Below are 57519 nucleotides of genomic sequence, written 5' to 3' on the forward strand. Positions count from 1 at the left end.
AGTCGCAAGACAAGGGCTGCGAGGTTATTCACATAGGCTGGGCTTCACCCGGGTCACTCGGGTGAGGTCAAGATCAAGTGACTGGCTGGCCTGACAGCGTGCTGCTGCGCGTTCAGGACGGCGAGACTCAAATCAGACAGCTAAACATGTAGATCTTCTCGTTGATGGCTTGCGGACGGGGGTTCAATTCCCCCCGGCTCCACCATACACAGACCCGACGCCCCCAGTCGGGTCGCCCCAAAAAGCCTCAGGCGCTTCGGCTCCTGGGGCTTTTTTCCGTCCAGACCCGCATGCCGACATGCCTTTGACGGGCTGTCTAGAATCAGGCGCTGACCAGCGAAGGGCACCCATGTCATTGAAACAAGATCCGATCGTCGAGCGGATCGCCTCGCGACCCTCCACCCTGGGAGAGGGGCTGACCATCCATCGGGCCCTGCCCACACGCCAGCGACGCACGGTGGGGGCGTGGTGTTTTCTGGACCATCTTGGGCCCATCGAATTTCCAGCAGGGGAGGGCCTGCATGTGGGCGCCCATCCGCACACCTGCCTTCAGACCTTCACCTGGATGATCGAAGGCGAGATGCATCACCGGGACAGTCTGGGCAGCGAGCAGATCGTCCGCCCGGGGCAGGTCAATCTGATGACGGCAGGGCGCGGTGTGGCCCATACCGAGGATTCGGTGTCACCGGGGCAGCGCCTGCATGCCGCGCAGTTGTGGATTGCCTTGCCCCGCGACATGGCCGACTGTGAACCCGCCTTTGACCATTACCCGTCGCTGACTCAATGGCAGCAAGCGGGCCACACCTTCACCTTGCTGGTGGGGCGTTACGAGAGGCACATGGCGCCCACTCGGGTGTACACGCCCCTGCTGGGCATGGACATCGTGGCCGATGCGGCCGGTACGTGCACGCTGGCCTTGAACCCGGGGTTCGAGCATGCGCTGCTGGCCCTGGAGGGAGAGATGCAACTGGGACAGGAGCACTTCGTCCAGGATGAACTGGCCTATCTGGCGCCAGGGCCGGATCAGGTGTCGCTGACGCTGGGTGCGGGCAGCCGTGTGCTGTTGCTGGGGGGCGAGCCTTTGGCCGAGCCCATCCTGATGTGGTGGAACTTCGTGGGCTACAGCCAGGAGGAGATCCGAAACGCTCAGGTCGCCTGGACATCTGGCGACCCGCGGTTTGGCTCGGTGCCGGGCGACGGTGGGCGCAGGCTGGCCGCCCCTGCACTCTGAATGGTGATGCCCTGTCGGGCCTGAACATCTCTGGAGACTCTGTGGAAACCAATCGACTGGAAGCGTTCAGTGATGGCGTGATTGCGATCATCATCACCATCATGGTGCTGGAGTTGAAGGCGCCTGATGGTGAGCGTCTCGATGCCTTGGTGGCGATGGTGCCGAGTTTCCTCAACTATGTGCTGAGCTTCATCTATGTGGGCATCTACTGGAACAACCATCACCATCTGCTGCAGGTCACGCAAAGGGTGAGCGGCCCCGTGCTGTGGGCCAATCTGCACCTGCTGTTCTGGTTGTCCTTGCTGCCTTTTGCCACGGAGTGGATGGGGCACAAGCACTTTGCCGCCAGTCCGACCGCTGCCTACGGGCTGGTGCTGTTCATGGCAGCGGTGGCGTATTTTGTGCTCGAGCAAGTGATCAAGACCTCCGAGGGGCCTGGTTCAGTGATCGAGCAAGCCCTGGGCCGTGACTGGAAAGGCAAGGCCTCCATGGCCCTGTATGGCGTGGCCATGGCGCTGGCCTTTGTCGTGCCATGGCTGGCACAGGCCATCTATGTGCTGGTGGCACTGATGTGGCTGGTGCCTGATCGCCGGATCGAGCGTGCCCTGGCGGCCAGAGGATACTGAACTCCTCGGTCTGGCTCAGCGGGGGGCAGCGTGGCTTGCTGGCGATGGCAGCGACACGTTCATGCCGCCCAGGGTCACCTGCAGCATGTCGATGAAGGCCCGCGTCTTGGCGGGCATGAGCTTGCGGCCCGGGAACACGGCCGACACCGTGTGCGCAGGCAGGCACCAGTCCGGCAGCACACGGCGCAACTGGCCTTGCCGCACGGCCGGCAGGGCAAAGTAGTCCGGGACGGCGGCAATGCCGGCTCCCGCCACCGCCATGCGGATCAGCAGTTCAGGCGAGTTGGCGGTCACGCGTCCGGGCGGGACGCCTTCCCAGCGGTCATCGCCTTTGCGCAGGGCCCAGGGCGCGGGCTCGCCGTTGCCCCTCAGCAGCCTGACGGCACGGTGGTGGATCAGGTCGTCGGGGGTGTCCAGGCTGCCGGACTCCGCCAGGTAGTGGGGCGAGGCATACAGGCCCGCAGAGAATTCGCTCAGACGTCGCGCGGCCAGCAGGCCATCATCGGCCAGGTCCCCCATGCGAACGGCCACATCGAAGCCCTCGCCCAGCAGGTCCACCCGACGGGGCGAGAGGTCGAGCTCCAGCGAGATGCCGGGGTGCATGGCCGTGAAGGCTGCCAACATGTCCGCCAGCAACAGATTGGCGAAATCGCTGGGCACGGACACGCGCAGGCGCCCGGTGGGGGCCGACTGGCGACGTTCACGCAATTCCGCCACAGCATCGATTTCGGCCACCACCTGGCGGGCATGTTCCAGCAACTGCATGCCGAATTCGGTCATGGTCTGGCGTCGGGTGGTGCGCAAGAGCAAGCGCTCGCCCAGGTCCTGCTCCAGCGCAGCCAGTCGCCGTGAGACGGTGGACTTGGGCAAACCCAGTTTGTCCGCCGCTTTGCTGAAGCTGCCCAGGTCAGCGACGTGAGCAAAGATGAGCAGGTCGTTCGGATCGATGGGGCCGTGAGATTGTTCCGTCATGGGAACAATCATAGCCAGGGGGATGGGCTCGCAGAGGGTTTTGGACTACGATCCCCACACGGCTCCTGTCCACCTGCCAGGGAGGTGCGGTCCAGATGCCCCATGACGTGAGTCTGATCTCCACCATTGCGGCCGGTCTGGGTCTGGCACTCATCCTGGGCTATGGCGCCGCGCGCTTGAAGATGCCGCCCCTGGTGGGCTATCTGCTGGCGGGAGTGATGCTGGGCTCGCACTCACCCGGCTTCGTGGCCGATGCGCACATCGCTCGCCAGTTGGCCGAGATCGGCGTGATGCTGCTGATGTTCGGTGTGGGGCTGCATTTTTCCCTGGACGAGTTGCTGACTGTCAGGCGCATGGCGGTGCCCGGGGCCCTGGTGCAGATCGTGGTGGCCACGGCCCTGGGCATGGGCACGGCCTGGTGCTGGGGCTGGGATGTGGGGGCCGCCCTGGTGTTCGGTCTGTCGCTGTCGGTGGCCAGCACGGTGGTGCTCCTGCGGGCGCTGGACACGCGCGAGTCGCTCTCCACCATCAACGGTCGCATCGCGGTGGGCTGGCTGGTGGTGGAAGACCTGGTGATGGTGCTGGTGCTGGTCTTGATGCCTCCCCTGGCCGGATGGCTGAAGGCCCCCGAGGGGGCTGAGGCACAGGGATCCTCTCACGGGTGGGCGCTCTGGTGGGCGCTGGCCTGGATGCTGGCCAAGGTGAGTGCCTTCGTCGCCTTGATGCTGGTGGTCGGGCGCCGGGTGTTCCCGCGGGTGCTGCTCATGGTGGCTCGCACCGGGTCGAGAGAGCTGTTCACGCTGTGCGTGAGCGCCGCGGCCCTGGGCATTGCCTACGGCGCGGCCATGCTCTTTGATGTGTCCTTTGCCCTGGGCGCCTTCTTTGCCGGCATGATGATGCGCGAGTCCGAGTTCAGCCACCGGGCGGCCGACGAGTCCATGCCCTTGCGAGATGCGTTTGCCGTGCTGTTTTTCGTGTCGGTGGGCATGCTCTTTGATCCACACACGGTGCTGGGCAACCCCCTGCGGGTGCTGGCGGTGGTCGCCATCATCATGGTGGGCAAGACGCTGGCGGCCATCGCCCTGGTGCTGATCTGCCGGTATCCCCTGAGCACGGCGCTGACCGTGGGAGCGGGGCTGGCGCAGATCGGTGAGTTCTCTTTCATGCTGGCGGGCCTGGGCATGAGCCTGGGCCTGCTGCCATTGGAAGGGCAGAACCTGATCCTGGCCGGCGCGATGATCTCGATCGCCTGCAATCCCTTGCTGTTTGCGGCGGTGGAGCCTGTCCAGGCCTGGATCCAGGCGCGCTCGGCCTATGCGCGGCAACTGGCCTCGCGTGACGACCCCCTGGCCGAGTTGCCCTTGTCGGTCGATCCGGCTCATCTGATGGGGCAGGTGGTGCTGGTCGGCTATGGCCGGCTGGGGCGGCACATCGCCACTGGCCTGCGCGCGCAGGGCATCCCCTTGGTGGTGGCCGATCAGAACCGCGAGCGAGTCGATCAATTGCGCCAGGAGGGCATCAATGCCGTGTCCGGAGATGCCTCGGAGGCATCGGTGCTGATCCAGGCCCATGTGGCACGCGCCAGCGTGCTCGTGATCGCGCTGGCCGACAGCTTTCACGTGGCGCAGATGGTCGAGATCGCGCGCACCTTGAATCCCCATATCCAGGTGGTGCTGCGGGCCCACTCGGACGAAGAGGCAGAGTTGTTCACGGGGGAGCAGCTCGGTGAGGTCTTTGTGGGCGACCGGGCCCTGGCCGACAGCATGGTCGGGCGCATCCGGATCCTGGTCGGCCCCTCTTGAGTTGCCCGCTCAGGTGCTGCTGGGGGTGGTTTTGGCGCGGTAGGCGCAGTAGCCGGGTCGAGCGCCCACCTGCTCGGGATGCTTGCGACAGGTGTTGGGGCGATTGTCGTAGACGGTGCAGCGGCGGGTGATGGCGTCCAGGAAGTGGCAGTCGCCACTGGCGCGGCGGGCCAGGGTGAACAGGCCGTACTTGAAGTTGAAGTGGTCGATCAGACCAGCCTTGCTCAGGCGCTTGGCGATCTGCTTGGGCACTTCGTGCTCGGCCTCGAAGGGGTCGACCATGCCCAGCCGCACCAGGTCAGCCAATTTGACTTCCAGGGGCATGGTGCAGCAACTGGCCATGCAGGTGTTGCACATGCCTTTGCGGTAGCGGGCCCAGGTGTCTGGGCGATCGATGTCGACAAGGTAGATCGAGGGCTTCACGGCGGGGCAGGGCAAGGGCAGAGCCGTGATTTTAGTGCGCCGCTATCGACGCTTGAACAGGAGCTTGAGGCCGCGCCAGGACAGGATGCTCTCCGGGAGGCGGCGTTCGGCCAGGATGTCGGCCAGGGCCCGGGTGACCCATGGCAGGCGGCCGGCCTTCCAGATCACCAGGCTGATCAGCCAGGGGTGCTTGTTCACATGCGCGGCTTGTTGGTACATCTCGAACCGTGGCCGCAAGGCATTCAGCCGAGTCACATAGGCCTCGCTCACCGCTGCATCGGTGTCTGCTGAGATCCCGGCATCCAGCACTGCCGGGGCTGCGACCACCGATGTCAGACTGTCCGCGGCGGCCATGCCTGTTTCCATGGCTTTGCCGATGCCTTCACCCGTCAGGCGGTAGGTGCTGCCAATGGCTTCTCCTGTGACGAGCAGGCCGGGCTTGACCCAGTCAGCGCCCGTGAGATCGAACCGCAGTGGCGCCCCCTTGGCAGGCCCCAGGGGGGCGCCCTCGGCCACGAGGCGTGCGGCGATCGGGTCCACCTGGACGAAGCGTTCGAACAGGTCGTGCAGGCGCACTCCTTCTCGCGGGCTGCCGCGGCGCTGCGGGTGGCTGCTGATGCCCACACCAATGTTGCAGACCCCATCGGGGCCCGGGAAGATCCAGCCATAACCTCCCCGCAGGGCGCGGTGCCAGACAAAACGCAAGGCCTGCATCTCGCTGGCAAGGGTGTCGTGCCGGATGTATTGCCTCAGGGCAAAGCCGCTGGGGGTCTTGCGAGCCGAGAGACCTGCCGCCTGCAGGGGTGGCGTGGCCGCGCCCGTGGCCAGAACCACCCAGCGTGCGGCGATGTGCCTGACCAGCCCTTGGTTTTCGAGCACGGCTCCGATCACGCGTCCTTGTGCGTCGACCAGGGGTTTCACAAAGCCCGCAGGTGCCGTCAGCACCGCTCCAGCTTCCACCGCGCCTCGGGCCAGGATCTCGTCGAGATCCTGTCTGGGCAGAACGATCATGTCGCCGGGCACGGCGATCTCCTGCTGGAAAGGCGCCACGCAGCGGGCCTGGCCCATCTGCCGGCCTGCGGCGCAGACGCGTTCGTGAAGACCGAGGTGCTTGAGGGCGGCGATCGCATCCGGGACCAGGGCGTCTCCGCAGACCTTGTCACGCGGCAGGGCCTTCTTGTCGGCCAGCACCACCTGCCAGCCCGCACGCGCGAGTTGCCGAGCACAGGCACTGCCGGCCGGGCCTGCACCGATGACCAGGACATCACAGGAAGACGGCGCATCACGCAGTGTGACGTTCCAGGCTGGGGAGTCGTGAAAGGGCGCTCTTGTCATGGGGGAAATGTACTGTGCCGTGTCACGGTCTGACCCGTGCCCAGGCTATGGACTCGATTGGCAAAATTGCATTGATCGCGTCATGTCATCGCCCTAGACTGAACTTCGCTGTTCATGTCCAACGATCAAAGGAGAGACGCATGTCGACTGAATCAAAATGCCCGTTTTCGGGCGCGGCGGGCAGGCAGGCCTTGGCCGGTGCCCCGAGCAACGCGGACTGGTGGCCTCAACAGTTGAACCTGAAGATTCTGCACCAGCACTCCCCTCAGGCCGACCCCATGGGTGCGGCCTTCAACTATGCAGAAGCCTTCAAGAGCCTGGACCTGGATGCCGTGGTCAAGGACCTCCATGCGCTGATGACGGATTCCCAGGACTGGTGGCCTGCGGACTGGGGTCATTATGGTGGCCTGATGATTCGCATGGCCTGGCACTCGGCGGGCACCTACCGCATCAGCGATGGGCGAGGTGGTGCCGGCGCCGGCAATCAGCGTTTTGCCCCTCTCAACAGCTGGCCGGACAATGGCAACCTGGACAAGGCACGTCGCCTGCTGTGGCCGATCAAGCAGAAATATGGCCGTCAGATTTCCTGGGCTGACCTGATGATTCTGGCGGGCAATGTGGCCCTGGAGTCCATGGGCTTCAAGACCTTTGGTTTTGCCGGTGGCCGCGAGGACATCTGGGCGCCCGAAGAGGACGTCTACTGGGGTGCCGAGCGCGAATGGCTGGCCACCAGCGACAAGGCCAACAGCCGTTACTCCGGCAACCGCCAGCTGGACAACCCTCTGGCTGCCGTGCAGATGGGTCTGATCTATGTGAACCCGGAAGGTCCGGATGGCAAGCCTGATCCGGTGGCCTCGGGCCGTGATGTGCGCGAAACCTTTGCCCGCATGGCCATGGACGACGAAGAGACCGTGGCCTTGGTCGCTGGTGGTCACACCTTCGGCAAGGCCCACGGTGCGGGTGACCCCAAGCTGGTGGGCCCCGAGCCGGAAGCGGCGCCGATCGAGGCACAAGGCCTGGGCTGGATCAACCAGTTGGGCAGCGGCAAGGGCGTGCACACCACCACCAGCGGCATTGAAGGCGCCTGGAAGCCCAACCCCACCCAGTGGGACAACGGTTATTTCGACATGCTGCTGGGCTACGAGTGGGAGCTGACCAAGAGCCCGGCGGGGGCCCACCAGTGGACGCCCAAGAACTGCAAGCCCGAACATCTGATCCCCGACGCGCACGATCCCTCCAGGAAGCACCCGCCGATGATGACCACGGCCGACCTGTCGCTGCGCTTTGACCCGGCCTACGAGAAAATTTCGCGCCGCTTCCACCAGGACCCGCAGGCTTTTGCTGACGCCTTCGCCCGCGCCTGGTTCAAGCTGACGCACCGCGATTTGGGGCCGCGTTCACGCTATCTGGGCGCCCTGGTGCCTCAAGAAGTGCTGATCTGGCAGGACCCCATCCCGGCCGTGGATCACCCCTTGGTGAACGATCAGGACGTGGCCGCACTGAAGGCCAGGGTGCTGTCGTTGGGCTTGTCCATCTCGCAACTGGTCCGCACGGCCTGGGCGTCTGCCTCGACCTTCCGTGGCAGTGACAAGCGGGGTGGTGCCAATGGCGCACGCATCCGTCTGGCGCCGCAGAAGGACTGGGCGGTCAATCAGCCGGCGGAGCTGGCCCAGGTGTTGTCCCGACTCGAAGCCCTTCGCGATGAGTTCAATGGTGCCCAGTCGGGTGGCAAGAAGGTGTCTCTGGCCGATCTGATCGTGCTGGGCGGTTGTGCGGCGGTCGAGGCGGCCGCGAAGGCGGCGGGCCATGACATCCAGGTGCCGTTCACGCCTGGGCGCATGGATGCCTTGCCGGAGCAGACCGATGTCGAATCGTTCGCGGTGCTGGAGCCGCTCGCCGATGGCTTCCGCAACCACGTTCGCCAGGGGATGGAGGAGGCGGCGGCAGAGTTGTTGATCGACAAGGCGCAACTGTTGACGCTGAGCGCGCCGGAGATGACCGTGCTGATCGGCGGCCTGCGTGTCCTGAACGCGAACGCCGGCCAGACACCGCACGGTGTGTTCACCCATCGTCCGGAGGTGCTGACACAGGATTTCTTTGTCCACCTGCTCGACATGCGCACGACATGGCGCAAGAGCGCGACGGCGGGCGTGCTGGAAGGGCGGGATCGGGTGAGCGGTGACCTGAAGTGGACGGGCACCGTCGTGGATCTGGTCTTTGGCTCCAACTCGCAATTGCGCGCGCTGGCAGAGGTCTACGCCAGCAGCGATGCGCAGCAGAAGTTCGTGAGCGATTTTGTGGCGGCCTGGGCCAAGGTGATGAACCTGGATCGCTTCGACATCGCCTGACAAGCTCGAGAAAGACAAAGGCCCTGACAGTTCACTGTCAGGGCCTTTGAAAATATGGAGCGGGATAAGAGGCTCGAACTCTCGACCTATACCTTGGCAAGGTATCGCTCTACCAACTGAGCTAATCCCGCATGTTGATCAAGGAAAGAAGCCTACCGCGTGGATAGGCTTCTTCAAGATCTTGGTGGCCTGGGGCGGAATCGAACCACCGACACGCGGATTTTCAATCCGCTGCTCTACCAACTGAGCTACCAGGCCATCACTGTGAACCGTTGCAATTTCTTGCGCTGATCAACAGAGAACGAGACTATAGCATCAATTTACGGCCGTTTTGCGGTTGCGTGTCAGATCGACACCCAATTGTTTGAGTTTTCGATACAGATGGGTGCGCTCCAGGCCGGTCTTCTCGGCCACGCGCGTCATGCTGCCGCCTTCACGGGCGAGGTGGAACTCGAAGTAGGCGCGCTCGAAGTCGTCGCGTGCCTCGCGCAGGGGGCGGTCGAGTTCGAAGAGCTGCTCATGGGCCAGGCCGCCGCCCAGCGCAGGGGCGCCCACGTGGCCGCCATGGTGCATGCCGCCCACGCCGCTGCTCATGCTGCTGGAGGTGGTCAGGCCTGCGATGCCCAGATCGTTGCTGCGCACGGCCATCAGTTGCGGCGCGCTGGGTTGCTGGACGTAGGACGGTGCGGCTGTGATCGGGGTGACGCTGGCCAGGTGCGGTGTGCCACTCAAGCCCAGGGGCTTGCCGGTCGTGGGGGCGGCGGCGCTGGGCTTGGCCAGACCTTGCTCGACCGCACGCAGCAGCTTTTGCATGGTGATGGGCTTTTCAAGGAAGGCCTGAGCGCCGACCTTGGTGGCCTCCACGGCCGTGTCGATGGTGCCGTGGCCGGACATCATGATCACAGGCATGGTGAGCTGGCCGTTGGCGCCCCATTCCTTGAGGAGGGTCACGCCGTCCACATCGGGCATCCAGATGTCCAGCAGCACCAGATCGGGCTTGCATTGCTCGCGCATGGTGCGCGCCTGCGCCGCGTTCTCTGCGACTTCAACCGTGTGACCTTCGTCGGTCAGGATGTCGGACAACAGGGCACGGATGCCGAGTTCGTCGTCAACTACAAGGATAGTGGCCATGAATTTTGTGTCCTCAGGATGCCTTCGTGCTGTCGAACGGGGCCGCCTGAGGTGAGTTGGATGACAGCTTTGAAAATGATAACGAAACTTGAGCCCCTGTCATACCTCCAATCCCTGAGGGATTGCCTGGGTCTGCAAGGTTTCTGAGCCGAACGACGGCATGGTGTTCGTCTGCGATCTTCTTGACAACTGCAAGTCCCAGGCCTGTGCCGTGCGACTTGGTGGTGACATAGGGTTCGAAAGCGCGCTTGAGTACCTTCTCGGGAAAGCCTGGGCCATTGTCTCTGATGACCAGTCGCACGGTGTGGATCTGTCCTTGATCGTCGCGACGTGCCTCGGTGATCAGATCGACTCGGGGGCTCTCGGTGGTGGGCGTCTGCTGTACGGCATCCATCGCATTTTGAACCAGATTGTGCACCACCTGGCGCAGCAGCGTGGCATCGCCCTCGATGGTGGGCAGATCCGGCGCCATATTGACCTTGAGCAGGCCGCTGTCGATGGCCTGTCCGTACAGCGCCAGGACCTCGCTGACCAGGGTGTTGAGCTCCAGCGGCGCCAGCCGGGACGTGGGCAGCCGGGCGAAGTCGCGGAACTCGTTGATCAGGGTCTTGAGTGACTGGACCTGGGCGACGATGGTGTTGACAGAACGGGTCAGCAACTGCTGGCCGGGCTCGTCCAGCTTGTCGTGCAGCTTCATCTGCAAGCGCTCGGCCGACAGCTGGATGGGCGTGAGCGGGTTCTTGATCTCGTGGGCGACCCGGCGGGCCACTTCGCCCCAGGCCTTGGAGCGCTGGGCGGAGACCAGTTCGGTGATGTCGTCGAACACGATCAGGCGTGCACCGGCGGGCAGATCGGCGCCGCGCACCAGCAGGGTCTGCGCTTCCTGGGGGGAACTGGGGTCGGTCAGCGGCCCCTCGAAGGATTCCTGCCATTGCTGCCGCTCACCGGGCTCGGGGTCGCTGTCGTAGGCCGCGAAACGGTCGTTGACGGCCTGCGCCAGGGCTTGCAGATTGGGCACCTCATGGAGCGCGCGGCCCGCATAGGCAGACAAGGGGGCTCGCAGGATGCGCGTGGCCCCGGGGTTGACCGTGTCGATCAGCCCTTGGGCATTGAACACGATCACGCCCGAGGTGAGGTTGTCCAGAATGGTCTGCACGCGTGAGCGGGCGTTGTCCAACTGCTGGGTGCTGCGCTCCGCCTGGGTGCGGGCGTCGGCCAGTTGCTGGGTCATGGCGGCGAAGTCCCGGGTCAGGCCACCGAGTTCATCCTTGGTGGTGAAGATGGCCTTGGGGCTCAGATCGCCCCGCGCCACCTCGCTGACGCCCTCGGCCAGCAGCACCAGGGGGCGGGCCAGTTGCTGGCCCAGGGTGGCGGCCAGCAGCAGGGCACCAAAGACCGCCAGCACCAGCGAGAGGGTGAGGGTGCCGATGTACATGCGCCGCAGGCCCTCGCGCCCCAGAGAGCGTTGCTGGTACTCGCGGTAGGCGTTCTCGACGTCCAGGGCGTTGCGCAGCAGCTTGGCTGGAATGGGTTGCTGCACCAGCAGGAAGCGCCCGCGGCTTTGCAGGCTGAAGCTGCGGTCGGGCATCCAGGCCAGCGCCATCACGCGCGGTTCCTTGCCATCGTCCAGCCCCTCGATCAGGGACACCACGCCGCGGTTGCGGGCATCTTCGCGCCAGGAGGTGGGCACACGCCCGGCCGACAGGCCCAGATCGCTCTGCCCACCCACCTGGGTGGTGAGTGCACCGGCCTCGCTGATGAGGGCGACACGGTCGGCGCCCAGTTGTTCGCGCAGGCGTTCGAGTTCCAGCAAAGGGGGCTGGCTGTCGGTGTCGGCCTGGCTGGGCAGGCCGGACATGCGCTCGGCGGCCAGGCGGGTCTTGTCGGCCAAGTCCTGGCTGAGGGTGTCCATGGTGGTGCGGCCCAGGCTGAGGCCCGCTTCGAGGGCGCCTTCCACGCGCACGTCGAACCAGGTCTCGATGCTGCGTGAGACGAACTGGTAGGACACCCCATAGATCAGCAGGCCAGGCACCAGGGACACCACGGCAAAGATGCCTGCCAGCTTGAGCAGCAACTGGCTGCCGAACTTGCGCCGCCGCACCCGCAGGGCCAGGCGCCCCAGGGCCAGCACGATGACCACCGCCAGCAGGGAGGCGATGGCCACATTGGTCCAGAACAGCCAGATGAAGTGGGGTTCGAAGCGTTCGCGGTTCTGCGTGGCGAACACCAGCATGAAGGCCAGCACCAGGCCGGCCCCGAACATGGCCAGGCCCAGAACGATCCATGCCCAGCGGTTGGCCTTGAATGCGCTCATCGGGCCAGGGAGATGGGGACGCGCCGCGCCACGGCGATGGTCCACTCGCTCTGATCGCTCAGGCCGATCTGCAGAGGGCGGGGCAACTCGTCGCGGTCCAGCTGGAAGCTGAATTCGACGTAATGATCCCGTTCGTCGTTGGCGGGAGCCTGGTCCATGATGCGCCAGCGGCTGCCGCGCTGCATCACGGCCAGCGCCTCGCTCAGGCTGCCATAGTGCTGGCTGAGACCTTCCACCGAGACACGCCAGCGCCGGGTCAGGGGCTGGTAGGTCAGTCGCCAGTGGCGTTCGGCCACGGCGCGGGAGCGGTCATACCAGTACCAGCGTTCCCGAAACACTTCGGCCCGCGCCGAAAAGACCACGGCGACTCCTTTGAGCAGGGCGTCTTCGACGTCATGAGGCAGCTCGAAGCGCACGGCGTAGTTGAGCAGCAGCCCTTCATCGGAGCGCTGGACCTGGAGCTGGGAGAGTTCGACCTGGGTGCGACCTGTGCCAGCCAATTGCGCCCACGCGGACATGCCCACGCTGCCTGCGGCCAGGACCGAGGCAGCGCGCAGCAGGACGGTGCGGCGGCTGGGCACGTTCATTGTTCGGCAAGGGCGGGCTTGCGCAGCAGGGCGTAGAAAAAACCGTCACCCGAGACGGGAGTGGCCTCAGGCAGGGATGCGTCGGGATATTCGACCACAGGCAGCAGGTGACCTGGGGCGGGCAGGGCCTGGGCCTGGGGCTGTCGTTGCAAAAATGCGTCGATGCGCGCTTGTCCTTCCTGCTTGAAGAGCGAGCAGGTGCAGTACAGCAGCAGACCGCCGGGGGCCAGCAGGGGCCACAGGGCGTCGAGCAGGCGGTCCTGCGTGGCCGCCAGGGCATCGATGTCGCTGGCGCGGCGCAGCCAGCGCACGTCCGGGTGGCGCCGCACGATGCCCGAGGCGCTGCAGGGGGCGTCCAGCACGATGGCATCGAACCGTTGGCCATCCCACCACAGTGCGGTCTGCGAGGCGTCGGCAGCCTGGGTGCGGGCGCTCAGATGCAAGCGAGCCAGGGTCTGGTCGACACGCTGCAGGCGCTGGGCGTCGGTGTCGAGTGCCAGCATCTGCACGTCCAGGGCTTCGAGCAGGTGTGCGGTCTTGCCGCCGGGGGCGCTGCAGGCGTCCAGCACCCGGGCGCCGGCGGACAGGCCGGCTTGCAGCAGCAGGGGCGCGGCACGTTGGGCCGAGGCATCCTGCACGGACACATCACCCGCCTCGAAGCCGGGCAACTGGTGCACGGGCAAGGCCTGGTCCAGCACCAGACCGGCATCGCCAAAGGCGCGGCTGGGATGTCCCAGGTCCTGCAGTTGCTGCTGGTAGTCGGTCACCGATCGCTGGCGACGGTTGACGCGCAGCATCATGGGGGCGGCGTGCTGATTGGCGTCCAGCAAGGCCATCCAGTGCTCGGGCCAGTCCTGCTGCAGGCGCTCGATCCACCACAAGGGGTGGTTCCAGCGGGCTTGCGGGTCTTGCTGGGCCTGGGCGATCAAGGCATCGCGCTCCCGCAGGAAGCGCCTCAGCACGGCATTGACCATGCCGCTGGCTGGGCGCGCCTTGCGCTTGGCGGCGTCCACGGCCTGGTCGACCAGGGTGTGTGCAGGGTACTCGGTGCCGCAGGCCAGGGCCAGGGCTGAGGTCAGTAGGCCATCGACCCAGGGGGCCGGCTTGCGGGCGACCAGCAAGCCTCGCAGCGCGCGGGCCAGGCCCAGGCGGCGCATGACGGCGAAGGACAGGGCCTGGGTGCCGGGACGGGCGGCGGCGGGGCAGGCATCCAGCGCGTCGGTCAGGGAGCGGCCGGACTGGACCGCACTGACGGCATCGGCACAGTGCGCCAGCAGTTGCCACAGCGGCAAGGAGGCCGGTGTGCCCTGATGGGGGGCGGCAGAGGGAGAGCGACGGGGAGAGGCGGGCATGGCGCGCAGTCTAGTCCCTGCGCGCCGCTCTCCGGGCCCGCAGGGGCCCATTCTTCGCTTTCTTTGTCACGCGCCAAGAAAGTGACGGCGGTAGCGTGAGGGCAGATCGGCCAGGCGCATCATCATGGGCAGGTCGGCCGTGTTGAAGTCGGGGTCCCAGGCCGGGGCGCCCAGGATGCGGGCGCCGCAACGCAGATAGCCCTTGATCAGCGCCGGAGGCTCGACGGCCAGGCTGCGGTCCAGGTCATCGACCGGCAGGGGCAGGCGGGGGCGCACCTGCACGTCGATGGGCGCCAGGTGCGTGTGACGCAACTGCTCCCACAGGCTGGCCGCCACGTGGCCGCCATCGCGCATGCTGATGCTGGCGCAGCCGATCATGGTGTCCAGGTCATTGCGCACCATGAACTCGGCCAGGGCGCCCCACAGGGCCATGATGACCCCACCCTGGCGGTGGTCGGGGTGGACGCAGGAGCGACCCAGTTCGACCATCTTGCCGCGCAGCGGACGCAGGCGCGTCAGGTCGAACTCGGTTTCGCTGTAGAGGCCCCCAATGCGCCGTGAGGCCTCGGGGGTCAGGACCCGGTAGGTGCCGATGACCTCGCCCGGCTCGCCGTCCTCCTCGACCAGGCGCACCAGCAGGTGCTCGCAATAGGGGTCGAAAAGGTCGATGTCATGACCCTCGGGGCTGCCGGCTGGCACAGTCAGTCGTGCGCCCATTTCGTCGACAAAGACCAGGTGTCTCAGGCGTTGAGCCGCGAGAACATCCTGCGCAGTGCGTGCCCAAACGACCTCCAGTTTCTGGGGGGCTTGTTCAAGGCCAGACCCGAGGGAGCGACCGTGAAGTGACCTCCGGGACAGCGCGGGGCTGCGTGACAGGCTGGGCGTCAGGTCGGACAGAGGCAAGGTGGGCAAGGGCAGGTCCCGCATCATCGGCTCCTGGGTTGGTCGATGTCAGCCAGTGTCAAGAGGAGCGATGACGCCGGCATGACCCTTGTGTGACAAAACCGTGACCTGACGCAAGTCGTCGCTGTGGCATGCCCTGGTTAAATCCTGACACCCAGCTCGAGTTTGTACTGCTAGCATCTACCCATGAGCATCCAGATATTTGGTCTGCCTGTTTCTCGCGGCGTGGCCATTGGCCGTGCTGTGCTGGTGGCATCCAGTCGGGTGGACGTTCCCCACCATTTCGTCGACCCGGCCCGGGTGGACGAAGAGATCGCGCGCCTGATCGCGGCGCGGGACACGGTGGCCGCCGAATTCGACATGCTCAAGCACGATCTGCCCAGCGATGTGCCCACCGAGCTGGCCGCCCTGCTGGACGTGCACCAGATGCTGCTGCAGGACGAGGCCCTGATCGGCGCTGCGGTGGTCTGGATCGTCGAGCGTCACTACAACGCCGAATGGGCCCTGTCGGCCCAACTGGAAGTGCTGGCGCGCCAGTTCGACGAGATGGAAGACGCCTATCTGCGCGAGCGCAAGGCCGATCTGGAGCAGGTGGTCGAGCGCTTGTTGCGCAATCTGGGGCGCGGTGGCGGCTTGCCGGCCATGCAGCCCCACCCGAGAGATTTCGGCGGCGACGATCCGTTGGTGCTGGTGGCCTCGGACATCTCGCCGGCCGACATGCTCAACTTCAAGCGCAGCGTGTTCACGGGCTTCGTGACCGATGTGGGGGGCAAGACCTCGCACACGGCCATCGTGGCGCGCAGCATGGACATCCCTGCCGTGGTGGGGGCGCGCCAGGCCAGCAACCTGATCCGCCAGGATGACTGCATCATCATCGATGGCGATGCCGGTCTGGTGATCGTCGATCCCTCGCCCATCGTGCTGGAGGAGTACCGCTTCCGCCAGCGCCAGAGCGAGCTGGAGCGTGGTCGTCTGGCACGCTTGCGTCATACCCCGGCGGTCACGCTCGATGGCGAGCGCATCGAGTTGCTGGGCAACATCGAGATGCCCGAGGATGCCCCGGGTGCTCTGGAGTCCGGCGCGGCGGGTGTGGGCCTGTTCCGCAGCGAGTTCCTGTTCATGGGGCGCGACCACGATGATCTGCCCGACGAGGAAGAGCAATACGACGCCTATCGCCGCGCGGTCGAGGGCATGAATGGCCTGCCGGTGACGATCCGCACGGTCGACATCGGTGCCGACAAGCCGCTGGAGGGCATGACGCCCAGCGAGTTGCGTCACGAATCTGTGCTCAACCCGGCGCTCGGCCTGCGCGCCATCCGCTGGAGTCTGGCGGAGCCCAGCATGTTCCGCCGCCAGTTGCGGGCCTTGTTCCGGGCGGCTCATCACGGGCCGGTCAAGATCATGATCCCCATGCTGGGCAGCCTTCACGAGATCCGCCAGACGCTGGAGCAGATCCACCATGTGCAGCGTCAGTTGGCGGAGTCGGGCAAGCCTTTCGGGCGGGCCGAGCTGGGCGCCATGATCGAGGTGCCGGCGGCGGCCCTGACCCTGCCCTTGTTCCTGCGGCATTTCGACTTCCTGTCGATCGGTACGAACGATCTGATCCAGTACACCCTGGCCATTGATCGCGCCGACGAGGCCGTGGCGCATCTGTACGATCCCTGGCACCCTGCCGTGCTGCATCTGGTGCACAACACCATCGTGCAGGCGCGTGCGGCAGGCAAGGGGGTGAGTGTGTGCGGTGAGATGGCGGGGGACCCGGCCTTCACCGAATTGCTGCTGGCCATGGGCCTGCGCAGCTTTTCCATGCATCCAACCCAGGTGGCGGCGGTCAAGCAGCGTGTGCTGCGGGCCGACACGCGTCGTCTGGCGTCCTTGCTGGCACCGGTGCTCGAGAGCGATGATCCCGAGCGGACGTGCCTGGAGCTGTTTGCCAGTGCGGGCTCACCTGCAGCGGCGCAGCGCCTCGCCTCGGCGGCCTGAGCCTGCTTCAGCTGGCCTGCTTGTGCGGGCGGCGGTGATCGGACGGCGTGATGCCTGTCCAGCGCTTGAAGGCCCGCGTGAAATTGCCCGTGTCCGAGAAGCCCAGCAGGAAGGCGACCTCCTTGAGGCTGCATTGCCGGTCATTGAGGTAGGACAGTGCCAGTTCGTGCCGGGTGCTGTCCAGCACATCGGTGTAGGTGGTGTCCAGATCGGCCAGGCGCCGCTGCAAGGTGCGAGCGCTCATGCCCAGGTGCTGTGCGATCTGGTCCTGGGAGGGCTCGCCCTGCGGCAGCATATTGGCCAGCATGCGCTTGACCTGGGTGCTCAGATTGTCGCGGTCGAGCTGCTCGACGAGCTTGGCCAGGATGTGCTCCTGCTGCTCCAGCAGTTGCGGGTTGGCGGCCTCCAGCGGACGCTCCATCAATTCTCGTGACCAGACGATGCAGGTGTGCGGTGCACCAAATCGCAAAGGGCAGCGGAAGGCGCGCACAAAGGTGTCGGTGTTCTGCGGAGCGGGGCGCTGGAAGTCGACCCGCACGGGGCTCATCTGCCGATCACCCACCATGGTGCGCACCAGTCGCACCAGCACCATGGCCGAGGCGTCGATGGCTTCCGGTTCGCTCTGGGGGCCGCACACCGGCGGGGCCAGGGTGACCCGGCATTCGTCGCCATCCACGGTGTAGTGCACGATCACCGCGTCGGTGATCACGCGAAAGTAGCGCTCGACCCGCTGAAACGCATCGTGCAGGGAGGGGCTGGCGATCAGGGCGTAGCCCAGGGCATGGAAGGTCGTGATCCAGGAGTGGCGGGCGGCCTTGACACCGAAGGCGTCGTCGCCTGTCGCATCCACACTCAGGCGCCACAGGGTGCCCACGCTGCGCACGGGAACCCGCACGGACAGGTCGTCGAAGTTCACCTCGGCCAGACCGGCGCGGGCCAGCAACGGCGCACTGGGCACATGCTCAGCCTCCAGGGCCCGGCAGATGACTCTGACCCAGGTGGCGAGGGTGGTGGCGTGCTGATCCATGACGGCGGAACCAAACGGTCTATCTGAATGATGAGATTGTACGATTGCCGCAGTCAACGGGGCCCCAGTGATTCCCAGCGCTCGAGCAGGAGCAGCAATTCTTCGTCGATGGCATCGTAGCGTGCCTGCAGCGTCGGGATCTTCTGGGGGTCTTTCTTGTAGAGGTCGGGGTCGGCCAGTTGTTCCCCCAACTGCTTTTGCTCGGCTTCCAGTGCGGCGAGCTTGCCGGGCAACTCGTCGAGTTCGCGTTGCTCCTTGTAGCTGAGCTTGCGTGCCTTGGCGGCGGTGGGTGTCGCCGCCGTCGGCTCGGCGGGCGCTGTGGCAGGGGGCGCCACGGGAGCGGGTGCGGCAGCCTGCGACGGTGCCGGTGCGCCCTTGTTGAGCGCGCGGGCGCGGCGCGACTGGGTCAGCCAGTCTTCCACGCCGCCTTCGTATTCGCGCCACTGGCCGTCGCCCTCAGACACCAGGGTGCTGGTGACCACGTTGTCGAGGAAGCGCCGGTCATGGCTGACCAGGAACACGGTGCCGGGGAAGTTCTGCAGCAGGTCCTCCAGCATCTCCAGGGTGTCGATGTCCAGATCGTTGGTGGGTTCGTCCAGCACCAGCACATTGGTGGGGCGGGCAAACAGGCGCGCCAGCAGCAGGCGGTTGCGCTCGCCACCGCTGAGGGTGCGCACGGGCGAGTTGGCCCGTGCCGGCGAGAACAGGAAGTCCGTCAGGTAACCCATGACGTGCTTGCGCGCGCCGTTGATCTCGATCCACTCGCTGCCCGGGCTGATGAAGTCGGCCAGGGTGGCGTCCAGATCCAGGTGGTCACGCATCTGGTCGAAGTAGGCCACGTCCAGCTTGGTACCCAGCTTGACGGTGCCGCTGTCGGGCGCCAGCTCGCCCAGGATCATCTTGAGCAAGGTGGTCTTGCCGGCGCCATTGGGGCCGATCAGGCCGACCTTGTCGCCGCGCAGGATGGTGCCCGTGAAGTTGCGCACGATGGTGCGATCGCCATAGGCCTTGCTGACGTTCTCCAGCTCGGCCACGATCTTGCCGCTGCGGTCGCCCTGGGCCACCTCCAGCTTGGCCTTGCCAACCACGTCACGGCGGGCGGCGCGGGCCGAGCGCAGGGCTTCCAGGCGCTGAATGCGCGCCACGCTGCGCGTGCGACGGGCTTCCACGCCCTTGCGGATCCAGACTTCTTCCTGCGCCAGCAGTTTGTCGAACTTGGCGTTGCTGACGGCCTCGTCGGCCAGTTGCTGGGCCTTGAGGGTCTCGTAGGCTGTGAAGTTGCCGGGGTAGGTGCGCAGCGTGCCGCGGTCCAGCTCGACGATGCGGGTGCAAGTGTTGTCCAGGAAGGCGCGGTCGTGGCTGATCATGATGACACTGCCCTTGAAGGCCACCAGCAGCTCTTCCAGCCAGGTGATGGCGTCCAGGTCCAGGTGGTTGGTGGGCTCGTCGAGCAGCAGCACATCCGGGCTGGCCACCAGGGCCTGGGCCAGGGCCACGCGCTTGCGCAATCCGCCCGAGAGGCTGCCGATGGTGCGCTCGGGCGACAGCTGCAGCTTTTGCAGGGTCTGGTCGACGCGTTGCTCCCAGTTCCAGCCATCGCGTGCCTCGATCTGGGTCATCAGGGCATCGAGATCTTCGTCGGGGTTGTGGGATTCGAATCGTTCGCGCAGGCTGCGCACGTCGCCCAGGCCTTCGCTGACCGCATCAAAAATGGTGGTCTCGTCGGCAAAGAGGGGTTCCTGGGGCACATAGGCCAGGCGGATGCCGGACTGGAGCTGCAGTTGCCCGTCGTCGGGCTTTTCCAGCCCGGCCAGGATTTTCAGGAGCGAGGACTTGCCCGTGCCATTGCGGCCGATCAGGCCCACACGCTCGGCCGTCTCCAGGGCAAAGGAGGCGTTGTCGAGCAGGGGGACGTGGCCAAAGGCGAGTTGCGCCTGGCTCAAGGTCAAAACAGCCATGGTATCGGGGCGTAGGAATCAGTGGAGCAGCGAGCTGCGAAACCGCCCATTGTCGCCGCGAACGGGTTTCGCATGCGGTGACAATGTGGGCATGAGGTGCTGGAAGTCATTTGTACAAGCTGGGTGCAGCGGGCGTCTGCTTGTCTGCTTGGCGCTGCTGTGCCTGTGGGCCGGGTGGATGGGGCGGGCACAGGCCAGTGCCCGCGTGCCACATCCCGAGCCCGTGGTCCAGCCTCTGAACATGGATCGCGGCAATGTGCTGGACCATGCCTGGATCGTCACGGACGATGGCGACCTGACACCTCCGGGTGATGCCGCGGCCTGGCAGGCCACGGGCCTGCCGCACATCTGGTCGCGCACCCACCCGGGCTTTGAAGGCACGATGTGGTACCGCATGCAGGTCTCCTTGCCTCGCAAGCCCTCGGTGATGTGGGCGGTCTACCTGCCTCGCGTGGTGATGAACGCGCAGGTGTGGGTCAATGGCGTGCCGCTGGCCTACACAGGTGTGATGACGCAGCCCGTGACCCGCAACTGGTATGTGCCCCTGCTGACCAATGTGCCCCCTCATCTGTGGCAGGAGGGGGTCAACGTCATTCACATCCGCGTGGCCAGTGGATTCGTGTCGCGCAATGGCCTGGCGCCTGTCCAGGTGGGGCCGCTGGACCATGTGGCCGAAAACTACAAGCACCGGGCCTGGGCCCAGGTGGATGGCGTGCATGGCGCCAATGTGGCCCTGCTGACGGTGGGGGCCTTCATGCTGCTCGTGTGGGTGCGTGATCGTGAGCAGTCGGCCATCGGCTTCATGGGGCTGGCGTCGGTGTTCTGGGCACTGGGCACGCTGGTGCAGGTGGCGCCCAACCCCTTGTTGACAGAACTGGTGTGGGAAAACATGGCCTACATCTTTTCCGTGCATTCTCAACTGCTGCTGTGTCTGTTCTTCTTTCGCTTTGCCGGGCAGCGTCGGGTGTGGGTCGAGCGCTTCGTGTTCAGTCTGATGGTCCTGATCCCCCTGTATGGCCTGTTGATGCCGCAGTTCGATCTGAACACGCTGTTCTTTGCCCTGATCTATGCCCTGGGTCTGTGGAGCATGGCCGAGTCGATCTGGCACGTGCTGCGGCATGGGCGGCGCGACGGTGGATGGCTGGTGGCAGGCTGCCTGATCCTGGTGCCTGCCGGTGCCCACGACGTCATGGTCCTGGCGGGGGCCTTGCCGTTCGACAGCTTGTACTGGCTCCATTACGCGGGGCCGATCATGATCGCCTGCAATACCGTCATCGTGGCCGGAGACCAGGCGCGCTCGCGTCGGGCGCTCAGTGAGCTCAACCGCACCCTGGCCGACCGCGTGGCCGAACGCGAGCGTGCCTTGAAGGGCAGTTTCGAGCGCCTGGCCGCACTGGAGCGTTCGCAGGCGGTGTCGGCGGAGCGCAGCCGCATCCTCAAGGACATGCACGACGGTGTGGGGGCGCATCTGACCTCGGCCCTGCGTCAACTGCAGGGGAGCGATCACGCGCCCGTGGATGTGCCCCTGGTCACCCAGACCTTGCGTGACTCGCTGGACCAGCTCAAGCTGTCCGTGGATGCGCTGTCGCTGATGCCCGGGGATGTCGAGGGCCTGCTGGCCAGTTGGCGCTTTCGTCTGGCGCCGCGCCTGAAGGCCGCCGGCATCGAGCTGGTCTGGGATGTCGATCGGCTGCCGCCATGGCCTGCAGGTCAGTCGCCGGCTTTGCGTCAATTGCAGTACATCCTGTTCGAGGGGCTCTCCAATGTGATGCAGCACTCCGGGGCCACGCGGCTGATCCTGTCGGCACGGGATCTGGAGCATCACATCCGCGTCAGTCTGATCGACAATGGAAAGGGTTGGCTGCGTTCGAGCCCGTACGAGGGGCAGGGCCTGCAGACCATGCGCACGCGTGCCCAGGCCATCGGCGCGCGGATGGAATTCCTGCCAGTGCCCGACGGGGGGCTGGAGCTTCGCCTGAGCTTGCCGATGCACGGCGAGCCAGGCTCTGTTGATATCGCTGTGACACCATGAGTGCAGTACCTGATGTGTGGCGCGTGGTCGTGGTCGAAGACAACCACCAGACGCGTGAATTTCTCGAGTCGTGCATCCGTGCTCATCCGCAACTGACCCTGACGGCGTCGTTTGCGGCGTTGGCCCCGGCGCAGGACTGGTTTGCCGTGCACACCGCCGACGTGCTGTTGATCGATCTGGGCTTGCCCGATGGCAGCGGGCTGACCCTGATGCGTCAGGTGCACCACCGCTGGCCCGCCTGCGACATGCTGGTGGTGTCGATGTTCGGTGATGAAGACAACGTGGTGGCCAGCATCGAAGCCGGGGCGGTGGGCTATGTGCACAAGGACGATGAGGCCGCTGACATCGCCCAGACCCTGCTGGCCGTCAAGCAGGGGGCGTCACCGATCTCGCCCATGATCGCGCGCCACCTGCTCAGACGCATGCAGCCGGTGGCGCCTCACATGCCCGTGGACGAGCCAGTGGATGCCCCCCTTGACACACCTCCTGGCGTGAGCACCGAGGGCGTTGTGTCGCTCACTCGCCGTGAGCAGGAGGTGCTGGAGTACATCGCCCGCGGCTTCTCGTATGCCGAGATCGCCCGCCTGCAGGGCATCACGGTGCACACCGTGCAGACCTACATCAAGAAGCTCTACGGCAAGCTGGCCGTGCACTCGCGCAGCGAGGCGGTGTTCGAGGCCAACCGCCTGGGCCTGCTCAACACCTTCAACAGCGCGATCACTTCAGGCGACGCTCCAGGGCGTCGATGAACAGGGCCGCCACGTCGCAGCCGGTCTGCTGGGTGATCTCCTGAAAGCAGGTCGGGCTGGTCACATTGATTTCGGTGAGGCACTCGCCAATGATGTCCAGCCCCACCAGCAGCAGCCCGCGTGAGGCCAGCACGGGCCCCAGGGCCTCGGCGATGGCGCGGTCGTGGTCGCTCAGGGGCTGGGCCACGCCCAGGCCACCGGCCGCCAGATTGCCCCGCACCTCGCCGCCTTGCGGAATGCGGGCCAGGGCGTAGGGCACCGGCACCCCATCGATCAGCAGCACGCGTTTGTCCCCCTGTGTGATGGCACTCAGGTAGCGCTGCGCCATGATGGTCTGACGGCCGTTGTCGGTCAGGGTCTCCAGGATGCTGCCCAGGTTCAGGCCATCGTCACGCACGCGGAAGATTCCCATGCCACCCATGCCGTCCAGGGGCTTGAGGATCACGTCATGATGCTGGGCATGGAAGGCCTTGAGCGCGGCCATGTCCGAGCTGACCATGGTGGGCGTGATGAACTGCGGAAACTCCAGGATGGCCAGCTTTTCCGGGTGATCGCGCAGGGCCTGCGGGCGGTTGAAAACCCTCGCGCCTTCGCGCTCGGCCTGGCCCAGCAGATGGGTGGCGTAGAGGTATTCGGTGTCGAAGGGCGGATCCTTGCGCATCAGCACGGCATCGAAGCCGCACAGCAGTTGCTGCCCTTCAGCCACCTGGCGCCACCAGTCCTGCGCATCGCCGGTCAGCTCGATTCGTTGCACATGGGCTGACACGGAGTGGCCTTGCTGCCAGCACAGGCTGGCGGTCTCACAGACCCACAGCTCATGCCCCCGCCGTGCCGCCTCGCGCATCATCGCGAAGGTGCTGTCCTTGTAGGTCTTGAAGGTGTGGAGCGGGTCGGCAACGAAGAGCAGCTTCATGGTGTGTCGTCAGAGTCAGGGGCGCGTGTACGGTAGTGTTCCACGAACAGCGTGAGCGCGCCGGCCACCAGCCCCCAGAAGGCCGAGCCCACACCCAGCAAGGTCACGCCCGAGAGGGTGACCAGGAAAGTGATCAGGGCCGCTTCGCGGTGGTTGGCCTCGTGCAAGGCCGTGGCCAGGCCACCGCCAATGGTGCCCAGCAGGGCCAGGCCCGCCACCCCCATCACCAGCGCCCCGGGGAAGGCGGCCTGCACACCGGCCCCGGCACCGCCCAGCAGCCCCATGATCAGATAAAACACCCCAGCCATGATGGCGGCGGTATAGCGTTGCTTCGGGTGGGCGTGCGCGTGCGGGCTCAGCACGATGGCGGCCGTGATGGCGGCCAGGTTGAAGGTGTAGCCGCCAAAGGGCGCCAGCAGCAAGGTGGTCACGCCAGACCAGCTCATCAGGGCCGAGACGGGCGCGGGGTAGCCCGACACGCGAATGGCCGACACACCCGGCACCGCCTGAGAGGCCATGGTGACGATGAACAGCGGCAGGCCCATGCCCAGCACCGCCTGCCAGGACCACTGAGGTGCCACGAAGACAGGGTGAGCGAAACGCCCGTTCAGAGCATCGGTATTGAGTTGTCCCTGTGCCGCAGCCAGTGCCGTGCCGGCGATCAGGACGCCCAGCACCGCGTAGCGTGGCCACCATCGCTTGCCCACCAGGTAGACCAGCAGCATGCTGATCACCAGACTGGGGTGGGTGCTGGCGCCCGCGAAGGCCATCAGGGCGAACTTGGCCAGGATGCCTGCCAGCAGGGCAGACGCCAGCGCCACGGGGATGCGGTTCATCAGGCGCTCGAACACGCCACTCACCCCGGACAGCAGCATCAGGGCGCCACACACCAGGAACGCCCCCACGGCCTCGGGCAGCGAGACACCCGTGGCGGCGGCCGCGATCACGGCGGCCCCAGGCGTGGACCAGGTGATCAGGATGGGCGCGCGCGTCCACAGGGACAGGCCGATGGTGCTCAGACCCATGCCCAGCCCCAGGGCCCAGACCCAGGAGCTGATCTGATCCGGGCTGGCGCCCAGGGAGCGCGCGGCATGAAAGATCAGGGCGATGGTGCTGGTGAAGCCCACCAGCGTGGCCACGAAGCCTGCCGAGACAGCCGCCAGGGAGCTGTCCTTGAAGACGCCATGCAGGGAGCGGATGAGGGTGTTCAGATCAGATCTCGACCTTGGAGCCCATTTCGATCACGCGGTTGGCAGGCAGGCTCAGGAAATCTGCGGCCCCGGATGCATTGCGATGCATGCTGGCAAAGAGCTTCTCACGCCAGGGCGCCATGCCGCTGCCCAGGGTCGGAATGACAATGTCGCGCGACAGGAAATAGCTGGTCTCCATGTCTTCGAGCGTGACGCCGTGCTGCTTGAGCAGCTTGAGTGCCTGCGGGACATCGGGTTCATTCTTGAAGCCGTAGTGCAGCATGACCTGCCAGCAATCGTTGCCCAGGGACTGGACCTCGACGCGGTCCTTGAAGCCGATCCAGGGCACCTCGTGCGACTTGACGGTCACGAACAGGTTCTGCTCGTGCAGGACCTTGTTGTGCTTGAGGTTGTGCAGCAGGGCATTGGGCGTGGTGCCCGCATCGGCATTGAGGAAGACCGCCGTGCCACTCACCCGCGTGGGCGGGCTGGAGAAGACGGCCTCCAGGAAGGGCTGGAGGTCGATCGAGTCGTCACGCAGGCGCTCGCTGAGCAGGGCGCGGCCGTTCTTCCAGGTCATCATCAGCATGAACATCACGCCACCGATCAGCAGCGGGAACCAGCCGCCATCGAAGATCTTGATGACGTTGGCACTGAAGAACATGATGTCGATGAACAGGAAGAAACCCGTCGCCATGATGCACAGCGGCAGGGTCAGCTTCCAGGCAAAGCGAATCACGAAGAAGGTCAGCACCGTCGTGATCAGCATGTCGATGGTCACCGTGATGCCATAGGCGGCAGCCAGTCGGCTGCTGGAGCCGAACAGGGCCACGGCCAGCACGATACAGGCATACAGGGACCAGTTGACGAAGGGGATGTAGATCTGGCCCGTCTCGTTGATCGAGGTGTGCAGGATGCGCAGGCGTGGCAGGTAGCCCAGTTGGATCACCTGCTTGGTCACCGAGAAGGCGGCGGTGATCAGGGCCTGCGAGGCGATCACGGTGGCAAACGTGGCCAGGATGATCAAGGGGTAGAGCGCCCAGTGAGGGGCCATCTCGTAAAAGGGATTGTTGACGTTTTCCGGGTGGGCCAGCAGCATGGCGCCCTGCCCGAAGTAGTTGAGCACCAGGGACGGCATGACCAGGCCGAACCAGGCCAGGCGGATGGGTTTCTTGCCAAAGTGGCCCATGTCCGCATACAGCGCCTCGGCACCGGTGGCGCACAGGATCACGGCCCCCAGGGCCACGAAGGCCATCTTGGGGTGGTGGTACATGAAGCCCAGAGCGTGGTGCGGGCTGATGGCCTCCAGCACGGCCGGGTTCCTGAGCACGTGGACTCCCCCGAGCAAGGCCAGCACGATGAACCACACCAGGGTGATGGGACCGAAGAATTTGCCGATGCCGGCGGTGCCATGTTTCTGCACCGCAAAGAGCAGGGTCAGCACGATCAGCGTGACCGGAATCACGTAGCTCTGCAACTGGGGCGCGGCCACGACCATGCCCTCGACCGCCGACAGCACCGAGATGGCCGGCGTGATGACGCCGTCGCCAAAGAAGATGGCGGTGCCGAAGATGCCGACCGCCAGCAGCCTGGCGCGCACAGCAGGCCGATCGGCCACCGCCGTGGAGGCCAGGGCCAGCATGGCGATCAGGCCGCCTTCACCGTTGTTGTCCGCTCGAAGGATCAGGGTCACGTACTTGAGCGACACGACCACCGTGAACGTCCAGAAGATCATCGACAAGATGCCGTAGATGTTCTCCGGGGTCACGCTCATGTGGCCGTGGATGAAGGCCTCCTTGAGGGCGTACAGCGGGCTGGTGCCGATGTCGCCATAGACGATGCCGATGGCCCCGAGGGTGAGGGCAGCCAGTTGAGCGGTCGTTAGCGCTTCTTTAGGGGCGTGTTGCACGGGAAACGGTCGCAATGTCCTGTAGAGGGCTCATTGTGCGCCCGTTCGGCCTGGTTTTTGTTGCACCGCCGCATGGAGAATCCCCGCAAATGGGTCACTTTCGGGCCTTGACAAACCGGGCCGGACAGTGGTGCGGGGTGTCGTGTGGGTCAGTCGTAGACCTCGGCGTTCGGGTCGGTGGCCTCCAGCTCGTAACTGGCCGCCAGCATGGCCAGTCGGCCCACCACACCGTACATGTAGAAGCGGTTGGGTGCGCTGACGCCCGGTTTGGCGCCCAGGCGGGGCAGATGGGCCGGCTCGGCAAAGGCCAGCGGCACGAAGCTCGCGCCTGGGGCATTGAGGTTCTCGTCGATGCCGCGCTCGGCATGCACGCGATAGAAGCCCCCCACCACGTAGCGATCGATCATGTAGACCACGGGTTCGGCCACGGCCTCGTTGATCTGCTCGTAGGTGGGCACGCCCTCCTGGATGATCACGCGGCTGACGGACTGCCCGTCCTTGACGACCGACATCTTGTTGCGGGCTCGGCGGTTCAGGTCGGCCACCTCCTTGGCATCTCGCACGGTCATGATGCCCATGCCGTACGTGCCGTTGTCGGCCTTGACGATGACAAACGGCTTTTCGTTGATGCCGTATTCCTTGTACTTGCGGCGGATCTTGCCCAGCAGGGTATCGACCTGGGACTGCAGGCACTCGATGCCGGTGCCCTCCTGGAAGTCGACCTCGTCGCACGAGGCGTACATGGGGTTGATCAGCCAGGGGTCCATGCCCAGCAGCTTGGCGAACTTCTTGGCGACGTCCTCGTAAGCCTGAAAGTGCTGGCTCTTGCGGCGCACCGCCCAGCCCGCATGCAGCGGAGGCAGCAGGTATTGCTCGTGCAGGCCTTGCAGGATCTCGGGGATGCCGGCCGACAGGTCGTTGTTGAGCAGGATGGTGCAGGGGTCGAAATGCTTGAGGCCCAGGCGCCGCTTGGTGCGCACCAGGGGTTCGAGCGTGAGGGTGTCGCCATCGGGCAGGTTGAGCGTGGTGGGCTCGGTGATGGTTTCGTCCAGGGTGCCCAGGCGCACGTTCAGTCCTGCCACACTGAAGATCTGCACCAGTCGCGCCACGTTCTGCAGATAGAAGGTGTTGCGGGTGTGCTTTTCAGGGATCAGCAGCAGGTTCTTGGCCTCGGGGCAGATCTTTTCGATGGCGGCCATGGCGGCTTGCACGGCCAGGGGCAGCATTTCGGGCGTCAGGTTGTTGAAGCCACCGGGGAAGAGGTTGGTGTCCACCGGTGCCAGCTTGAAGCCCGCGTTGCGCACGTCCACCGAGGTGTAGAAGGGCGGTGTGTGCTCCATCCACTCCAGGCGGAACCAGCGCTCGATGGCCGGCATGGACTCCAGCATGCGCTGCTCCAGCTCGTTGATGGGGCCAGTGAGGGCGGTGATCAGGTGAGGGACCATGGTGGGCTGCGGTGTTGTCGTTCGTCGATCCGGGCATTGTAGGAAGTTCGCGCTCAGGCTGCTTTGACTTTCGAGAAGACATGAAAAAGGCTGCCGGGGACGGTGCCACCCGATACACGCTTTGTCGATGCAGCGCGGGGCGCGGGCTGAGCCGGCTTCCGGGCGGGCTTCAATGTGGGTGGTCCCGTCTGCGACGGGACGCCCCTCCGGTGCTCGCCATGGGCTTGTGCCGTGGAACTCGCTGCGCGGCCGACGCCGCTGCGCTCAAACAACCACGGCAGGTCAGATGACGAAGCGTGCTGCGCACGCCAAGCTCATGGCTGCGCTCCTCGGCACCCACAAGGCGCCCGCCCGAAAACCGGCTCAGCCCTTCTTCGCCCCGCTGATGGCATGCCGAGACCGTCAAGGGCACGGCTAGCGCGCATTGAACGTGAAAGTCAGGGTGGCGGATGAATGAACTGGGAGCGGTCAACTCAAAGGTCTGTGTGCGTTCGACCATGGGTGCGAAAGCGCGTCGACCATGGAACGCCAGGACTTCTACGCAGGCCACCAGTGGGGCGATCAAAGGGGTGAAGGGGCACGCGGCCGGGCGCCTTGTGGGTGCCGAGGAGCGCAGCCATGGGCTTGGCGCGCGTTAGCGCGCTTCGTGAACATGCTTGCCGTGGTTGTGTGAGTGCAGCGGCTGAAAGCCGCGGAGCGAGTTCCACGGCACAAGCCCATGGGGAGCACCACAGGGCAGTCCTGCCGCAGGCAGGACCACCCACATTGAAGCCCGGCCGCGTGCCCCTTCACCCCGCGCCCCGCGCTGCACCGACAAAGCGCTCCACAGTCAGCCGAGCAAAAAAAAGAGGCTGCCCGAAGGCAGCCCCTGCAAGGGTCGGTTGAGTCAACCCGGATCAAATCACTTGTGGTAGGCCGTCTCGCCGTGCGAGGTGATGTCCAGACCTTCGCGCTCTTCGTCCTCGGGGACACGCAGGCCGATGACCAGGTCCACGATCTTGAAGGCGATCACGGAGACCACACCCGACCACACGATGGTGATCAGCACGCCCTTGAGTTGGATCCATACCTGGCTGGCGATGGAGTAGTCAGCGCCGCTGACCATGGCCACGGTGGTCCAGTCGGACACCAGGCTGGGGCCACCCAGGTTGGGCGAGTTGAACACACCGGTCAACAGGGCACCCAGGATGCCACCCACACCGTGCACGCCGAACACGTCCAGGGAGTCGTCTGCGCCCAGCAGCTTCTTCAGACCCGTCACACCCCACAGGCAGACCAGGCCAGCGACCAGACCGATGATCAGGGCACCGCCGACGCCGACGTTGCCGGCAGCGGGGGTGATGGCGACCAAGCCGGCCACGGCACCCGAGGCCGCACCCAGCATCGAGGCCTTGCCCTTGAGCAGCGCTTCACCCAGGATCCAGCCCAGCACAGCCGCAGCGGTGGCCGCGAAGGTGTTGATGAAGGCCAGGGCAGCAAAGCCGTTGGCTTCCAGGGCGGAGCCGGCGTTGAAGCCGAACCAGCCCACCCACAGCAGCGAGGCACCCACCATGGTCAGCGTCAGCGAGTGAGGCGTGAACGCTTCCTTGCCGTAGCCGATGCGCTTGCCCACCATGTAGGCGCCCACCAGACCGGCGACAGCGGCGTTGATGTGCACCACGGTGCCGCCCGCGAAGTCCAGAGCGCCGTGTTGCCAGATCAGGCCGGCCTTGGCCGTCATGTCGGCAGCCACTTCAGCCGAGGAGTAGGCGTCGGGGCCCATCCAGAACCAGACCATGTGGGCCATCGGGGTGTAGCTGAAGGTGAACCAGATCACCATGAACAGCAGCACGGCCGAGAACTTGATGCGCTCAGCAAAGGCGCCCACGATCAGGCAGCAGGTGATGCCGGCGAAGGTGGCCTGGAAGGCTGCAAACACGATCTCGGGGATGTAGACACCCTTGCTGAAGGTGGCGGCAGGACCGAAGGTGCCCGCAGCGTTGTCCCAGACACCCTTCATCATCAGGCGATCGAGGCCACCGATGAAGGCATTGCCCTCGGTGAAGGCCAGCGAGTAGCCGTAGATGAACCACAGCACGACGATCAGCGAGAAGGTCACCATGACCTGCATCAGCACGGACAGCATGTTCTTGCTGCGCACCAGACCGCCGTAGAACAGGGCCAGACCCGGCACGGTCATGAGGATCACCAGCAGCGTGGAGACCATCATCCAGGCGGTGTCACCCTTGTTGAAGGTGGGGGCCGCCGCAGGGGCGGGCTCGGCGGCCGAAGCGGCCTCCGCAGGGGCGGGCGCCGCTGCCGACGCAGCATCGGCGGGAGCCGCCGTGGATGCCGTGTCAGCGACAGCCGAAGCAGCGACCGGGACCGCAGTGGCGGTGTCCTGGGCGTGCGAGACGCCCAGCAGACCGAAGGCTGCGAGACCCAGTGCGATCGACGCAATGAGCTTTCTCATGAGTGACCTCTTGGAAATGTATTGGGTGAACAGACAAGGGGACTCCCCGCGCATCTCAAGCGCAGATCAGGAGTGCCCCAAAAAGGGGTGAAGCGCTCAGAGCGCGTCCTGGCCGGTCTCGCCGGTACGGATGCGGACCACCTGCTCCAGCGGGCTCACGAAGATCTTGCCGTCACCGATCTTGCCGGTGCGGGCTGCGGCTTCGATGGCTTCGATCACGCGGTCGATGAGGGCGTCATCCACAGCGGCTTCGATCTTCACCTTGGGCAGGAAATCGACCACATATTCCGCGCCGCGATACAGCTCGGTGTGGCCCTTCTGGCGACCGAAGCCTTTGACTTCGGTCACGGTGATGCCTTGCACGCCGATGGCGGACAGGGCCTCACGCACTTCATCAAGCTTGAAGGGCTTGATGATGGCGGTCACCATTTTCATGAGAGGACTCCTTAAGAGGGGAATGAAACGTTGTCGCCTGGAGGTCTGCACGATCCGTGCCAGGGTGGTCTGTCCGGCCATGGGTGCACGACACCACGCACACCCCATGCCAGCGCTCATCTTTGTGCACCAATATGGTGCTGCACGAGAACCATGCACGCCTCATGCAAGGCGGCGCGCACCTCTGCACGATCTTGGTGCCTCACGCCCTCTTCGGAGGGGCCTCGCTCCACAGAGGGGGGTGAATGTTGCGCGGGTGTCTGCACAATCACGCCCCAAACAAGCACATCCAACGAACTCAGGAGCCCTTTGCCATGTCCCTGGCACTTGTGCACAGTCGCGCGCTCGATGGGCTGGCATCGCCGCCGGTCACGGTCGAGGTCCATCTGGCCAATGGCCTGCCCTGCTTCACGCTGGTCGGGCTGGCCGACACCGAAGTCAAGGAAGCACGCGAGCGCGTGCGTGCCGCCTTGAGCAACAGCGGGCTGGATTTTCCGCACAACAAGCGCATCACCGTCAATCTCGCGCCTGCGGATCTGCCCAAGGAGTCGGGCCGCTTTGATCTGCCCATCGCCGTGGGGATCCTGGCGGCCATGGGTCACATCGACGCTCGCCGGCTCGATGCGCTGGAGTTTGCGGGCGAATTGTCCCTGGGGGGTGATCTCAGGCCGGTCCGAGGTGCGCTGGCCATGGCGCTGGCCGTGAGGCGGGGTGGTGAGGCCGCCCGGGCTCTGGTGCTGCCCCATGACAGTGCATGCGAAGCGGCCCTGGTCGATGGTGTGCGTTTGCTGGCGGCCCGCCAGCTCAGCGAGGTGGTTCAGGCGCTGCGCCCCGAAGATCCCGTGCCGCTGCCGATGGCCCGGGCCAGCGAGGTGGCGGCGGTGCATGCGCCCCATGGAGATCTGCGCGATGTGAAGGGCCAGGGCGCCGCCAAGCGGGCGCTGGAAGTGGCTGCAGCGGGTGGGCACAGCCTGCTGATGGTGGGGCCACCGGGCACGGGCAAGTCCATGCTGGCGCAGCGTCTGGCCTCGGTGCTGCCGCCTTTGACTCAGGACGAAGCGCTGGAGTCGGCCGCCGTGATGAGTCTGGCCGGGCACTTCGACCCGAAGCGCTGGCGTCAGCGCATGGTGCGTGCACCACACCACAGCGCTTCATCGGTTGCGCTGGTGGGTGGCGGTTCACCACCCCGCCCGGGCGAGATCTCGCTGTCGCATCGGGGCGTGCTCTTCCTGGACGAGCTGCCCGAATTCCCGCGCATGGCATTGGAGGCCTTGCGCGAGCCGCTGGAAACCGGGCACATCACCATCTCGCGGGCGGCGCGTCAGCACGACTTCCCGGCGCGCTTCCAACTGGTGGCGGCCATGAATCCTTGTCCATGCGGGCACCTGGGCAACCCGCTCAAGGCCTGTCGCTGCACCCCGGACCAGGTGGCACGCTACCAGGGCAAGCTCAGCGGCCCCTTGTTGGACCGCATCGATGTGCAGGTGGAGGTGCCAGCCGTGAGTGCCGACGTGTTGTCGAACCTGCCCGATGGTGAGGGCAGCGAGGCGGTGGCCGAGCGTGTGCGCCAGGCACGGGCCCGGCAGATCGAACGCCAGGGTTGCCTCAACGCCCTGCTCGATGGCGCAGGCCTGGATGCTCATGCGCACGCCGATGCCGGCGCGATGCACATGCTCAAGGTGGTCAGCGCACGTCTGGGCTGGTCGGGCCGGGGGTTTCATCGCGTCTTGCGGCTGGCGCGCACCATTGCGGACCTGGAAGGGGCACAGACGCTGGGCAGCGCGCACGTGGCCGAAGCCGTGCAATACCGGCGTGCTTTGCACGCCTGAATGGGGCACACGGCGGGCGTGGCATGATCCTCCATGGCCTGTTCAGGCCTGTGTGGCTCTGGTTTTCCATTCAAGGAACTTTGCATATGAAGACGATGTGGATGTCTCTGGCACGTTGTTCATCGCTGGCGCTGTGTGTCTCGCTGTCGCCCCCGGTCTGGGCGGAGCACCATGGCCATCACGCAGTGACGACGGCCGCTCCCGCATCCGCCGCCAGCGCCAAGGCCGCTGCGCGGGTGCAGGTGATGGATGCTTGGATCCGCCCCGCGGTCAAAGGGCAGAGCGGCACGGGTGGCTTCATGCGCCTGACGGCGGTGGATGGCGCGACCCTGGTCGGCTTTGCCTCCCCCGTGGCAGGCACGGCGGAACTCCATGAAATGAAGATGGAGGGCGATGTCATGAAAATGCGCCCCATTTCCGCACTGGCACTGCCTGCAGGCCAGGCCGTGGAACTCAAGCCTGGGGGGCATCACTTGATGCTGATGAACCTCAAGACATCGCTCAAGGCAGGGGCTCAGGTCAGCCTGACCCTGAAGTTCAAAGATCCGGCCGGCAAGCCTTTCAGGCAGACGATCAAGGTGCCGGTGATGTCAGCGGGACAGGCGCCTGCCGCAGCCTCGGGTCCCATGCACCACGCTCACTGATCTTCCAGGCGCCGGGGTGGGTAGGTGTCCCAGCCCTGGCAGCCCGGACATTGCCAGAAGTAGTGCTGGCTCTCGAAGCCGCAGGCGGCACAGCGGTAGCGCTGCAGTGGCTTGGCGGCCGTGATCAGCGATGTCTGCAGGGACTCGATCTCGTGGTCGCTCAGGGCCACGCCACTGCTCAGCCGCTCCGTGATCAGTCCTTGAGCGGCTGACAGGGAGGGGTGGTTGAGCAGGTGCGACAGCAGATGCTGGCGCCGCACGCCGGGATCCGTCTGCAGGCGGTTCATGGCCTGGAGCACGTCCACGGACGGCGCGTGGGCATAGAGCGCCTCCAGGCGTGCGTGAGCCTGTTCAGCCTGACCACAGGCCAGTGCTGCCTGTGCATAGTCCTGCGCGATCAGGGAAAAAGCCAGTGGCTGCGCTGTGATCAGTTCTTCCCAGGCACTCATGGCGTCCGCATGACGTCCCTGGCGCACCAGGCGCTGCCCGGTCTGGACCACTGGGCGCGCGGCCTGGGGGCTGGCCTCGCGGGCGCGACGCAGGGCCTGCTCGGCTTCATCGGCATGCCCCTTGGCATCGGCCTCCTGGGCCACCTCGCACCAATGGTGCGCGATGCGCGCCGAGAACGAACCCGTGCCGGCGGCTTCCAACTGCCGGGCCACCTCGATGGCCGGATGCCAGTTGCGTGAACGCTCGTGCAGGGTCAGCAGGGCCAGGCGGGCGTCGGTGCTGAAGGCCGTGCCATCGAGGGCCTTGAAGGCGTCTTCCGCGCGATCGAACAGGCCGGCCTTGAGGAAGTCCTGTGCCAGCGCGTGCTGCGCACGCTCACGGTCTGCCTGCTTGAGGTCGGCGCGCGCCAGCAGGTGCTGGTGCACACGGATGGCGCGCTCGTACTCGCCGCGGCGGCGGAACAGATTGCCCAGGGCAAAGTGCAGATCCGAGGTGTCAGGGTCATGCTGAACGGCTTCGATGAAGGCATCGATGGCCTTGTCCTGCTGTTCATTGAGCAGCAGGTTCAGTCCCTTGAAGTAGGCCTGTGGCGAGGCGCGCTCTTCGTTGCGCATCTGGCGCAGATCGAGACGCGAGGCCAGCCAGCCCAGCAGGAAAGCGCCGGGCAGGGCCAGCAGCAGCCATTGCAGATCAAAGTCCATGTGTGAGCGCGTCAGCGCGCAGGTTTGCGAGGAGCCGCGACATCCGGCGGGTGGGGCAGTTGCGACGGCAGGGTCGAGGGGTTGTCGACACGGGTCGCGACCGCCGCTGGCGCGCCCACCGGGCTGGCTTCGGCCATCATGTGCAGGCGTTTGCGGGCGTCACGGCGGTGACGCCACCAGGCGGGCACCATGGCGATCACGCCAGCCACACAGCCCAGGGCAAAGACGGCCAGCACGATGAAGACCATCGGGGCCTGCCAGTGGTAGCCAAAGAACCAGCGCAACTCGACGGTGTGCTGGTTGTTCAGCGCGAAGGCAAACAGGACGAAGAACAGGAAGCCACGCCAGAGCCAGTTCAGTGCACGCATCGGGTGAAGCTCTCCTAGGGTGAAAAACGCACGGGGTCGCCGGGACCCGATCGATTCTAGCCCTGGGATCCGTCCGGGGGGGTGGCCTTGCCGGTGGCGGCGTTGCTGCCTTGCACGCCACGTGCATCCACGGATTCGCGCAGGGCCTTGCCCGGTTTGAAATGGGGCACGAGTTTTTCAGGGATCAGCACCTGCTCGCCCGAGCGGGGGTTGCGGCCCATGCGGGGTGGGCGGCGGTTGATCGAGAAGCTGCCAAAGCCACGCAACTCGATGCGATGTCCCCGAGCCAGGGCCTCGGACATGGCGTCCAGAATCGTCTTGACGGCGAATTCGGCGTCACGGTGGGTGAGCTGGCTGAAGCGCTCGGCCAGCTTGGCCACGAGGTCGGATCGGGTCATGGGTAATGCGAAATCGGAGGTCTGGCGGGGACTGTGGTCAGAGGGCACGAAACCCTCTGAGCACAGCCCCCAGGACGGGCTGTCCTGGGGAGAAGGGCGTTGAACGCGGGCGATCAGCCGTTGTTCTGGTCCAGCTTGGCCTTGAGCAGGGCGCCCAGGCTGGTGGTGCCGGAGCCTTCCTTGACGGTCTCAGAGCTCAGACGCTGCAGGGCTTCTTGCTGCTCTGCGTTGTCCTTGGCCTTGATCGACAGCTGGATGTTGCGGGTCTTGCGATCCACGTTGATGACGATGGCGGTGACTTCGTCGCCTTCCTTCAGCACGTTGCGAGCGTCTTCGACGCGGTCACGGCTGATTTCGGAGGCGCGCAGGTAACCGATGATGTCATCGCCCAGGTTGATCTCGGCGCCCTTGGCATCCACGGTCTTGACGGTGCCGGTGACGGAGGCGCCACGGTCGTTCAGGGTCGTGAAGTTGGTGAAGGGGTCGGAATCCAGCTGCTTGATGCCCAGGGAGATGCGCTCGCGCTCGACGTCGATGGCCAGAACGATGGCTTCGACTTCCTGGCCCTTCTTGTAGTTGCGCACGGCGGCTTCGCCGGGCTCGTTCCAGGACAGGTCGGACAGGTGCACCAGGCCATCGATGCCAGCGGCCAGACCCACGAACACGCCGAAGTCGGTGATCGACTTGATGGGGCCCTTGACCTTGTCGCCACGGTTGAAGTTCTGAGCGAAGTCATCCCAGGGGTTGGGCTTGCACTGCTTCATGCCCAGGGAGATGCGACGCTTGTCTTCGTCGATTTCCAGGACCATGACTTCCACTTCGTCGCCCAGGTTGACGATCTTGTTGGGAGCCACGTTCTTGTTGGTCCAGTCCATTTCGGACACGTGCACCAAGCCTTCGATGCCGGGTTCGATCTCGACGAATGCGCCGTAGTCAGCAATGTTGGTGACCTTGCCGAACAGACGGGTGCCCGAAGGATAACGACGCGACACGCCGACCCAGGGATCGTCGCCCATCTGCTTGAGGCCCAGCGACACGCGGTTCTTCTCGGCGTCGAACTTCAGGACCTTGGCCGACAGTTCCTGACCCACGGTCACGACTTCGGACGGGTGACGGACACGGCGCCATGCCATGTCGGTGATGTGCAGCAGGCCGTCGATACCGCCCAGGTCCACGAAGGCACCGTATTCGGTGATGTTCTTGACCACGCCGGAGACGATCGCGCCTTCGCGCAGCGTTTCCATCAGCTTGGCGCGCTCTTCGCCCATCGAGGCTTCGACCACGGCACGACGCGACAGAACCACGTTGTTGCGCTTGCGATCGAGCTTGATGACCTTGAATTCCATGGTCTTGCCTTCGAACGGCGACATGTCCTTGACAGGGCGCGTATCGAGCAGGGAGCCAGGCAGGAAGGCACGGATGCCGTTGACCAGAACGGTCAGGCCGCCCTTGACCTTGCCATTGACGGTACCGGTCACGAAGTCACCCGACTCCAGTGCGGTTTCCAGCGACAGCCACGAGGCCAGGCGCTTGGCCTTGTCGCGCGACAGGATGGTGTCGCCGTAGCCGTTTTCGATGGCGTCCACGGCCACCGACACGAAGTCGCCCACTTGGACTTCGATCTCGCCCTGGTCGTTCTTGAATTCCTCGATGGGCACATAGGCCTCGGACTTCAGACCGGCGTTGACCACCACGAAGTTGTGGTCGACGGCGACCACTTCAGCGGTGATGACTTCGCCAGTGCGCATATTGGCGCGCTGCAACGACTCTTCAAATAGGGCGGCAAAAGATTCAGACATGAGGATTCCTGTGTCGGCTTGGGGCCGACGGTAACGCTTGACCCGACAGGCAACGGGACAGCGGTTGCGTTGAAGAAGTGATGCGCGGATTCACGTCGGGTGAGTCCGGCCGGAAGGCCGCCTCTTCACCGGGCGGTGAAGAAGGCGCATCACAGCCTAGAAAGGCCTTGAGGGATCACGCCTGAGGCGCAACCACGTGGGGCCACCCGTCTGTCCACCAGCCCAGCACCGTGTCGACCGATTGGTCGATGCTCAGTGCAGAGTTGTCAAGCAGGCGGGCATCGTGCGCAGGCACCATCGGGGCAACCGCGCGGGAACGGTCCCGCAGGTCGCGCGCCTCTAGGTCTGCGCAGATCTCATCAAGGGTAACAGAAAACCCTTTTGAAATCAATTGGTTATGCCGGCGCTCAGCGCGTTGCGCCACAGTTGCGGTCAAAAACACCTTCAGGCCGGCATCCGGGAAGATCACGGTGCCCATGTCGCGGCCGTCGGCCACCAGCCCGGGCAGGCCCCGGAAGGCCAGTTGCTGCTCCACCAGAGCCTGGCGCACGCCGGGCAGGGAGGAGATCTTCGAGGCGGTCTGGCCGACTTCTTCCTGGCGCAGATCGTTGCTCACATCCTGGCCGTCCAGCCAGACGTGGTCGGCCTCGAAGCGCAGCGGGATCTCGTGGCCCAGTTGGCGGGCCAGGGCCACCAGGGCGGGTTCGTGGTCGGGCGGCACACCGCGGCGCAGGGCCAGCAGGGCCGTGATGCGGTAGAGCGCCCCTGAATCCAGGAACTGATAGCCCAGGCGCGAGGCCAGGGCGCTGGCCAGTGTGCCCTTGCCCGAGGCGGTCGGACCATCGATGGTGATGACGGGGATCAGGCGGGGATCCGTGCGCGCCACCTGGAACATCGTCTCGAAGTAGTCGGGGAAGGTCTTGCCCACGCAGCGAGGATCCTCGATCCGCACCGACACCACGCGCTCGGGGCCCATGCCGGCAGCCAGCGGATGGAAGGCGGCCAGCGAGAAGCACATGGCCATGCGGTGATCGTCGTAGGTGTGGATGCTGGCGTGCTGCCACTGCCCGGCTGCAGGTGGCGTCACCTCGATGAAGTCGGCCCCCTCGACCACGGTGGCGCCGAGCTTGCGCAGCTCGGTGGCCATGGCGGCAATGCGGTCGGTTTCCTTGACGCGCCAGCTGGCGATGTTGCGCAGGCGGGTGGTGCCCTGGGCATACAGCGCCATCACGGCCAGGGTCATGGCCGCGTCGGGAATGTGGTTGCAGTCCATGTCCACGGCCTTGAGGGGCCATTGACCGCGGCGGATTTCCAGCCAGTTGGGCCCGCCCGTGATCTGGGCGCCCATGGACAGGGCGGCATCGACAAAGCGGATGTCGCCCTGGATGGAGTCCAGCCCCACGCCTTCGATGCGCACGGGCTGCTCGGCTGCCGCCAGGGCGCCCGCCGCGATGAAATAAGAGGCGGAGGAGGCGTCGGCCTCGATGTGGATCTCGCCGGGCGACTGGTAGCGGCTGCCGCGCGGGATCACGAAGCGCTCCCAGCCCTGGCGCTCGACCGTGATGCCGAAGCGCGTCAGCAGGTTCAGGGTGATCTCGATGTAGGGCTTGGAGATCAGCTCGCCTTCGACCTCGATGGTCAGGGCCTGGTCCTGGGACACCAGGGGCAGGGCCAGCAGCAGGGCCGTGAGGAACTGGCTGGAGACATCACCGCGCACCTTGATGGGCGCATCCAGCTTCAACTGGCCGCCATGCAGGCGCAGAGGCGGGTAGCCCTCCTGGCCCAGGCAGTCGATGGCGCAGCCCAGCGGGCGCAGGGCATCGATCAGATCGCCGATGGGGCGCTCGTGCATGCGGGGCACGCCGCTGAGTTCGAACACGCCGCCCTGGGTGGCCGACAGCAGCGCCAGCGCGGCCGTGAGGGGGCGCATGGCCGTGCCGGCATTGCCCAGGAAGAGCTGGGCCTGCTTGACGGCCAACTGCCCGCCCAGACCGGTGATCTCCAGCACCTCACCGTTCTGGTGGATGTGGCAGCCCAGTGCGCGCAGGGACTCGAGCATCACGCGGGTGTCGTCCGAGGCCAGCAGGTCGTGCACGCGGGTGGTGCCCGAGCTCAGACCGGCCAGCAGCAGCACGCGGTTGGAGATGCTCTTGGAGCCGGGCAGGCGCACGGCGCCGGAGGCGGCCAGCAGAGGGGGCAGATCGAGGAAGGCGGTCGTGTACATGGATTCGGGAGCTTAGCGTGAGCCGGACGACTTGCCGCTCGGTGCGGGGGTGTTCAAGGTCCACTGGCTGCGCGCCTGGGAGGCCGACTGGATCTGCTGCTGCAGGGTCTCGCCGTTCCAGTCGCGCATCTGGCGCTCCATGGCCTCCAGCGAAGCACGGAAGGCCTCGGATTGCTTGAGGATCTCTTCGCGGTTGGACAGCAGGATGTCGCGCCAGATGGTGGGGTCGCTGGCGGCAATGCGAGTGAAGTCACGGAACCCCGGGCCGGCCAGGGACAGGAACTCCTTGCCGGCGGGTTGCTGTTGCATCGCGTTGATGTAGGCAAAGGCAATCAGGTGGGGCAGATGGCTCACGGCGGCAAAGGCCGCATCGTGGTTCTCCGGGCTCATCTTGAGCACCTGACAGCCGACCGCGGCCCACACATCGGTGGCTTTTTGTACCAGGATGGGGTCGGTCTGCTGCAGGGGGGTGAGGATGACCTTGCGACCCTGGTAGAGCTGGGCGTCGGCGTGCTCGATGCCGGCCACTTCGCGACCGGCAATCGGGTGGGCGGGCACGAAGGAGGGCAGGCGCTCCTTGAGCACGCGGCGGGCGGCATCGACCACATCACGCTTGGTCGAGCCCACGTCCATGAAGAGCACGCCGGGGTTGACCAGATGGCGGATGGATTTGAAGGTGCCTTCGGTGGCGGCCACCGGCACGGCGATGATGACGATGTCCGAGCCCGAGACGGCCAGCAGGGCCGACTCGGCGGCCACATCGATCACGCCCAGGCGGCGGGCCTTTTCGACGGTGGAGGGCGACTTGCTGTAGCCCACCACGCGCCGCACCAGGCCCGCTTTCTTGAGGGCCAGGGCGAAGGAGCCGCCCATCAGGCCGCATCCGATCAGACCGAGTTGGTTGAACATGCGAAGTCCGTCTCAGCGTTCAGTGGGCGTCCAGCGGGAAGGTGCCCAGGACCTTGAAGAAGGTGCACTGAGCGCGCAATTCCTGCAGCGCTGCGGCCAGTTCGGAATCTTGCGGATGCCCGGCCAGGTCGATGTAGAACAGGTATTCCCATTGGCCTGAGCGCGCCGGGCGCGACTCGAAGCGTGTCATGGACACGCCATGGCGCTTGAGCGGCACCAGCATGTCGTGGACGGCGCCGGGGCGGTTGTCCACCGAGACGATCAGGCTGGTGCAGTCGTGTCCCGTGGGGGCGCTGGGCTGGTGGCGGTCGGTGCGGGCCACCACCACGAAGCGGGTGCGGTTGTGGGCCTCGTCCTGCACGGCCGCCTGAACCACATGCAGACCATACTGCGCGGCTGCACGTTCGCTGGCCAGGGCCGCCAGGGTGTCGTCCTGCGCCGCCAGGCGAGCGCCTTCGGCATTGCTGGACACCGGACGGCGCTCGGCATGGGGCAGGTGCTGGCTCAACCAGCCCTGGCACTGGGCCAGCGCCTGAGGGTGGGCCACGACGGCGGTGATACCCTCACGCGAAAGGGTCTTGCGCAGCAGGTTGTGACGCACCAGCAGCGAGGTCTCGCCCGCGATGGTCAGCGGCGACTGCAGCAGCAGGTCCAGCGAGCGGGCCACGACGCCTTCGGTCGAGTTCTCGACGGGCACCACGCCAAAGTCGGCGGAGCCGGCCACGGTGGCGCGGAAGACTTCGTCGACCGTGGCACAGGGCACCGGTTCGATCGACGAGCCAAAGTAGTTGAGCGCGGCCTGTTCACTGAAAGTGCCCACCGGGCCCAGGAAGGCCACGCGCAGGCGCGCTTCCAGCGAGCGGCAGGCCGACATGATCTCGCGCCAGATGGGCGCGATGCTCTCAGGACGCACCGGGCCAGGGTTGGCGGCTTTGAGGCCATCGATCACCTGGGTCTCGCGGTCAGGGCGGAACACGGGCGAGCCATCGATCTTCTTGACCTCACCCACGCATTGCGCCAGACGGGCGCGCTCGTTGAGCAGGGCCAGCAGTTGCTGATCGACGCTGTCGATGCGCACGCGCAGATCGGCCAGCTGTTCGTCCACCGGACGGTCATCCGGTGCGTGGGAGGCGGAGCTGTGGGAATCAGCCATGACGCTGCGCAAAATCCTTGAGGTAGTCGACCAGGGCCTGCACACCCGCCAGCGGCATGGCGTTGTAGATCGAGGCGCGCATGCCGCCCACGCTCTTGTGGCCCTTGAGTTGCAGCAGACCGCGTTCCTTGGCGCCGGCCAGGAAGGCGTCGTTGAGGCTGTCGGAGGGCAGGAAGAAGGGCACGTTCATGCGCGAGCGCACGGCCTTTTCCACCTTGTTGCTGTAAAAGCCCGAGCCATCGATATAGCCGTACAGCAGGGAGGCCTTGGCCACATTGCGGGCCTCGATGGCCGCCAGGCCGGTCAGCTCGCCTTCGCGCTGGGCCTTGATCCACTGGAATACCAGGCCGGCCAGATACCAGGCATAGGTCGGCGGCGTGTTGTACATCGAATCGTGCTCCGCCACGGTCTGGTAGTTGAAGCCAGAGGGCGTGATCGGCAGGGCCTGACCCAGCAGGTCTTCCCGGATGATGACCAGCGTGAGTCCGGCCGGACCGATGTTCTTTTGTGCTCCGCCATAAGCCACGGCCACGCGCGACCAGTCGATGGGACGCGAGGTGATGTGCGACGAGCAGTCGATCACCAGCGGGGCCCTGGAGCCCAGGGCAGCCAGGTCGGGCAACTCGTGCATTTCGAGACCATGGATGGTCTCGTTGCTGCACACATGCACGTAGGCAGCGTCGTCGCTGAGTTGCCAGGAACCGTAGGCGGGCATGCGGGTGTGGTGATCGCCCTCGTTCGTGGCGGCCACGTTCACATCGCAATACTTGCGTGCTTCCTTGGCGGATTTCTGGGACCACGAACCGGTGATCACATAGTCCGTGCGCGCACCACGGGACAGGTTCATGGGCAGGATCGCGTTTTCAGCGATGGCCCCGCCCTGCATGAACAGCACCTTGTAGTGGCTCGGGATGGCGAGGATGTCGCGCAGATCGGCCTCGGCCTGCTGGGCGATGGAGATGAACTCCTTGCCGCGATGGCTCATCTCCATCACGCTCATGCCCGAGCCATGCCAGTCGAGCATCTCGTCGGCGGCCTGGCGCAGCACCTCTTCAGGCAGCGTGGCCGGGCCGGCGGAAAAGTTGAAAGGACGAGGCATCAGGCGAAATCCTCCAGCGGCATCACTTCTTGGCGGGGGCCGCAGGCTTGGCACCAGCGGCTGGCTTTTGCTGCTGAGCAGCCTGGCTCAGCTTGCCGCCACTGGCGGTGTCCAGGATCTTGCGCACGCTTTCTTGCAGCGCGTTCAGCTTGGGGTCGACCTGCGGGCGGGCATCGGCGGAGATCTTCTCCAGCAGCGACTTCTGCATCTCGGGCAGCAGGCCCTGGTAGCGCTTGATGATGGGCGACTCGAGCATGGTGACGAGCTGCTTGAGCTCGTCCTCGGTGAACTTGTCTTCCAGGATCGGGGCGACGGCGGAGACCGCCACCTTGCTGGCGCTGGCCTTCACGATGGGTGTGGCGGAGTCGACGTACTTGGTCAGCTCGGCATTGATCTGCTTGGCGGCAGCCTCGCGCTTTTCGGGCGGCACGGCCTGCACCATGATGTTCTGCGCCTGGCCCATCAACTGGCGGGCCGGCTGCTGGGTCATGTCGGTGGCCAGGCCTTCCAGTTCAGCCTTTTGCAGGCTGGGCAGGCGCTGGATCTGCTCGCGCTTGTCGGCGTGGGCGCTCAGGGAGGCCACGGCCAGGGTCGAGGCCACCAGGGTGGTCCACAGAGTCGTCTTCAGCTTCATGAATCGTTCCTTGCTCTCGCCCGCTCGGGCGTTGAAAGAGGCGCGTCGGCGACGCGTCTGGTCCTTGGTGTCGGTTTTTACTCGGGCGTTCCCTTGTCGGTGGCGTCGTTTGCCCCGTCAACGGCACCGCTGTCTTCGGCGTTGTCCAGATCGGCACCGCTGGCGTCGTTCTCCACGATGCGCTGCAGGCCGATCAGCTTGGCGCCTTCGTCCAGGGCGATCAGGGTCACGCCTTGCGTGGCGCGGCCCAGTTCACGGATTTCGGCCACACGGGTGCGCACCAGCACGCCCTTGTCGGTGATCAGCATGATCTCGTCGGCCGGGCGCACCAGGGTGGCCGCGACCACCTTGCCATTGCGCTCGGACTGCTGGATGGCGATCATGCCCTTGGTGCCACGGCCATGGCGGGTGTACTCGACGATGGAGGTGCGCTTGCCGTAGCCGTTCTCGGTGGCCGTCAGCACGGACTGCGACTCGTCTTCGGCCACCAGCATGGCGATCACGCTCTGGCCTTCTTCGAGCATCATGCCGCGCACACCGCGCGCACTGCGGCCCATGGGTCGTACGTCTTCTTCGTCGAAGCGCACCGCCTTGCCGCCATCACTGAACAGCATCACATCGTGCTTGCCGTCGGTCAGGGCGGCGCCCACCAGCACATCGCCCTCGTCCAGGCCCACGGCGATGATGCCGGCCTTGCGGGGGTTGCTGAAGTCGGTCAGCGGGGTCTTCTTGACGGTGCCCAGGCGGGTCGACATGAAGACGTAGTGATCTTCTGGGAAGCTGCGGAATTCACCGGTCAGCGGCAGCACCACATTGATCTTCTCGTCCTTTTCCAGCGGGAACATGTTGACCATGGGCTTGCCACGCGAGTTGCGCGAGCCCTGGGGCACTTCCCAGACCTTCACCCAGTACACGCGACCGCGGTTGCTGAAGCACAGGATGTAGTCGTGCGTGTTGGCGATGAAGAGCTGGTCGATCCAGTCGTCTTCCTTGGTGGCCGTGGCCTGCTTGCCGCGACCGCCACGCTTTTGCGCGCGGTACTCGTGCAGCGGCTGGCTCTTGATGTAGCCCGTGTGCGAGATCGTGACCACCATGTCGGTGGGCGTGATCAGGTCTTCGGTGCCCAGCTCCTGGGCGTTGTGCTCGATGGCCGAACGGCGTGCACCCAGCTTGGTCTGACCGAACTCCTGGCGGATGGCGGTCAACTCTTCAGAGATGATGAAGGACACGCGCTCGGGCTTGGAGAGGATGTCCAGCAGATCGGCGATCTGCGCCATCACATCCTTGTACTCGCCGATGATCTTGTCCTGCTCCAGACCGGTCAGGCGCTGCAGACGCATCTGCAGGATTTCGCCAGCCTGGTCGTCGGACAGGCGATACAGGCCGTCGGCCTGCATGCCGTAGTTCAGGGGCAGGCCCTCGGGACGGTAGAGCTTGGGGTCACCCTGGGTGCGGGCCAGCATCTCGCGCACCATGGACGAATCCCAGCTCTTGGACATCAGGGCGGCCTTGGCCACGGGCGGCGTGGGAGAGGTCTTGATGGTCTCGATGAACTCGTCGATGTTGGCCAGCGCCACGGCCAGGCCTTCCAGCACGTGGCCGCGCTCGCGCGCCTTGCGCAGCTCGAACACGGTGCGGCGTGTCACCACTTCGCGGCGGTGCTCCAGGAAGACCGTGATCAGGTCCTTCAGGTTGCACAGCTTGGGTTGCCCATCGATCAGGGCCACCATGTTGATGCCGAAGGTGTCCTGCAGCTGGGTCTGCTTGTAGAGGTTGTTGAGCACCACCTCGGGCACTTCGCCACGCTTGAGCTCGATCACCACGCGCATGCCGGACTTGTCGGACTCGTCCTGGATGTGGCTGATGCCTTCGATCTTCTTCTCGTTGACCAGCTCGGCGATGCGCTCGAGCAGGTTCTTCTTGTTCACCTGGTAGGGGATCTCGTCGACGATGATCGCCTGACGGTCGCCCTTGCCGATGTCCTCGAAGTGCACGCGAGCGCGCATGACCACGCGGCCGCGGCCAGTGCGGTAGCCCTCACGCACACCGCTCAGGCCGTAGATGATGCCGGCGGTGGGGAAGTCGGGCGCCGGGATGATTTCCATCAGCTCGTCGACGCTGCATTCAGGGTTCTTGAGCGAATGCAGGCAGGCGTCGACCACCTCGTTGAGGTTGTGCGGCGGGATGTTGGTGGCCATGCCCACCGCGATACCGGCCGAGCCGTTGATCAGCAGATTGGGCAGGCGGGCCGGCAGCACCAGGGGCTCTTTTTCAGAGCCGTCGTAGTTGGGGCCGAAGTCGACGGTTTCCTTGTCGATGTCGGCCAGCATCTCGTGGGCGATCTTGGAGAGGCGGATTTCGGTGTAACGCATGGCGGCGGCGTTGTCGCCGTCGACCGAGCCGAAGTTGCCTTGCCCATCGACCAGCATGTGGCGCAGGGAGAAGTCCTGCGCCATGCGCACGATGGTGTCGTACACCGCCGAGTCACCGTGGGGGTGGTACTTACCGATGACGTCACCAACGATACGGGCCGACTTTTTATAGGGCCGGTTCCAGTCGTTGTTGAGTTCGTGCATCGCGAAGAGCACGCGGCGATGCACGGGCTTGAGGCCATCACGGGCATCGGGCAGGGCACGGCCCACGATCACGCTCATCGCGTAATCGAGGTACGAACGCCGCATCTCCTCTTCGAGGCTGATGGGCAGGGTTTCCTTGGCGAATTGCGTCATGCTTTATTTCGAGGTGCGCGGGGGCAGCCTGAGATTGTAAGTCCCCTGCAGAGGGGGGCTTTTCCGGGCATGCCGGGGGCGGTATGTCTCCTGGGTGCAACAACATTGTTACAAATGGACAGCAATGGATGCCGACTGTGTTCAGCCCTGGGAGTCTGAGAGTTGGTATGGCAGAATGGGCGACGCGTAGACCTTTGGGGTAAACCCTGCACCCTTGGGCTTGTTGCAGCTTTGGCTGCGTCTTCAACGTGAGGATTCACATGAAAAAACTGAATAAAGTTGCCGCCCTGTTCGCCGTTGCTGCCCTGTCGGCTGGCGTGGCCCAAGCCCAAGCCATCGACAACTGGCGTGCCACCGACGGTACCGTCTGGAAGAACGGTACCAACGAACTGTGCTGGCGCGATCAGTTCTGGACACCTGCCACTGGCGTTCAAGGTTGCGACGGCGTGCCTGCTCCCGCCCCCGCTCCTGCCCCGGCTCCTGTGGCTGCCCCGGCTCCTGCCCCGGCTCCCGCTCCCGCCCCGGCACCTGTGCCCGCCGCTCCCCAGACCGAAAAGGTGAGCTTCGCTGCTGACGCCTTCTTCGACTTCGACAAGGCTGACCTGAAGCCTGAAGGCAAGGCCAAGCTCGACGATCTGTCCGAGAAGGTCAAGGGCCTGAACCTGGAAGTCATCATCGCCGTGGGTCACACCGACTCGCGCGGTTCCGACGAGTACAACCAGAAGCTGTCGGTCAAGCGCTCCGAAGCCGTCAAGTCCTACCTGACCGGCAAGGGCATCGAAGCCAGCCGCGTGTACACCGAAGGCAAGGGCGAAGCCCAGCCCGTCGCTGACAACAAGTCTGACGAAGGCCGCGCCAAGAACCGCCGCGTGGAAATCGAAGTGGTCGGCACCCGCAACAAGTGATGCGCTGACCCCATGTGGCAGGGCCCCAAGGGCCCGCTGCTCTGAGACCCCGCCTTCGAGCGGGGTTTTTTACGTCTGTGCCCTGTGCTTGTGCGCTCGGATCGAGGTGGGTAGCATCAAGCTCCATGCGCGCCGAGTCCTCTCCTTGGTCATCAGATCCCGCCTCTGCCCTGTCTCGTCGGGCGGCGGTGGCGCTGATGTTCGCCGCAGCATTGGCCGGCGTGGCGGGCCTGATGGCCTGGGGGCCCGTGGTCTTGAGGCCCCAGATGCATCAGTTTGCCGACACGCGTGTGTGGTGGGGTGTGCCATCGGGCGTCAATGTCTGGTCGCATCTGCCCTTGCTGCCGCTGGGCCTGTGGGGCTTGTGGCGGGTGACCCGGTTGCCCGCGTCCGAGCCCTTGCGTCTGGTGTGGGCCTGCTTCTTCGTGAGCCAGATGCTGGCCACGGTGGGAGGCATGGCCTATCACTGGCATCCCGGTGACCTGACATTCATCTGGGATCAGGTGCCGCGCTCGGCCGCATGCGCCCTGTTTGCCACGGCCTTCGTGGCCGAGCGGGTGGATGCCCGTCTGGGGCGGGTTCAAGGGGTGGGGCTGGCCCTGGTGGCCGTGGCACTGGCCATGCTGTGGTGGTGGGTCACGCGCCTGACCGGCGGCGCGGGGGACCTGCGTCCCTTGATCTGGCTGGAGTTCAGCCCGATCGGGTTGTTGGCGGCCGGGGCCTGGACCCTTCGGGGGCACTTGCTCTCTCGCCTGGATTGGCAACGCTCCGTATTGAGCTTTGCTGTGGCGCAGACGGTGGACTGGGCGGACCGGCCCATCTACGACTGGAGCGGGCAGTCCGTGAGTGGTCACGCCTTGCGCCATCTGGCGCTGGCGGCCTGTGTCGGCTGGGTGGCCTGGCGTCTGGGGCGTTCGGCCTATCCAGTCGCCAGGCCGGCACGCGATCAGGCGAGCACGACGTCCTTGCCGGACAGCCGCTTGGCCAGTTGAGTGGCCAGCCGGTTGGTGATGCCGTAAATCGACAGTTGCGGGTTGGCGCCGATGCTGGTGGGGAAGATCGAGCCGTCGTGAACCGACAGGTTCTCGATCTGCCAGTGCACGCCGTCCGGACGCACAACCCCTTGCTTTTCAGTGCCGCCCATCTGGCAGCCACCCATGACGTGGGCGCTGCCCGCGCCGGTGAGGAAGGGCCTCATGTCCAGCTTGGCGATCTCGGTCTTGGCCTCGGCCCAGGAGGTGTAGTAGCGGGCCTGCTGGTGATAGGGCATGACCTTGTCGGCGCCGGCGGCGAACTGGATCTCGGCCATGGCCAGGAAGGAGCGGCGGAAGCCATCCAGAACGTACGGCGTGAGCGTGTAGTTCAGCAGAGGGGAGCCATCCATGTTGAGCATCACGCTGCCGCCCTTTGATTCAGGGTGGAAGCCGTCACGCATCAGCGAGAGCAGCAACTGGGTGTTCGGGTAGTTCTTGAAGCGTTCAGCCAGCTCCTGACCAATGCCCCCCAGCAGCACCGAGGTCAGGCCGGGGTGCATGGGCGTGGCTTCGATCTTGAAGCCGATGGGGCCGTCGACCGGGCCGGTGTGCAGGAAATGGTCGGAGTAGATGCTCTGGGGGGCGCCCATCCAGGCTTCGATTTTCTGGGGGTAGACCCCGGAAGTGAAGGACACCGGGTGCAGGAAGGTCCGCTTACCCAGCAGGTCGTGGGGATCCGGGGCCTTGGAGCGCTTGAGCAGGGCGGGCGAGTTGATGGCGCCGCCGGAGACGACATAGTGCTTGGCCGTGATGCGGGTGACCTTGTCGTTGACGCGATCGCCATTGATGCGGATGGCCACGCAGTTCAGCGATTGCACCTTGCCATCGCGGATGTCGAAGGACTCGGCACGGGTCTGGTGGTACAGGCGCGCGCCAGCCGTCAGTGCCGTCGGGATCGTGGTGATCAGCATCGACTGCTTGGCATTGGTGGGGCAGCCCATCCCGCAGGAGCCCGTGTTCCAGCAGCCCTTGACGTTGCGAGGAATGGTGTGCGCGGAGATGCCCAGCTTGGTTGCGCCAGTGCGCAGCAGTTCATTGTTCGCGTTGGGGGCAGCCTCCCAGGGGGCGACACCCAGGCGGCGCTCGGCCTGCTCGAAGGAGCCTGACAGGTTCTCGGTGGTGAAGTCCTTGAGACCGAACTGGTCCTGCCAGAACTTCAGGGTGTCCGGCGGTGTGCGGAAGGAGCTGGTCCAGTTGATGACCGTGGTGCCACCCACGCAGCGCCCTTGCAAGATGGTCACCGTGTTGTCAATGTTGGCGCGAGTCGCACTCTCCTGGTAGAGCGTGGTGTAGGCCTCGGTTTCCTTCTGGTTGAAGTCGGTGCTCGTCTTGAGCGGGCCTTCTTCCAGCAGGATCACGTCCAGGCCGGCGCGAGTCAGGATTTCGGCGGTGATGCCGGCGCCGGCGCCCGTGCCCACGATGAGAACATCGCAGCTCAGTTGTTCGGGCAGGCCCTGCTCGCCATTGAAGACCTTCCAGTTGTGTTTCTGCTGGCCATCACGGAATACATCGGGGAGTTTGCTCATATCGTCATCGGTCCAGGGTAGCCAGTCAGAGACCAGTTGTCGGGAATGGAGAAAAAGCCCATGCAGGTGATGGCCCGCGTGGCAACGTAAGTCGCGTTTTGGGCCATGCCGCTGGATTCGCGCAATTGCACCAGCAGAGCTCGGACTTCGTCATCGGTGGCTTCGTCCCATGAGGCCCAACGGGCCGTGATCAGATAGCGGGTCGGTGCATTGGCCAGTGCGCCCGCCAGCAGACTGATCTGGTCGCGCTTGGCGGAGGGCATGGTGTTGATCAGTTTTTCCAGCTCGACCACGTAGCGGTCGAGTATGGCCTGGCGCTCGGCCGGGGCGGCGGGCAGCATGGGGCCCACGATGCCTCGGGCCAGGGCCCGGAAGACCGACTTGCCGTCCTGGGTCAGGTGTTGCTTGTCAAAGCCACGACGCCACCAGACACCACCGCCGATCGCACCGCCGACGGCCGCCAGGGCCAGGGCGGACTTGAGCAGCCAGCGTCGCTTGGGGGAGGCGGGGGAATTGGGTCCTGCACTCATGCGAGATCATCCTTCTAGCGGGCGTGTGCCCGACCTTGTCGGCGGATGATAAATGGAAACGCGGTGTGCCAGATGGCGTGCATCCTCCGTAACTACCCGCTCTTGTGTTGCGAAACGCCGTGAAATTCGGTCGCGAAATGTTGCAGAATCCCTGTAAGCGTTGGGCGCCCAGAGAGCGGGCGCTTTTTTCTGTTTTTGACTGAGAGGAAGACACACATGGCAAGTGCGAAGCCCTGGCTGGCCCATTACCAACCCGGCGTGCCCCACGAGATCGATGCCTCGATCTACACCTCGCTGGCCGACCTGCTGGAGCAATCCTTCAAGCAGTACGCCAGTCGTGATGCGGCATCCTTCATGGGCGCTCGTCTGACCTTCGCTCAGATCGACGAGATGTCCAAGGCCATGGGGGCATGGTTGCAGTCCAGGGGCTTGTCCAAAGGCGCCCGCGTGGCCCTGATGATGCCCAATGTGCCTCAGTACATGGTGGCCATCGCCGCCGTGCTGCGCGCCGGTTATGTGGTGGTCAACGTCAACCCGCTCTACACCCCGCGCGAGCTGGAGCATCAGCTCAAGGATTCCGGCGCCGAAGCCATCGTGGTGCTCGAGAACTTCGCCGTGACCTTGCAGCATGTGATCGAGCGCACCTCGGTCAAGCATGTGGTGGTGGCCTCGATGGGGGATCTGCTGCCCTGGGCCAAGGGTCGTCTGGTCAACTTCGTGGTGCGCCATGTCAAGAAGATGGTGCCGGCCTTCACGCTGCCCAACAGCGGTGGCCGCCAGACCACGACCTTCTCGGCAGCGCTGTCGCAAGGGCGTGGCATGAGCCTCAAGCCTGTCTCGCTCAAGCCTGACGACATCGCCTTCCTGCAGTACACCGGCGGCACCACGGGCCTGTCCAAGGGCGCCACCTTGCTGCACCGCAACGTGATCGCCAACATCCTGCAATGCGAGGCCTGGTTCAAGCCTTCGCGTGATGCCCATGGCGACGAGCAGCAGGTGGTGGTGTGTGCATTGCCGCTCTATCACATCTTCGCTCTGACGGTCTGCTACATGCTGGGCGCCCGCATGGGCAGCCTCAACATCCTGATCGCCAACCCGCGTGACATCCCGGGCTTCATCAAGGCCCTGGAAGGCTTCAAGGTCTCCGAGTTTCCCGCCGTCAACACGCTCTACAACGGCCTGGTCAATCACCCTGATTTCGCCAAGCTGGACTTCTCTCACCTGAAGGTGTCCAACGGGGGCGGCATGGCGGTGCAGCAGGCCACGGCCGAGAAGTGGAAGAAGGTCACCGGTTGTCCCATCGTGGAAGGCTATGGCCTGTCCGAGACCTCGCCCGTGGCGACCATCAACCGCCTGGACATCGAAGAGTTCAGCGGCACCATCGGTCTGCCCATTCCCTCGACCGAGATCGCCATCCTGGACGAGGCGGGCAACGATGTGCCCATGGGCGAGCCTGGCGAAATCGCCATCCGGGGTCCTCAGGTGATGGCCGGTTACTGGAACCGTCCGGAAGAAACGGCCCAGGTCATGACGGCCGATGGCTTCTTCCGCACGGGGGACATCGGCGTGATGGATGAAAAGGGCCAGGTCAAGATCGTGGACCGCAAGAAGGACATGATCCTGGTGTCGGGCTTCAACGTCTACCCGACCGAGGTCGAGCAGGTGGTGAGCATGCACCCCGGCGTGCTGGAGTGCGCCGCCGTGGGTGTGCCCGATGGCCGCACCGGCGAGGCGGTCAAGCTCTTCGTGGTCAAGAAGGACGCCACCCTGACCGAAGAGGAGCTGCTGCGCTACTGCCACGAACAACTCACCGCCTACAAGTGCCCCAAGCACATCGACTTCCGTGATGATCTGCCCAAGACCAATGTGGGCAAGATCCTGCGTCGCGAACTGCGCGACGAGAACAAGAAGTCGGCCTGAGGTGCCTCAGCGGCTCAGGTCCTGCGCCAGCACCTGACGGATGTTGCGCTCGGCCAGAGCCGTGATGGTGACGAAGGGGTTGACGCCGATGGAGCCCGGGATCAGGGCGCTGTCGGTGATGTACAGGCCCTGATAGCCCTTGACACGCCCGTAGGCATCGGTGGCCTGTCCCATCACGCAGCCTCCCAGCGGGTGGTAGCAGAAGTCATCGGCAAAGATCTTGCCGTCGCCGAACAAGTCGGTGCGGTAGCGCGCGCCGATCTTGCTGTTGATGCGATCGAACAGGGTCTTGGCCGAGGCCACTGTGGGGGCGTTCTGGCTGCGGCTCCAGCGCAGCTTGACGCTGTCGCTGGCGGCATCGTAGGTGAAGCGGCCACGCTCGGGGTTGCGCGTGATCGCCAGGTACATGCTGATCCAGTTCTCGAAGCCGGTGGGCAGGGGCGTGATCTCGGCGAACACCGGGTTGCTGGGATTGTCCCAGTCATTGATGCCCATGGCGGGCATGGTCGATTGCACGGCGCCGGTGGTGTCCCAGATCTTGTTGGTGCGTGCGGCCATGACGTTGCCGTTGTGGCCCCAGCCTTCGCCCACGGCGGCGGGCAGGCGCGGCAAGGCGCCGGTCTCGCGTGCCTTGACCAGCAACTCGGTGGTGCCGATGCTGCCCGCACCCAGAAAGAGCTGTCCGCAGGCAATCTGCACATCAGCGAGGACCTGTCCGTAGGCATCAATGGCCCGCACACTGAGCAGGTAGTCCCCGTTGGCTTGCTGCTCGATGCGACGCACTTGCTGCAGCGTGTAGATGGTGACTTTGCCCGTGCCCACGGCATCGGCCAGATAGGTCTTGTCCAGGCTGAGCTTGCCGTGGTTGTTGCCGTAGATGACCTCCTGCGCCAGCGCCGAGCGGGGCACCTGCCTGGCCTCTTCCTGCTTCATGTAGTTGAAGTCGTAGACGCTGGGCACGAACACGGTCTTGAGGCCGGTCTTGATGGCGTGGTCCCGCGAGACGCGGGCATAGCGGTAGCAGGCGGCGGTTTCGAACCAGGCGGGATCGACGTGGTTCACCCCCAGGGTGCGGTTGGCCAGGGGGAACCAGGTGTCGTACATCTCCTGGGCGTCGACCAGGGGCAGCATCTGCTGGAAGTAGCTGCGCGGCGGTGTCACCGCCATGCCGCCGTTGACCAGTGAGCCCCCGCCCACGCCACGTCCGACATAGACCGACATCTCGTCGTAATTGACGCGGTCGAGCACCCCTGCGTAGCGGGGAATGTTGCTGTTGACGAGGTTCAGTCCCAGGAAGGTTTTCAGGGGGGCTTCGGTGCGGTCCTTGAACCACATGGCGCGCCCGTCGGGCGAGAGGGTTTTGCTGAAGATCGTGCCGCCGGTGGTGGGCTGGGTCCAGAGTTGGCCCATCTCCAGCATGACCACGGGGATGCCGGCTTCGGCCAGGCGCAGCGCGGTGACGGCACCACCGTAGCCGGTGCCCACCACGATGGCCGGGACGCGCCCCAGTTGACCCAGGGGGGTGCGAGGCGCGGCAAGGGATTCATTGAATCGGCGGGCACCGCTGGTGGCGGCCAGGGCATGGCTCGCATGGATGGTGCTCAGACCGGTGGCGGCAGCGGCCTGCAGGGCCATCTGACCGATGAAACGGCGTCGGGTCAAAGGTGTCATGGCGCCAGTGTGCGGCGATGCTAGCGGCCACTACCTTGCGGAAACTACGCAGTGCCCCCTGCCTGCGGGGTGGGGCAAGTCCGGGGGCTCAGTCGTTCAGGAACAGGGCCTGCAGGTCGCTGAGAAAGTCCAGGCCGCGGGCGGTGGGCCACACGCGGTGGAGGTCGCGCTCGATCAGTCCTTTGGCTTCGGCCTCGGCCAGCGGCTGGGCGATGGCGGTCACGCTCAGGCCCGTGCGTTCGGCAAAGCGGTTGAGCTCGAAGCCATCCTTGAGGCGCAGGGCATTGAGCATGTACTCGAAGGCGCGTGCTTTCAGGGGGACCTCGTTCTCGTTGGAGCAGGCCTGGCCTTGTTCCGCCTTGTCCATGTAGGTGGCCGGCTCACGCCAGCGCACGGTGCGCACGATGCGATCGGGGAAGCTGATCTTGCCGTGTGCGCCCGCGCCAATGCCCAGGTAGTCGCCGAACTGCCAGTAGTTCAGGTTGTGCAGGCACTGGTGACCCGGGCGCGCGTAGGCCGACACCTCATAGCGCGTCAGTCCCGCCAGGGCCGTGGCTTCGGCCAGATGGTCGAGCATGTCGAAGGCGGTGTCCTCGTCAGGCAGATCCCTGGGGGGCTGGACGGCAAAGCGCGTGTTGGGCTCGACGGTCAGGTGGTAGAGCGAGAGGTGCGGAGGCTGGAAGGCCAGGGCCTGTTGCAAGTCGGACTGCAGATCGGCCAGGCTCTGGCCGGGCAGGGCGTACATCAGGTCGATGTTGAAGGTCTCGAAGGCACGGCGCGCCTCGTCGATCGCGGCCCGGGCCTGGTCGCTGTTGTGCACGCGCCCCAGGGCCTTGAGCTTGGCATCATCAAAGCTCTGCACGCCGATTGACAGCCGGGTGACGCCTGCGTCGCGAAAGCCCTTGAAGCGGTCGGTCTCGAAGGTGCCGGGGTTGGCTTCCAGCGTGATCTCGCAGCCCGCCTCCAGGGGCAGGCGGGCACGGATGTCACCCAGCAGTCTGTCGATGCTGGCGGGCGAGAACAGGCTGGGGGTGCCCCCGCCGATGAAGACGGTGTGCACACGGCGGCCCCAGACTTGCGGCAGGCAGGCTTCGAGGTCCCGCAGCAGGGCTTCGATGTAGCGTGTCTCGGGCAGCGCGACCTGGCCCTGGGCATCACGGAACTCGTGGGAGTTGAAGTCGCAGTAGGGGCACTTCTGAAGGCACCAGGGCAGGTGCACGTACAGCGACAGGGGGGGCAGGGCACTCAGATGGCCGGGCTTGTGCAAGGGGATCAAGCGTGCAGCCCCCAGTGCAGGGCCATCAACTCGCGCATGCGGCGGCAGGCGATGGCACGGTGGCTGATGGCGTTCTTCTGCTCGGCATTCATCTCGGCGGCCGAGCAGCCATGGTCGGGCAGCCACAGCAGGGGGTCGTAGCCGAATCCTTCGTGGCCTTGCTGGGCCTCCAGCAAGGTGCCGGCCCAGTGGCCTTCGGCGATCAGGGGCTCGGGGTCCTCGGCGTGGCGCACGGCCACCAGCAGGCAGGTGAAGTGCGCATGGCGATCGTTCTTGCCATGCATGGTCTCGATCAGCAGGGCGTTGTTGGCCGTGTCGGCCACTTCGCGAGGCACGCCTTCGGGGTGGCGGCCGGCGTCCAGGGCATAGCGGGCCGAACGCACGCCGGGCAAGCCGCCCAGGGCGCGCACGCACAAGCCCGAGTCATCGGCGATGGCGGGGCCTTGCCCGGCCTGCGCCGCATGACGGGCCTTGGCCAGCGCGTTCTCGACAAAGGTGATGTGGGGCTCTTCGGCCTCCGGGATGCCCAGGGCACCCTGGTTGATCAGGTTCAGTCCCAGGGGGCCGAGCAAGGCTTGCAGTTCACGCAGCTTCTTGGGGTTGTTGGAGGCGAGGATCAGGCGCATGAGGGTCACTCCTTGGCGACCACGGCCCAGGTCAGGCGAGGTCAGGGTTTCTTGCCGGAGGCCTGGGACGAGCGCCGGATGGCTTCGTTGATCTCGCGGATGGAGCGCTCGATCTCGGCCTCGTCCAGGTCTTCGGGATCGACATTGTCGCCTGGGCCGGCGCCGCCCATGCTGGCCTGGATGGTCGAGGCAAAGACTTCGTCACCCAGGCTGTCGGTGGTGACGCTGGAGGGCTCTTCATTGCTGGCCGATTCCCACTCGACGGCCAGCACGGTGACGTTGTCACACTTGGGACCTCCCAGGCGCAGGGCTTCTTCGACCAGCTCAGGCACGGCATCGGCAATGGTGCGCGTGGCCAGGTGCTGGGTGATGACCTCGTCGGAGACGGTGCCCCACAGGCCGTCGGAGCACAGCATCAGGCGGTCGCCCTCCTGCAGCAGCAGGGGGCCGGCGGTGTCGACCACCGGCTTGCCGGGGCTGCCCAGGCAGGTGAAGAGCACGTTGCGGTTGTAGCGCTCGACCAGGGGCACGACGGTGGACAGCGATTCCTGCAGTTCGGAGTAGGAGTGGTCGCGCGTGCGGGCGATGAGTTTGTCGCCACGCACCAGGTACAGGCGTGAATCACCACAATGAGCCCAGTAGGCCGTGTTGCCCTGCAGGATGCAGGCCACGATGGTGGTGCGCGGGGTGTCCATCAGGCCTTTTTCGCTGGCGTAGCGCAGCAGTTGATGGTGGCCGGCCATGATGGCGTCCTGCAGGAAGCGGACCGGGTCGGCCAGACCAGGGCGGGCGTCCCGCTGGAACAGGGCCGCAATGGTCTGCAGGGACAACTGGGACGCGACTTCGCCCTCGGGGTGACCGCCCATGCCATCGGCCAGGGCGAACAGGCCCGACTCCCGCGTGTAGCAGTAGCCCATGCGGTCTTCGTTCTTTTCGCGGCCGCCTTTGCGGCTGACCTGGTATACCGAGAACCTCATGCCTTCGTACCCGATTTCAGGTTTTCAATCTGCAGTTTGACCCGCTCAGAGAAGCTGAGCTTGGTGTAGCGTCTTTCGGTCTCGCGCGCGAGCTCTTTTTGCAGGGCAAACACGCTTTGCGGACGAGCCAGGGGATCGAGCGACATGCACCACTCGGTCACTTCGAGCAGGTTATCGGAATAAACGTTCCGCAATCGCGAGAGTGACAGACCCAGTCGGTCTTTTTCAAGACGTTGGGGGGCATCGTTGGGCGGATATCCCTGCATGCAGGCATAAATGCACGCTCCGATGGCGTAAATGTCGGTCCAGGGGCCCAGCGAGCCGTCGCGGCGGTACATCTCGGGGGCGGCAAAGCCCGGCGTGTACATGGGGCGGATGAAGTTGCCCTCCTTGGACAGCACTTCGCGTGCCGCGCCGAAGTCCAGCAGTACCGCCTTGTTGTCGTTGGTGATGAAGATGTTGGCCGGCTTGATGTCCAGGTGCAACATCTTGTGCTGGTGCACGATGCGCAGGCCGCGCAGGATCTCGTCGAACAGGGAGCGGATGGTGGACTCGCGGAACACCTTGTCGCGCTTGAGATCGCGTGCCGTGACGATGAAGTCCTGCAGGGTGTCCCCTTGCAGGTAGTTCATCACCATGTAGACGGTTTCGTTCTCACGGAAGAAATTGAGCACTGACACCACGCTGGGGTGCGAGATCTGCGCCAGCGAGCGCCCTTCTTCGAAGAAGCTTTTGAGGCCCAGGCGGTACAGGGGCTGCTTGTCGGGTTTGACGCGAGGGATCAGCTCGCCCGGGGCCCGCTCGGCCAGGGAGGCGGGCAGGTATTCCTTGAGCGCGACGAGGCGCCGTTCGGGGTCTTCAGCGAGGTAAACCACCCCGAAACCGCCCGCCGCCAGCTTCTTGACGACCTGATAACCTCCCACGACGGTGCCCGAGGGCAACGGGGCAGGTTTAGGCTTTGACATAATCGGGTTTTGTCTGCTGTGAAAGGTGCCATGTC

General features: G+C 65.3%; 46 protein-coding genes, 2 tRNA genes and 1 other RNA gene (1 of these 49 only partly in view). 14 read left to right on the top strand and 35 right to left on the bottom strand.

Annotation, left to right across the window (positions count from 1 at the left end):
• The 3 genes from ssrA to VFW84_RS12885 form a co-directional block, all read left to right on the top strand.
• Window positions 1-205, top strand: a transfer-messenger RNA (tmRNA) gene (gene ssrA / locus VFW84_RS12875); the annotation flags it as partial.
• Between the two features lie 144 nt (window positions 206-349).
• Complete coding sequence (locus VFW84_RS12880; protein ID WP_329680865.1) at window positions 350-1231, top strand: pirin family protein; 882 nt, start codon at window positions 350-352, stop codon at window positions 1229-1231.
• A 41-nt stretch (window positions 1232-1272) separates the two neighbouring features.
• Window positions 1273-1857 carry a TMEM175 family protein gene (locus VFW84_RS12885; protein WP_329680866.1) on the top strand — a complete coding sequence of 195 codons (585 nt, stop codon included), beginning with the start codon at window positions 1273-1275 and terminating at the stop codon, window positions 1855-1857.
• A 15-nt stretch (window positions 1858-1872) separates the two neighbouring features.
• Here the strand turns inward: VFW84_RS12885 and VFW84_RS12890 are convergent, their stop codons facing one another.
• Complete coding sequence (locus tag VFW84_RS12890) at window positions 1873-2829, bottom strand: LysR family transcriptional regulator (RefSeq protein WP_329680867.1); 957 nt, start codon at window positions 2827-2829, stop codon at window positions 1873-1875.
• A 95-nt stretch (window positions 2830-2924) separates the two neighbouring features.
• Here VFW84_RS12890 and ybaL point away from each other — a divergent pair, with 95 nt between their 5' ends.
• Complete coding sequence (ybaL, locus tag VFW84_RS12895; RefSeq protein WP_329680868.1) at window positions 2925-4631, top strand: YbaL family putative K(+) efflux transporter; 1707 nt, start codon at window positions 2925-2927, stop codon at window positions 4629-4631.
• Window positions 4632-4640: 9 nt separating this feature from the next.
• Here ybaL and VFW84_RS12900 read toward each other — a convergent pair whose 3' ends face one another.
• Together VFW84_RS12900 and VFW84_RS12905 are read right to left on the bottom strand one after the other, a co-directional pair.
• Entirely contained in the window at window positions 4641-5054 is a 414-nt protein-coding gene (locus VFW84_RS12900) for a YkgJ family cysteine cluster protein (protein WP_329680869.1), read from the bottom strand.
• A 42-nt stretch (window positions 5055-5096) separates the two neighbouring features.
• Window positions 5097-6389, bottom strand: coding sequence for an NAD(P)/FAD-dependent oxidoreductase (locus tag VFW84_RS12905; protein ID WP_329680870.1), 1293 nt, complete (start codon window positions 6387-6389; stop codon window positions 5097-5099).
• Window positions 6390-6529: 140 nt separating this feature from the next.
• On the opposite strand from VFW84_RS12905, the gene katG reads away from it, so the two are divergent.
• Window positions 6530-8737 (top strand): catalase/peroxidase HPI, encoded by a 2208-nt coding sequence (gene katG, locus VFW84_RS12910; RefSeq protein WP_329680871.1) that lies wholly within the window; start codon window positions 6530-6532, stop codon window positions 8735-8737.
• A 55-nt stretch (window positions 8738-8792) separates the two neighbouring features.
• Here the strand turns inward: katG and VFW84_RS12915 are convergent.
• The 7 genes from VFW84_RS12915 to VFW84_RS12945 all read right to left on the bottom strand — a co-directional run bounded on the left by VFW84_RS12915 (window position 8793) and on the right by VFW84_RS12945 (window position 15048).
• Window positions 8793-8868, bottom strand: a tRNA-Gly gene (locus tag VFW84_RS12915).
• A 51-nt stretch (window positions 8869-8919) separates the two neighbouring features.
• Window positions 8920-8995 (bottom strand) — tRNA-Phe (locus VFW84_RS12920).
• Window positions 8996-9052: 57 nt separating this feature from the next.
• Window positions 9053-9868, bottom strand: coding sequence for a response regulator (locus VFW84_RS12925; RefSeq protein ID WP_329680872.1), 816 nt, complete (start codon window positions 9866-9868; stop codon window positions 9053-9055).
• Between the two features lie 13 nt (window positions 9869-9881).
• Window positions 9882-12182, bottom strand: coding sequence for a sensor histidine kinase (locus tag VFW84_RS12930; protein ID WP_329680873.1), 2301 nt, complete (start codon window positions 12180-12182; stop codon window positions 9882-9884).
• Window positions 12179-12769 carry a DUF4390 domain-containing protein gene (locus tag VFW84_RS12935; RefSeq protein WP_329680874.1) on the bottom strand — a complete coding sequence of 197 codons (591 nt, stop codon included), beginning with the start codon at window positions 12767-12769 and terminating at the stop codon, window positions 12179-12181. Before VFW84_RS12935 ends, VFW84_RS12930 begins: the two co-directional genes overlap by 4 nt.
• Window positions 12766-14121: a 16S rRNA (cytosine(967)-C(5))-methyltransferase RsmB gene (gene rsmB / locus VFW84_RS12940; protein WP_329680875.1), complete on the bottom strand. Its 1356-nt coding sequence runs from the start codon at window positions 14119-14121 to the stop codon at window positions 12766-12768. The genes VFW84_RS12935 and rsmB overlap by 4 nt, the downstream gene beginning before the upstream one ends.
• Window positions 14122-14187: 66 nt before the next feature.
• Complete coding sequence (locus VFW84_RS12945; RefSeq protein ID WP_329680924.1) at window positions 14188-15048, bottom strand: GNAT family N-acetyltransferase; 861 nt, start codon at window positions 15046-15048, stop codon at window positions 14188-14190.
• A 162-nt stretch (window positions 15049-15210) separates the two neighbouring features.
• Here VFW84_RS12945 and ptsP point away from each other — a divergent pair, with 162 nt between their 5' ends.
• Window positions 15211-17007, top strand: a complete 1797-nt coding sequence (gene ptsP, locus VFW84_RS12950; protein WP_329680876.1) for a phosphoenolpyruvate--protein phosphotransferase — start codon at window positions 15211-15213, stop codon at window positions 17005-17007.
• Window positions 17008-17014: 7 nt separating this feature from the next.
• On the opposite strand, the gene VFW84_RS12955 is transcribed toward ptsP, so the two are convergent.
• Window positions 17015-18034 (bottom strand): AraC family transcriptional regulator, encoded by a 1020-nt coding sequence (locus tag VFW84_RS12955; RefSeq protein WP_329680877.1) that lies wholly within the window; start codon window positions 18032-18034, stop codon window positions 17015-17017.
• 53 nt (window positions 18035-18087) lie between these two features.
• Window positions 18088-19992 carry an ATP-binding cassette domain-containing protein gene (locus VFW84_RS12960; protein WP_329680878.1) on the bottom strand — a complete coding sequence of 635 codons (1905 nt, stop codon included), beginning with the start codon at window positions 19990-19992 and terminating at the stop codon, window positions 18088-18090.
• Between the two features lie 205 nt (window positions 19993-20197).
• On the opposite strand from VFW84_RS12960, the gene VFW84_RS12965 reads away from it, so the two are divergent.
• Both VFW84_RS12965 and VFW84_RS12970 read left to right on the top strand, forming a co-directional pair.
• Entirely contained in the window at window positions 20198-22024 is a 1827-nt protein-coding gene (locus VFW84_RS12965; protein WP_329680879.1) for a sensor histidine kinase, read from the top strand.
• Window positions 22021-22773: a response regulator transcription factor gene (locus tag VFW84_RS12970; RefSeq protein ID WP_329680880.1), complete on the top strand. Its 753-nt coding sequence runs from the start codon at window positions 22021-22023 to the stop codon at window positions 22771-22773. The genes VFW84_RS12965 and VFW84_RS12970 overlap by 4 nt, the downstream gene beginning before the upstream one ends.
• On the opposite strand, the gene gshB is transcribed toward VFW84_RS12970, so the two are convergent.
• The 6 genes from gshB to glnK form a co-directional block, all read right to left on the bottom strand.
• Window positions 22742-23686, bottom strand: coding sequence for a glutathione synthase (gshB, locus tag VFW84_RS12975; RefSeq protein ID WP_329680881.1), 945 nt, complete (start codon window positions 23684-23686; stop codon window positions 22742-22744). The genes VFW84_RS12970 and gshB overlap by 32 nt on opposite strands.
• The gene (locus tag VFW84_RS12980; protein WP_414638986.1) at window positions 23683-24876 is read right to left on the bottom strand and encodes a benzoate/H(+) symporter BenE family transporter; all 1194 of its coding nucleotides are present in this window, start codon (window positions 24874-24876) and stop codon (window positions 23683-23685) included. The genes gshB and VFW84_RS12980 overlap by 4 nt, the downstream gene beginning before the upstream one ends.
• 22 nt (window positions 24877-24898) lie before the next feature.
• Entirely contained in the window at window positions 24899-26785 is a 1887-nt protein-coding gene (locus tag VFW84_RS12985; protein ID WP_329680882.1) for a potassium transporter Kup, read from the bottom strand.
• Between the two features lie 149 nt (window positions 26786-26934).
• Window positions 26935-28230, bottom strand: a complete 1296-nt coding sequence (gshA, locus tag VFW84_RS12990) for a glutamate--cysteine ligase (RefSeq protein WP_329680883.1) — start codon at window positions 28228-28230, stop codon at window positions 26935-26937.
• 901 nt (window positions 28231-29131) lie between these two features.
• On the bottom strand, window positions 29132-30682 hold the full coding sequence (locus VFW84_RS12995; protein ID WP_329680884.1) for an ammonium transporter: 1551 nt from the start codon (window positions 30680-30682) through the stop codon (window positions 29132-29134).
• Window positions 30683-30778: 96 nt separating this feature from the next.
• Window positions 30779-31117 carry a P-II family nitrogen regulator gene (glnK, locus tag VFW84_RS13000; RefSeq protein WP_329680885.1) on the bottom strand — a complete coding sequence of 113 codons (339 nt, stop codon included), beginning with the start codon at window positions 31115-31117 and terminating at the stop codon, window positions 30779-30781.
• Window positions 31118-31431: 314 nt separating this feature from the next.
• Between glnK and VFW84_RS13005 the strand changes: the two genes are divergently transcribed.
• Both VFW84_RS13005 and VFW84_RS13010 read left to right on the top strand, forming a co-directional pair.
• Window positions 31432-32946, top strand: coding sequence for a YifB family Mg chelatase-like AAA ATPase (locus tag VFW84_RS13005; RefSeq protein ID WP_329680886.1), 1515 nt, complete (start codon window positions 31432-31434; stop codon window positions 32944-32946).
• An 86-nt stretch (window positions 32947-33032) separates the two neighbouring features.
• A complete protein-coding gene (locus VFW84_RS13010; protein WP_329680887.1) occupies window positions 33033-33590 on the top strand; it encodes a copper chaperone PCu(A)C in 558 nt (185 codons plus the stop codon).
• On the opposite strand, the gene lapB is transcribed toward VFW84_RS13010, so the two are convergent.
• From lapB to gyrA, 10 genes are all read right to left on the bottom strand, one after another.
• Window positions 33584-34741: a lipopolysaccharide assembly protein LapB gene (lapB, locus tag VFW84_RS13015; protein ID WP_329680888.1), complete on the bottom strand. Its 1158-nt coding sequence runs from the start codon at window positions 34739-34741 to the stop codon at window positions 33584-33586. The genes VFW84_RS13010 and lapB overlap by 7 nt on opposite strands.
• A gap of 11 nt (window positions 34742-34752) precedes the next feature.
• Complete coding sequence (locus VFW84_RS13020; protein ID WP_329680889.1) at window positions 34753-35109, bottom strand: LapA family protein; 357 nt, start codon at window positions 35107-35109, stop codon at window positions 34753-34755.
• A gap of 56 nt (window positions 35110-35165) precedes the next feature.
• Window positions 35166-35507, bottom strand: coding sequence for an integration host factor subunit beta (locus VFW84_RS13025; RefSeq protein ID WP_329680890.1), 342 nt, complete (start codon window positions 35505-35507; stop codon window positions 35166-35168).
• Between the two features lie 113 nt (window positions 35508-35620).
• A complete protein-coding gene (rpsA, locus tag VFW84_RS13030) occupies window positions 35621-37306 on the bottom strand; it encodes a 30S ribosomal protein S1 (protein WP_329680891.1) in 1686 nt (561 codons plus the stop codon).
• A 175-nt stretch (window positions 37307-37481) separates the two neighbouring features.
• Complete coding sequence (locus tag VFW84_RS13035; RefSeq protein WP_329680892.1) at window positions 37482-39530, bottom strand: bifunctional 3-phosphoshikimate 1-carboxyvinyltransferase/cytidylate kinase; 2049 nt, start codon at window positions 39528-39530, stop codon at window positions 37482-37484.
• A 12-nt stretch (window positions 39531-39542) separates the two neighbouring features.
• The gene (locus tag VFW84_RS13040; RefSeq protein ID WP_329680893.1) at window positions 39543-40439 is read right to left on the bottom strand and encodes a prephenate dehydrogenase; all 897 of its coding nucleotides are present in this window, start codon (window positions 40437-40439) and stop codon (window positions 39543-39545) included.
• A 19-nt stretch (window positions 40440-40458) separates the two neighbouring features.
• Entirely contained in the window at window positions 40459-41592 is a 1134-nt protein-coding gene (gene pheA / locus VFW84_RS13045; RefSeq protein WP_329680894.1) for a prephenate dehydratase, read from the bottom strand.
• Window positions 41585-42691, bottom strand: a complete 1107-nt coding sequence (gene serC / locus VFW84_RS13050) for a 3-phosphoserine/phosphohydroxythreonine transaminase (protein ID WP_329680895.1) — start codon at window positions 42689-42691, stop codon at window positions 41585-41587. Before serC ends, pheA begins: the two co-directional genes overlap by 8 nt.
• 22 nt (window positions 42692-42713) lie before the next feature.
• On the bottom strand, window positions 42714-43325 hold the full coding sequence (locus VFW84_RS13055) for a hypothetical protein (protein ID WP_329680896.1): 612 nt from the start codon (window positions 43323-43325) through the stop codon (window positions 42714-42716).
• A 77-nt stretch (window positions 43326-43402) separates the two neighbouring features.
• Entirely contained in the window at window positions 43403-46054 is a 2652-nt protein-coding gene (gyrA, locus tag VFW84_RS13060) for a DNA gyrase subunit A (RefSeq protein WP_329680897.1), read from the bottom strand.
• A 260-nt stretch (window positions 46055-46314) separates the two neighbouring features.
• On the opposite strand from gyrA, the gene ompA reads away from it, so the two are divergent.
• The gene (gene ompA, locus VFW84_RS13065; protein ID WP_329680898.1) at window positions 46315-46959 is read left to right on the top strand and encodes an outer membrane protein OmpA; all 645 of its coding nucleotides are present in this window, start codon (window positions 46315-46317) and stop codon (window positions 46957-46959) included.
• Window positions 46960-47084: 125 nt separating this feature from the next.
• Window positions 47085-47951, top strand: a complete 867-nt coding sequence (locus VFW84_RS13070) for a hypothetical protein (protein WP_329680899.1) — start codon at window positions 47085-47087, stop codon at window positions 47949-47951.
• Here VFW84_RS13070 and VFW84_RS13075 read toward each other — a convergent pair.
• Window positions 47906-49519, bottom strand: a complete 1614-nt coding sequence (locus VFW84_RS13075) for a GMC family oxidoreductase (RefSeq protein ID WP_329680900.1) — start codon at window positions 49517-49519, stop codon at window positions 47906-47908. The genes VFW84_RS13070 and VFW84_RS13075 overlap by 46 nt on opposite strands.
• Window positions 49516-50049, bottom strand: a complete 534-nt coding sequence (locus VFW84_RS13080) for a hypothetical protein (RefSeq protein ID WP_329680901.1) — start codon at window positions 50047-50049, stop codon at window positions 49516-49518. Before VFW84_RS13080 ends, VFW84_RS13075 begins: the two co-directional genes overlap by 4 nt.
• A 216-nt stretch (window positions 50050-50265) precedes the next feature.
• On the opposite strand from VFW84_RS13080, the gene VFW84_RS13085 reads away from it, so the two are divergent.
• Entirely contained in the window at window positions 50266-51969 is a 1704-nt protein-coding gene (locus VFW84_RS13085; protein ID WP_329680902.1) for a long-chain-fatty-acid--CoA ligase, read from the top strand.
• Between the two features lie 6 nt (window positions 51970-51975).
• Here the strand turns inward: VFW84_RS13085 and VFW84_RS13090 are convergent, their stop codons facing one another.
• The 5 genes from VFW84_RS13090 to VFW84_RS13110 form a co-directional block, all read right to left on the bottom strand.
• Window positions 51976-53640 carry a GMC oxidoreductase gene (locus VFW84_RS13090; protein ID WP_329680903.1) on the bottom strand — a complete coding sequence of 555 codons (1665 nt, stop codon included), beginning with the start codon at window positions 53638-53640 and terminating at the stop codon, window positions 51976-51978.
• 88 nt (window positions 53641-53728) lie between these two features.
• Complete coding sequence (gene hemW / locus VFW84_RS13095) at window positions 53729-54916, bottom strand: radical SAM family heme chaperone HemW (RefSeq protein ID WP_329680904.1); 1188 nt, start codon at window positions 54914-54916, stop codon at window positions 53729-53731.
• Entirely contained in the window at window positions 54913-55542 is a 630-nt protein-coding gene (rdgB, locus tag VFW84_RS13100; RefSeq protein ID WP_329680905.1) for an RdgB/HAM1 family non-canonical purine NTP pyrophosphatase, read from the bottom strand. The genes hemW and rdgB overlap by 4 nt, the downstream gene beginning before the upstream one ends.
• Before the next feature lie 41 nt (window positions 55543-55583).
• The gene (locus VFW84_RS13105; protein WP_329680906.1) at window positions 55584-56519 is read right to left on the bottom strand and encodes a PP2C family serine/threonine-protein phosphatase; all 936 of its coding nucleotides are present in this window, start codon (window positions 56517-56519) and stop codon (window positions 55584-55586) included.
• Complete coding sequence (locus tag VFW84_RS13110; protein WP_329680907.1) at window positions 56516-57484, bottom strand: serine/threonine-protein kinase; 969 nt, start codon at window positions 57482-57484, stop codon at window positions 56516-56518. Before VFW84_RS13110 ends, VFW84_RS13105 begins: the two co-directional genes overlap by 4 nt.
• A 30-nt stretch (window positions 57485-57514) precedes the next feature.
• On the opposite strand from VFW84_RS13110, the gene VFW84_RS13115 reads away from it, so the two are divergent.
• A protein-coding gene (locus VFW84_RS13115; protein ID WP_329680908.1) for a YicC/YloC family endoribonuclease crosses the window boundary here: on the top strand, window positions 57515-57519 show its 5' end (the start). 934 nt of this gene lie beyond the right edge of the window; 5 of the gene's 939 nt are visible here — the first part of the coding sequence; it begins with the start codon at window positions 57515-57517; its stop codon lies off the right edge, out of view.

This window comes from Aquabacterium sp., assembly GCF_036279655.1.
GTDB lineage: Bacteria > Pseudomonadota > Gammaproteobacteria > Burkholderiales > Burkholderiaceae_C > Aquabacterium.

Excerpts from the sequence above, each read along its gene's own strand:
- VFW84_RS12880 (WP_329680865.1), top strand. The coding sequence starts at position 350 with ATGTCATTGAAACAAGATCCGATCGTCGAGCGGATCGCCTCGCGACCC.
- VFW84_RS12890 (WP_329680867.1), bottom strand. The coding sequence starts at position 2,829 with ATGACGGAACAATCTCACGGCCCCATCGATCCGAACGACCTGCTCATC.
- ybaL (WP_329680868.1), top strand. The coding sequence starts at position 2,925 with ATGCCCCATGACGTGAGTCTGATCTCCACCATTGCGGCCGGTCTGGGT.
- VFW84_RS12905 (WP_329680870.1), bottom strand. The coding sequence starts at position 6,389 with ATGACAAGAGCGCCCTTTCACGACTCCCCAGCCTGGAACGTCACACTG.
- katG (WP_329680871.1), top strand. The coding sequence starts at position 6,530 with ATGTCGACTGAATCAAAATGCCCGTTTTCGGGCGCGGCGGGCAGGCAG.
- VFW84_RS12925 (WP_329680872.1), bottom strand. The coding sequence starts at position 9,868 with ATGGCCACTATCCTTGTAGTTGACGACGAACTCGGCATCCGTGCCCTG.
- VFW84_RS12930 (WP_329680873.1), bottom strand. The coding sequence starts at position 12,182 with ATGAGCGCATTCAAGGCCAACCGCTGGGCATGGATCGTTCTGGGCCTG.
- VFW84_RS12935 (WP_329680874.1), bottom strand. The coding sequence starts at position 12,769 with ATGAACGTGCCCAGCCGCCGCACCGTCCTGCTGCGCGCTGCCTCGGTC.
- rsmB (WP_329680875.1), bottom strand. The coding sequence starts at position 14,121 with ATGCCCGCCTCTCCCCGTCGCTCTCCCTCTGCCGCCCCCCATCAGGGC.
- VFW84_RS12945 (WP_329680924.1), bottom strand. The coding sequence starts at position 15,048 with ATGCGGGACCTGCCCTTGCCCACCTTGCCTCTGTCCGACCTGACGCCC.
- ptsP (WP_329680876.1), top strand. The coding sequence starts at position 15,211 with ATGAGCATCCAGATATTTGGTCTGCCTGTTTCTCGCGGCGTGGCCATT.
- VFW84_RS12955 (WP_329680877.1), bottom strand. The coding sequence starts at position 18,034 with ATGGATCAGCACGCCACCACCCTCGCCACCTGGGTCAGAGTCATCTGC.
- VFW84_RS12960 (WP_329680878.1), bottom strand. The coding sequence starts at position 19,992 with ATGGCTGTTTTGACCTTGAGCCAGGCGCAACTCGCCTTTGGCCACGTC.
- VFW84_RS12970 (WP_329680880.1), top strand. The coding sequence starts at position 22,021 with ATGAGTGCAGTACCTGATGTGTGGCGCGTGGTCGTGGTCGAAGACAAC.
- gshB (WP_329680881.1), bottom strand. The coding sequence starts at position 23,686 with ATGAAGCTGCTCTTCGTTGCCGACCCGCTCCACACCTTCAAGACCTAC.
- gshA (WP_329680883.1), bottom strand. The coding sequence starts at position 28,230 with ATGGTCCCTCACCTGATCACCGCCCTCACTGGCCCCATCAACGAGCTG.
- VFW84_RS12995 (WP_329680884.1), bottom strand. The coding sequence starts at position 30,682 with ATGAGAAAGCTCATTGCGTCGATCGCACTGGGTCTCGCAGCCTTCGGT.
- glnK (WP_329680885.1), bottom strand. The coding sequence starts at position 31,117 with ATGAAAATGGTGACCGCCATCATCAAGCCCTTCAAGCTTGATGAAGTG.
- VFW84_RS13005 (WP_329680886.1), top strand. The coding sequence starts at position 31,432 with ATGTCCCTGGCACTTGTGCACAGTCGCGCGCTCGATGGGCTGGCATCG.
- VFW84_RS13010 (WP_329680887.1), top strand. The coding sequence starts at position 33,033 with ATGAAGACGATGTGGATGTCTCTGGCACGTTGTTCATCGCTGGCGCTG.
- lapB (WP_329680888.1), bottom strand. The coding sequence starts at position 34,741 with ATGGACTTTGATCTGCAATGGCTGCTGCTGGCCCTGCCCGGCGCTTTC.
- VFW84_RS13020 (WP_329680889.1), bottom strand. The coding sequence starts at position 35,109 with ATGCGTGCACTGAACTGGCTCTGGCGTGGCTTCCTGTTCTTCGTCCTG.
- VFW84_RS13025 (WP_329680890.1), bottom strand. The coding sequence starts at position 35,507 with ATGACCCGATCCGACCTCGTGGCCAAGCTGGCCGAGCGCTTCAGCCAG.
- rpsA (WP_329680891.1), bottom strand. The coding sequence starts at position 37,306 with ATGTCTGAATCTTTTGCCGCCCTATTTGAAGAGTCGTTGCAGCGCGCC.
- VFW84_RS13035 (WP_329680892.1), bottom strand. The coding sequence starts at position 39,530 with ATGTACACGACCGCCTTCCTCGATCTGCCCCCTCTGCTGGCCGCCTCC.
- VFW84_RS13040 (WP_329680893.1), bottom strand. The coding sequence starts at position 40,439 with ATGTTCAACCAACTCGGTCTGATCGGATGCGGCCTGATGGGCGGCTCC.
- pheA (WP_329680894.1), bottom strand. The coding sequence starts at position 41,592 with ATGGCTGATTCCCACAGCTCCGCCTCCCACGCACCGGATGACCGTCCG.
- serC (WP_329680895.1), bottom strand. The coding sequence starts at position 42,691 with ATGCCTCGTCCTTTCAACTTTTCCGCCGGCCCGGCCACGCTGCCTGAA.
- VFW84_RS13055 (WP_329680896.1), bottom strand. The coding sequence starts at position 43,325 with ATGAAGCTGAAGACGACTCTGTGGACCACCCTGGTGGCCTCGACCCTG.
- gyrA (WP_329680897.1), bottom strand. The coding sequence starts at position 46,054 with ATGACGCAATTCGCCAAGGAAACCCTGCCCATCAGCCTCGAAGAGGAG.
- ompA (WP_329680898.1), top strand. The coding sequence starts at position 46,315 with ATGAAAAAACTGAATAAAGTTGCCGCCCTGTTCGCCGTTGCTGCCCTG.
- VFW84_RS13070 (WP_329680899.1), top strand. The coding sequence starts at position 47,085 with ATGCGCGCCGAGTCCTCTCCTTGGTCATCAGATCCCGCCTCTGCCCTG.
- VFW84_RS13075 (WP_329680900.1), bottom strand. The coding sequence starts at position 49,519 with ATGAGCAAACTCCCCGATGTATTCCGTGATGGCCAGCAGAAACACAAC.
- VFW84_RS13080 (WP_329680901.1), bottom strand. The coding sequence starts at position 50,049 with ATGAGTGCAGGACCCAATTCCCCCGCCTCCCCCAAGCGACGCTGGCTG.
- VFW84_RS13085 (WP_329680902.1), top strand. The coding sequence starts at position 50,266 with ATGGCAAGTGCGAAGCCCTGGCTGGCCCATTACCAACCCGGCGTGCCC.
- VFW84_RS13090 (WP_329680903.1), bottom strand. The coding sequence starts at position 53,640 with ATGACACCTTTGACCCGACGCCGTTTCATCGGTCAGATGGCCCTGCAG.
- rdgB (WP_329680905.1), bottom strand. The coding sequence starts at position 55,542 with ATGCGCCTGATCCTCGCCTCCAACAACCCCAAGAAGCTGCGTGAACTG.
- VFW84_RS13105 (WP_329680906.1), bottom strand. The coding sequence starts at position 56,519 with ATGAGGTTCTCGGTATACCAGGTCAGCCGCAAAGGCGGCCGCGAAAAG.
- VFW84_RS13110 (WP_329680907.1), bottom strand. The coding sequence starts at position 57,484 with ATGTCAAAGCCTAAACCTGCCCCGTTGCCCTCGGGCACCGTCGTGGGA.